We start from the raw sequence: 57671 nt of genomic DNA, 5'->3' as shown, positions 1-57671 counted from the left end.
AGCCCGCATGAACGGCGCGCACTTTGATACGCAAGACGCCATCTGACATGTCTGGAAACGACGGGGCACATCGACTTCTGTGAAGTTTGGGACGCGGAAGGTCGAGAAAAGCGATTCTTTGAGATCATGTAGCGACGGCCTGCGAAGGTAAGTTCTCAGTGCGGATCGGAAGCCTCGTAGACCAGCACTGCAGCGGCCAAGTCCTCCAGCGCGGTACCCACGGCCTTGAAGACGGTCCGCCCGTCACTTTCGGCTCGTCCCTGAATCCTGCCCGCGGCCAGATCGGCCAACTCCCCCGCTACATCTGCGGCGGCGAACACGCCGCGCGACATGGGCCCGAGCAGTTCGCCGCTCTTGTGCAACGCTTCTTGCGTATCGACAAACAGGCGTGCGCCTGCAAAGCAGGCATCGTCGGCTTCGCGCATCTGCGGCGTGAAGCTGCCGATCAGGTCGAGGTGGCTGCGCGGCCGCAGCCACGCGCCCTGCACCAGTGGCTGCGTGGCGAGCGTGGCACAGCTCACGACGTCGACATCGTTCACCGCCTTGGCGAGGTCCGGCGCGACGGCCGCCTCGATGTTCTGCGCGCACAGCCGCGCAGCGAGTGCCTTCGCCGCGGATTCGTCGCGGTCCCACACCACCACTCGTTCGATGGGAAGCGCGGCACGGTAGGCCTCGGGAACAAGACTGCCGACACGCCCGCAGCCGACGACCAGCAGTCTGCGCGCACCCGCAGGCGCGAGATAGGACGCGGCCAGGGCCGATGCTGCAGCGGTACGCCGCGAAGTGATCTCGTTGCCGTCGATCTGCGCCAGCGGCTCGCCGGTGCTTGCGTCGTACAGCACATAGGTCGAGAACAGTCCGGGCAGGCCGCGCTGCGCGTTGTCCGGGAAGATGGTCACGGTCTTGATGCCCAGGTAGCGGTCGCGCTGCCACGCCGGCATGACCAGCACGGTGCGGGGCGGGTCGTCCGCCCCGGCCTGGAGCGAATGCGTGTGCCGTAACGGCACCTCGCAGCCAGCGACGAACATCTCCCGAAGCGCCGGGATCAGGCGTTCGAAGGGCAGCGCACGGCGGGTGCTTTCCGTATCGATGATTTTCATAGGGTTGCGGATGGAATCGAGTGGATGGAAGTGCCCGCAGTCATGCCTCGAGCACCACGTCTTCGAGAGGGACGGCTTGGCAGGCGAGGCACACGGAGGGGTCTTCCGGCTCACTGCCGTGCAGATGACGAACCTTGCCGGCCAGCAGGCGCACGGCGCAGCTCTCGCATTGGCCCACGCGGCAGCCGCTGGCCATCTGCAGGCCGAGCGATTCGCCAAAAGTCAGCAGCGTGCCCTGTCTGGGCGTCCACGTCGCGGGGGCATGGCCCGAGCGCGCGAAGTTGACGGTGAAGTGCTGGTCGCCGTCGGTGGGCGGCGCAGTGGGCGAGCGGAACACTTCGCTGAAGATGTCGAAGCGCGGAACGCCCCGCGCCATCAACCCGTCGGTCACGGCGTCCATCATGGCGGGTGGTCCGCACATGTAGAAACGGGCGCGCTGCGCGATCAGCGCATCGTCCACCACGCTCGCGTCGATGTAGCGGTTCGACTGGTAGTCGATGCCCGGGCGCTCCTGCGGCCGTGGTGCGTTGTAGTGGTCAACGACCCGCAACTGCGGCAGACGCGCGCGGTGCTGCGCGATACGCTCGCGAAAGGCGTGTGTCGTGCTGTTCTGGTTCGCGTAGTAGAGCCAGATGGCCGGCCCTTGCGTGCCGTCGGGAAGCGATTCGAGAAGGCTGATGAAGGGCGTGATGCCGATGCCGCCCGCGAAGAAGACCAGCGGTTGCGGCGAATGGCGCGGCAGCACGAAGCTGCCTGACGGCGCACGTAGCGCGAGGGTGTCGCCGACCTTCAGCGCGCAGTGCAGATGGCTCGACACGCGCCCCTCGTGCGGCGTGCCGTCGGCCGAGCGGCCGCGCTGGTGGCGCACGGCCACGCTGTAGCTGCGCCGGCCCGGCACCTCGGCCGCGCCTGTGAGCGAGTAGGCGCGCGTGACTTGCGTGCCGTCGTCGAGATGCAACTGCATCTCGACGTGCTGCCCGGGACGGTAGTCGGGCAGCTTGCCGTCGTCGACCGGCTCGAAGTGGATACCCAGCACGCCATCGGCCTCGGGCCGCAGCTCGCTGACGCGGAAGGGACGGTAGCCGGACCACTTGCGCTGCCGCGTCCCGGTAGCCGGGTCGCGTTCGATGTCGCAGAGAAAGGAGCGATGCGGCACCGAGCCGCTCACCGGGTCACAGCTGTCGGCGGATATCAGCGCGTTGAAGTTGCTGCCCAGTGCTCCTTCGATCGGCAGGCCGTCGCGGTCGAGCTCGGGGCAGCCCTGCCACCAGCCGAACTCGGCAACGATGACGTCGTCCGCCAGTTGAGGCGTGACGCGTGCGACGAAGCGGGCTTCGCCCACGCGCGTGCGGATGCGCATCCAGTCACCGTCCGCGATGCCCTTGGTGGCCGCCAGTGCGGGGCTCAGCTCGGCCACCGGATCGGGCGCGCGCTTGCGCAGCGAAGGCAGGCTGCGGTGTTGGCTATGGCAATAGAAGCCGTTCTTGGCCGAACTCAGCACATAGGGGAAGCGGCCCTGGCGCGTGGCCTCCGCATCGCGCGGCGTGTCGGCCGGTTCGACGAAGGTGGCGACCGGCGGCTGGCCGTGGCGCAGCAGGGCTTCGGAATAGAGCTCGACGCGGCGCGTCGGGGTGTCGAAGCCGCGCACGCCGGTGGGCGTGGCGCGGGCGTATTTCTGCTCGCTTGCGTCGATGGCGCAGGCAATGCCTTCGGGCCGGGCGCGCAACTGGTCGACCGTGAGGCCGAGCGGCTCGAGAATGTGGTTCCAGCCGGCATCGAGGCTGCCGCCGAAGAAGCCGTCACCCATGCCAAGGCGGGTGGCCAGTTCGAAGATCACATCGTTGTCTGAGCGCGATTCGCCGCGCGGCGCAACCATGCGCTGGCGCAACTGCACCCAACCGGCCGCGCGGTCGTCGATCTCGAAGCCGATGCGCAGGCCTTCGCGCTCCCATGGCGTGTTGACCGGCAGCAGGATGTCGGCGTACCTGGCGGCGGGTGTTTCGAACAAGTCGCAGTGCACGTGGAATTCGAGCTGCGACAGCGCCCGGTGCGCGAGCGCGGTGTCGGCCTGCGACACGGGCAGGTTGGTGCCGAAGGCCATCATCGCGCGCACCTTGTAAGGCTCGCCTTCGAGAATCGCGCGGTAGGTGTCGCGCGCCGTCACCCAACCGTGCGCGGGGGGGCCGATCGGGCGCTCCGCAAGACCGAGCGCCTTGGCGCGCTGCGCGTCGGGCAGCAGTGAGAGCGAGTTGACGGCGTTGACGCCCGGACCGACGCGAACGCGGTTCGCGCCGATGCGGTCGAAGCTGCCGCACAACGCATACAGCGTGGCGACCGCGCGTTCGGCCTGTGTGGCGTTGGTGTGCTGGCCGATGCCAGTCCAGGCGTGATAGGCCACGCGGCGGCAAGTGCCAAAGAGGTCAGCGACCGCGCGCAACGAGGCTTCAGCAACACCGGTGATGCGTTCGACCTCCGGCGGCGTATAGGCGACGCAGCCCTGGGCCAGCAGCTCGAAAGCCGGAGCGCACGACAGGCGATGCGCGCCCACATCGATCTCGACCGCGCCGCACAGGCGGAAGTGGGCTGCGTCCTGGGCTTGCGCCCCCTGCGCGGTGTCATAAGGCACCGCACAAGCGAGCGCCTCGTTCCACGCCACGAAGCGGTTGCCCTCGGCATCGGGCCACAGGTCCTGCTCACGCAGGAAGTGTCCGTTGTCGCCGCGCACCAGCAACGGGGCATTGGTCCAAGCGCGCACGAAGTCTTCGTCGAAGCGCGCGTCCGCGATCAGCAGGTGGATCAGCCCCAGCGCCAGTGCCGCATCTGTGCCGGGTCGCACGGGCAGCCAGGTGTCGGCCTGCCGCGCGAGCGCGGTGGGGCGCGGATCGATCACCACCATCTTCGCCCCCTTCGCACGACCCCGGCCGATGGCATTGGCCTGTGCCAGCCAGGTGTTCGCGGGGTTGTGACCCCACAGCACGATCAGTTCGGCCTGCGCGTAGTCGGCCGCGGGCATGCCGCAGCCGAAGGTGAAGGCGTGCGCGAAGTCCTTGTGCCAGTTGCACACCTCGGTCGCGTAGCAGATGTTGGGGCTGCCGAAGAGGCGCACGAAGCGCTCGATCCAATCGATGCTGTCCGTCAGCGGTGTGCCGCTGGGCGTGGTCACGGCGAACACCACCGACTCGGCGCCGCTCTCGGCCTTGATGGCGCCCAGCCGCTGCGCGGTCTCGGCCAGCGCCTCGTCCCAGCCGATGCGCACCCAGCCCGGATCCGCTTCGGTCTTGGGCCTGGTGCGGCGCATCGGGTAGCGCAGGCGGTGCGGGCTGTGCACAAGCTCGGGCGCGGCCTTGCCCTTCATGCACATCGCCTGGCCGGTGGGGTGCGAGGCGTCGGGCCGTACCGACACCAGCATGTCGTCGCGCACCTCGTTGAGCGTTCCGCAGCGCGAACGGCAGAGCGTGCAGTAGCCCTGCCTGGTTTGCGTTGCCGCCGTCGTCGTCACTTGCATCCGGAACCTGCGTGATTCAAGGCATTCAAGGAATCACCGGCGCGACATAGCTCAGCGTGCGGCCGAAGAACCAGAGCATGAAGAGCACCAGCGGCGCATGCACCAGCAGTTGCAGGAAGGTAAAGCCCACGATGTCGCGTGCCTTCAGCGAGAGCACGCCCAGCAGCGGCAGCATCCAGAACGGGTTGATCAGGTTGGGCAGCGCCTCGGCCGCGTTGTAGACCTGCACGGCCCAGCCCAGGTGCACCTTCAGGTCGTTGGCCGCCTGCATGACGTAGGGCGCCTCGATGATCCACTTGCCGCCCCCCGAGGGAATGAAGAAGCCCAGCACGGCGGAATACGCCCCCATCACCACGGCGAAACTGTCGACGTTGGAGATGCTCACGAACAGGTGCGCGATGCGGTCCGACAGCGTGATGCCTCCGTCGCCCTTGGCGGCGGTCAGCATGGCCGCGATGGCACCGTACAGCGGGAACTGGATGATCACGCCCGCCGTCGACGGCACCGAACGCGACACCGCGTCGAGAAAGCTGCGCGGGCGCCAGTGCAGCAGCAGCCCGATCATGAGGAACAGCAGGTTGTAGGTGTTGAGGCCCGAGATCGCGATCAACGGGCTCTTGGCCATGAACTCCTGCGCCAGCCAGCCGAAGCCCAGCGCGCACAGGAGCAGCGTGAGCAGCGGGCTGCGTTCGAACCACTCGCCGGGGCGGCGCCCAGCGGACTCGGGGGAGGCCGGCTTCGCTTCCGTGAGGTCCACGCCCAGATCCTGCGCCGTGACCGCGTGCTTCGCATCGGGCGCCGACCACAGCGCGATGGCCACCGACACGACGATCAACACCAGCGCCATGACGACCGACTGCCACAGGAAGATGGTCTGGCTGAACGGGATCACGCCGGTGATGTCAAGAATGCTCTTGGGCAGACTGCTGGCGTTGGCCTGCAACTGCGCCGCAGACGAGCTGAGCCCCAACGCCCAGGTCGCGCCCATGCCGAGGTAGGCGGCCGCGCCGCCGGCACGATAGTCCATGCGCAGGTCGAGGCGGCCGGCCAGCGCGCGCACATAGAGCGCGCTGAAGATCAGCGAAATGCCCCAGTTGAAGAGCGACAGGATCATGCTGATCGCTGCCACGTACGCGATGGCCTGCCGCCCCGACACGGGCAGTGCGGCCAGCTTGCGGATGAGCCGCGCGGCCGGCGGCGAGGTCGCCACCACGTAGCCGCCAACGGCCACCAGCGCCATCTGCATCGTGAAAACAATCAGGCTCCAGAAGCCGTCGCCGAAGGACTTGGCCACCGCCTGCGGGCTCGATCCGTTGAGCAGCGCGGCGCCCGCGACCACCACCACGGCGATGGCCGCGAACACGAAGGCGTCGGGAAACCAGCGCTCGGCCCAGGCCGTGAAGCGCAGGCCCAGGCGGCTCAGCAGCCCGGCATCGGCCTGGGCGTCCTGGGGTACAGGAGGGTGGATGCCGGGGCCGGCGGAAGTCTGTGATGTCGATGGCATGGGTTTCTCCTGCTACTGCTGCTGGAACTGTGGGCGTCCTCGTCACACGCCTGACATGGCGTGCTGCGCGGATGTTAGGAACTACCATCGACAATTCATAATCTCTATTTTCAATAGAGCGATATAGAATGTATCTATGTCGATAACGATCAAGCAGCTGCAACACTTCGTGGCTGCCGCGCACACGGGGCAGGTGTCCCGCGCGGCCCAGCGCTGCTATGTGAGCCAGCCGTCGCTGACCACTTCGCTCAAGAACCTGGAGTCCACGCTGAAGGTGCAGCTCTTTACGCGGCACTCCGACGGGCTGCGGCTCACGGTGCAGGGCGAGGGCTTTCTCCGGCACGCGGAGCACATGCTGCACACGCTCGAGGCAGCGGTGGAGGAAACCCGCAACTCGGTGTCCTCGGTCGAGGGGCGGGTGCAGATCGCCATCACCGACACCGTGTCCGAATACATGCTGCCGAAGATCATCGGCGCGATGCGCAGGCAACTGCCGCTGGTCGAGTTCGAGCCCGTGGAGCGCAACCGGCTCGAGATCGAGGATGGCCTGCGCAGCGGCGAGTTCGACCTCGCCGTGGTACTGGTGTCGAACCTCTCTCGCGCGCCGGACATCCGGCGCGAGAACCTGCTGAAGTCGCAGCGCCGCCTGTGGACGTCGTTCGACCATCCGCTGGTGGCGCAGAAGTCGGTGTCGCTGCGTGAGATCGCGCAGCTGCCCTTCGTGCTGCTGGACATGGACGAGCACGTGGACACCGTTGGCCGCTACTGGGGCGCGATGAAGCTCAAGCCCAAGGTCGTGTTCCGCACCAAATCGATCGAGGCCGTGCGCAGCCTCGTTGCACAGAACGTGGGTGTGACCATCTTGTCGGACCTGGTGTTTCGCCCCTGGTCTCACGACGGCGGGCGAATTCGCAGGACGGTGGTGTCGAGCGCGGTGCCCTCGATGGACCTGGGGCTGGCCTACCGGCGCGGGGCCGTTCTTTCCGAGGCCACTGCAGCCTCCGCGAGTACCTTGCGGTTGCTGGCCAAGACGCTGACGAGAGAGTCACAACCGCGTATGGACGACGAGCCGCAGTAGTTCACTCCAATCAACAAATGGCGGGCCCGGGAATACCCTCTGACCTTCCCAAAGTCTTCTTGCCTACATTTCTTGTATGCAAGACAAGGCGTTGCTTGCATGCAAAACCTAGACAAGACAGACAGGAGACTCCATGCCTCGCTTCGCCAAATCGCTTTTCGGTCAGGTGGTCATCGCGCTGGTGCTCGGCGTGCTCGCGGGGCTCTTCGCGCCCGAGTACGCCGTCAAGCTCAAGCCGCTGGGTGACGGGTTCATCAAGCTGATCAAGATGATCATCCCGGTGCTGGTGTTCTGCGTGGTGGTGCATGGCATTGCCGGCGCGGGAGACCTGAAGCGCGTGGGCCGGGTGGGCGTGAAGTCGCTCATCTACTTCGAGGTGCTGACCACCATCGCGCTGGCAATGGGCCTGGTGCTGGCATTCGTGTTCCAGCCCGGCGCGGGCATGAACGTCGACCCGTCGAAGCTCGACCCGGCCGCGATGAGCGCCTATGCCTCGAACGCCGACAAGCTCACGAGCGGCGGCACGGTCGAGTTCCTGATGAAGCTCATTCCGACCACGGTGGTCAACGCCTTCGCCACTGGCGACGTGCTGCAGGTGCTGCTGTTCGCGGTGCTCTTCGGCTGCGCGCTCACGCTGCTGGGCGAGCGTGGCAAGCCTGTGGCCGTGGTGGTCGATGCGCTCTCGCTGGTGCTGTTCAAGATCATGGGAATCATCATCAAGCTGGCGCCGCTGGGCGTGCTGGGTGCCATCGCGTTCACGGTCGGGCAGTACGGCATCGGCTCGCTCAAGCAGCTGGGCATGCTGGTTGCGCTCTTCTACGGCGCGGTGCTGATCTTCGTGTTCGTGGTGCTGGGGCTGGTGATGCGCATGTCGGGCTTCAGCCTGATCAAGCTGCTGCGCTACCTGCGCGAAGAGCTCACCATCGTCTTCGCCACCACCTCGTCGGACAGCGTGCTGCCGCAGATCATGGCCAAGCTGCGCCGCATGGGTATCCGCGATTCGACGGTCGGCCTGGTCATTCCCACGGGCTACTCGTTCAACCTCGACGCCTTCTCCATCTACATCACGCTGGCGGCCGTGTTCATCGCCCAGGCCACCAACACGCCGATCTCGATGACCGACCTGATGACGATCCTGGCGATCGCCCTGGTCACGTCCAAGGGTGCGCACGGCGTGCCGGGCTCGGCCATCGTGGTGCTGGCCGCCACGCTGCACGCCATTCCGGCGATTCCCGCCATCGGGCTGGTGCTGGTGCTGTCGGTCGACTGGTTCATGGGCATCGCCCGCGCACTGGGCAACCTGATCGGCAACTGCGTGGCGACCGTTGCCATCGCCGCCTGGGAAGGCGACATCGACCGTGAACGCGCACACGCGGTGCTCGACGGCCGCTACTCGCCCGACGACGAGCCGCTGACCGAGCCCGTGGTGAACACCGCAGGCACCGCCACCGCTTCGAGCGCCCACTGAAGAAAAAAAGAAGCATGCCCGCCGACGTCAGCCCCACCGTCATTGCCGAACGCGTCGTCGAAGCCATCCTCGCGCAGAAGCTCGCACCGGGCGAGCGGCTCGGCGAGCAGGCGCTGGCCGAGAACTTCTCGGTGAGCCGCACGATGGTGCGCGAGGCGCTGATGCAGCTGCAGGCGCGCGGTTTTGTCGAAGTGCAATCGCGCCGCGGCTGGTACGTGGTGGAGCCTTCGGCCGAAGAGGCGCGCGATGCTTTCTCCGCACGGCGCATCGTCGAGGCCGGCATCCTCGAAGCGAGCGAGGGACGGCCGCTGTCGCAGGTGATCCGCAAGCTGCGTGACCACATCGCCGACGAGCAGCGCGCCATCGAAGGCGCCGATGCCGCCACGCGCGCCTTCCTGCTGGCCGACTTCCACGTGTGCCTGGCCGAGCAGATGGGGCACCAGCTGCTGGTCGACGTGCTGCGCGACCTCACGGCGCGCACCACGCTGGCGGCCACGCTCTACCAGTCGAAGCACGAGGCGGGGCAGTCTTGCTCGGAACATGGCGCCATCGTCGCGGCGCTCGAAGCCGGCGACACGGCCAGGGCGCGCCGGCTGATGCTCGATCACATCGGCAATGTCGAGCGCTCGCTCGAGGTCGATGCTGCCGCCGAGCCGGACGCGCCGAGCCGGCTGCGCGCCACGCTGGCGCCTGTGGCGTTGCCGCGCGCCAAGCGCTGAAGCCGTGCATTAATACCGGTGGTAGCTATCTGTTCGATAGCAGGCATAGCCCGCCGGGCCATCGCTTCCGGCGGATTTCCTCCCCAGTCCTGTTGCGCCGCACAAGGGCGCGCCCGCTGACACGGCCATGGGTTCCGGCTCGGCTACAGTCCGAGACAACTATGAACTCACCCCAACTCCAGCGCGGCGTGTTCCTCGCCCTTCTCGCCGCCGTGACCGCCGCCTTCCTCTGGGTGCTGATGCCGTTCTTCGGCGCAGTGCTGTGGGGGGTGGCGCTGGCGATCCTGTTCACGCCGCTCTACAAGTGGCTGCTGAAGAAAATGCGCGGCAAGCCCAATGCCGCGGCACTGTCGACGCTGGCGATCTGCCTGTTCATCGTGATCCTGCCGCTGGCGATGGTGGGCGTGTCGCTGGTGCAAGAGATCGCGCTGGTCACGCAGAACATCCGCTCGGGCCAGATCAACTTCGCGGCCTACTTCCAGCAGATCCTCGATGCCTCGCCGCAATGGCTGCTGAACCTGGTCGAGCGCTTCAACCTCGGCGACATGGCAGCCTGGCAGGCTCGCGTGTCGGCCATCGCGGGGCAGGCCAGCCAGATCATCGCGAGCCAGGCGCTCACCATCGGGCAGAACACCTTCGACTTTGTCGTCAGCTTCTTCGTGATGCTGTACCTGCTGTACTTCCTGGTGCGCGACGGCGCGACGCTGTCGAAGACGATGCGCGATGCCGTGCCGCTCGCCAAGCCGCACACGCACTACCTGCTCAACAAGTTCACCACCGTGATCCGCGCCACCGTGAAGGGCAACGTGGCTGTGGCCATTGCGCAGGGCACCATCGGCGGGCTGGCCTTCTGGTTCCTCGGCGTGCAGGGCGCGCTGCTGTGGGCGGTGCTGATGGCATTCCTCTCGCTGCTGCCCGCCGTGGGTGCCGCGCTGATCTGGGGGCCGGTGGCCATCTACTTCCTGGCCACGGGGCATTTCTGGCAGGGCGGCGTGCTGATCTTCGTTGGCGTGTTCGTGATCGGCCTGGTCGACAACATCCTGCGTCCCGTGCTGGTGGGCAAGGACACGCAGATGCCCGACTACATCGTGCTGATGTCGACCATCGGCGGCATGGCGATCTTCGGCATCAACGGCTTCGTGATCGGGCCGGTGATCGCGGCGCTGTTCATGGCCGCGTGGAGCCTGTTCGCGGATTCGGGGCACGTGGGCAACGGCCACGAGGCGGCTGAAAGCGCGGAAGGCGCCGGAGACAAGAAAAAGGGCTGAGGCAGGCACGGGCGCCGGTCCGTTTGCCCCCGCCCGCGCGCATTTCACGCGCGCAAACCTGCGTTTCGTCACATGGCGCTGGGCACCGCGCCCAGCCTGCGAGATCGTCGGGCCTCCAACTTCCAACGAGGCCTGCCATGCAACTTCCCGCCCTCCTGTCCCGCCCGGTCGTGCGCGCCCTGTGCACCGCCGTGGCCCTTGCGCCTTTCGGCGCCCTTGCCGCCGACCTGAGCCTGAGCGTCGCCGACGGCCCCACGGCCGAAGCCACGCTCTACGTCGCGCTGTACAACGACGCCGCCGGCTACGCCGACAGCAAGGCCGTGGCCTCGCAGACCGCGCCGATGCGCGAAGGCAAGGCCCGGCTCGTGTTCGCGGGGCTGGCGCCAGGGCGCTACGCGCTGCGGGTGTTTGCCGACGAGAACGGCAACGGCAAGCTCGACACCAACCTCATGGGCATGCCGACCGAGCGCTACGGCTTCTCGAACGACGCCAAGGGCAACCGCGCCCCGCCGTCCTTCGAAGCCGCGGCGATCAGCGTCGACGCCGACCTGCAGACCGTCATTCACCTGCACTGAGGAGTAGACCGCCATGGAACGACGCGAACTCCTGCGCCTGCTGGTTTCGGCCGGCGCCCTGCCCTTGCTGGCACCGCTGGCGCGCGCCGCCGGCACCGACGACTGGCAAGCCCAGTTCGAAGCCGCCAGCGCGCCCTGGAAGACCGGCTTCGCCACGCCCCCGGGCGACCTGCCGCTGACCCGCGCCACAGTGCGCGGGCGCTTTCCCGATGCCGTTGCCGGCACGCTGTTTCGCATCGGCCCGGCCGGCCACGACCTGGGCGGCGAGCGCTATCACCACTGGTTCGACGGTGACGGCATGGTGCACAGCTTCGCAATCGACGGCGCCGACGTGCGCCACCAGGGCCGCTACGTCGCCACGCCCAAACGCGTGGCCGAGGCGAAGGCCGGCCGCCGCCTGTTGGAAGCCTTCGGCACCATGCCGCCGGGCGTGGAGCCGCCAACCTCGGCCGACAGCATCAACGTCGCCAACACCAGCGTGCTGCCGATGCGCGGCGAGGTGCTGGCGCTGTGGGAAGGCGGCTCGGCCACGCGCATCGATGCGCGCACGCTGGACACGTTGGGCGTGAAGACCTGGCGCGCCGATCTCGCGGGCATGCCGTTCTCGGCCCACCCGAAGGTCGACCCGGACGGCACGATCTGGAACTTCGGCGTGAGCTCCGGCCAGGGCCTGCTGGCGCTGTACGAGATCGCGCCCGAAGGCACGCTGCGGCGCGCCGCCGTGGTGCCGGTGGCCGACATGCCGATGGTCCACGACTTCACCGTGACCGAGCGACACCTGGTGTTCCTGATGCCGCCACTGGTCTATGACGGCAAGCGCAAGGAAGCCGGCGCGAGCTTCCTAGACGCCCACGTCTGGCGGCCCGAGCTCGGCATGCGCGCGCTGGTGGTCGACAAGCAGAACTGGGAGAAGCGCCAGATGCTCACGCTGCCGGCCGGCTTCCTCTTTCACGTCGGCAATGCCTGGGAAGAAGACACGCCGCGCGGCACGCAGATCCACATCGACTACGTGCGTTCGGACAACGCCGACTCGGTGTTCACGACCAACCGCGAAGTGATGCGCGCGCGCATTGTGAGAAGCACCCATCCACACCTGACCGTCGCCACGCTGAATCTCGGCACTGGGGAGGCCACGCAGAAGGCCCTGCCGCTGGAGGCCGAGTTTCCGCGCATCGACCCGCGCCGCGTGGGCATGCGCCACCGCAACGTGGTTCATGCCACGCAGATCCGCCCTGATATTCCGGGCTTCGGCTCCATCGCGCGCACCGACGTCGAAACCGGCCGCAGCCAGCGCTTCAACTATGGCGCGCAGGCCTTGGTGGAAGAGCATGTCTTCGTGCCAGACGGCTCGAAGCCGGGCTGGGTGCTGGGCACGGTGCTCGACTTCGGCCGGCAGAAGACGGTGCTGTCGTGCTTCGCGGCCGACCACCTGGCGGCGGGGCCGGTGGCGCAGGCCACGCTGCCTTACGCGTTGCCGCTGGGCCTGCACGGCGCCTTCGTGTCTGCCTGAAGAAGCTCAGGCCGCCCACCAGCCTTCGTCGAAGCGCCCCTGCAGGAAGGCCACGAAGCCCGACACCTTGCCCGGCACCAGCTTGGGCGAGGGAAAGACGGCGTGGATCTCCTGCTCGGGCAGCGCGTGGTCGCCGAGCACTTCGCGCACCTTGCCCGTGGCCAGCGAGTCGCTGGCCACGTAGCGCGGCATCAGCGCAATGCCCAGCCCGTCGCGTGCTGCGGCCAGCACGGCGGAAAGGTTGTTCGAGCGGAAGCGGCCGGACACAGGCACCGTCACCGGCTCGCCCTTGGGCGTGTGCATGCGCCAGAACTCGTCGCCCACCACGCTGCTGTAGATGAGCGCCACGTGCGCGCTCAGGTCCTGCGCCCGCTTCGGCGTGCCGTGTTTCTTAAGGTAGGCCGGTGACGCGACCATCGCCCACGGATTGACCCCCAGGTAGCGTGCGCCCAGCGAAGAATCGGCCAGCTTGCCCATGCGGATCGCCACATCGATGCCCTGTGCGATCAGGTCCACGTAGCGGTCCTCGAAGCTCAGGTCGAGCTGCACCTGCGGATGCCGGCGCATGTATTCGAGTGCCAGCGGCACCACCACGCGCCGCCCGAACGCCACCGAGGTGCCCACGCGCAGCAGCCCCTGAGCCTGGTTCTGCCGCAGCTGCACGATGCTGTCGGCCTCCTCGGCCTCGCGCACGATGGTCTTGCACTTCTCGTAATACAGCGCGCCCGGCTCGGTGAGGCTCACGCCGCGCGTGTTGCGGTTGAGCAGGCGCACCTTCAGCCGCTCCTCGGTGGCCGCGATCTGCTTGGTCACGGTGGGCTGCGTGGTGTTGAACTCGCGCGCCGCCTTCGAGAAGCTGCCGGTCTCGACCACGCGCACGAACATTTCCATTGCCAACAATCTGTCCATGGGCCGGATGGTAGCCACTTATTCCGCCATGGAATAGGTTTTATGGTCCCCAGCCGTCTTCTTCGAATGCCCCCCGCTTCCTACAGTGGGACCACCTCAAGGAGACTCAAATGGCAAAGATGACAGCGGTGCAAGCCGCGGTTCTGGTGATGGAAAAAGAAGGCGTGACGCAGGCCTTCGGCGTTCCGGGCGCGGCAATCAACCCGATGTATTCGGCGCTGCGCCAGCGCGGCAGCATCTCGCACATCCTCGCGCGCCACGTCGAGGGCGCTTCGCACATGGCCGAGGGCTACACCCGTGCCATCGCCGGCAACATCGGCGTGTGCATCGGCACCTCGGGGCCGGCGGGCACCGACATGATCACGGGCCTGTATTCGGCCTGGGCCGATTCGATCCCCATTCTCTGCATCACCGGCCAGGCGCCGCGCGCGCGGCTCTACAAGGAAGACTTCCAGGCGGTCGACATCGAGTCGATCTCCAAGCCCGTCACCAAGTGGTCGGTCACGGTGCGCGAGCCGGGCCAGGTGCCGCAGGTGTTCCAGCAGGCCTTTCACCTGATGCGCTCGGGCCGCCCGGGCCCAGTGCTGATCGACCTGCCCTTCGACGTGCAGATGGCGCAGATCGAATTCGACATCGACAGCTACGAGCCGCTCAAGCCCTACAAGCCGGCCGCCACGCGCGCCCAGATCGAAAAAGCCATCGGCATGCTGAATGCGGCCGAGCGCCCGCTGATCGTGGCCGGCGGCGGCGTCATCAACGCAGATGCGGCCGACCTGCTGGTGCGCTTTGCCGAAGCCACCGGCGTGCCGGTGATTCCCACGCTGATGGGCTGGGGCGCGATCCCTGACGACCATCCGCTGATGGCCGGCATGTGCGGCCTGCAGACCAGCCACCGCTACGGCAACGCAACGATGCTGGCGAGCGACTTCGTGCTTGGCATCGGCAACCGCTGGGCCAACCGCCACACGGGCTCGGTCGATGTGTACACCAAGGGCCGAACCTTCGTGCACATCGACATCGAACCCACGCAGATCGGCCGCGTGTTCACGCCGGACTTCGGCATCGTCTCGGACGCCAAGGCCGCGCTCGAACTCTTCGTCGAAGTGGCCGAGGAAATGAAGGCCGCAGGCCGCCTGCCCGACCGCCGCGGCTGGGCCAAGCAATGCATCGAGCGCAAGAAGACGATGCTGCGCAAGACCAATTTCGACGACGTGCCGATGAAGCCGCAGCGCGTGTACCAGTGCATGAACAACAACTTCAGCAACGACACCTGCTACGTGAGCACCATCGGTCTCTCGCAGATCGCCGCCGCGCAGTTCCTGCACGTGTACAACCCGCGCCACTGGATCAACTGCGGCCAGGCCGGCCCGCTGGGCTGGACCATTCCCGCCGCGCTGGGCGTGCGCGCCGCCGACCCGACGCGCAAGATCGTCGCGCTCTCGGGCGACTACGACTTCCAGTTCATGATCGAAGAGCTGGCCGTGGGCGCGCAGTTCAAGCTGCCGTACATCCACATCGTGGTGAACAACTCCTACCTCGGCCTGATCCGCCAGGCGCAGCGCGGCTTCGAGATGGACTACTGCGTGCAGCTCGCCTTCGACAACATCAACGCGGGCCCCGATGCAGGCATCGAAAGCAGCTACGGCGTGGACCACCTGAAAGTGGTCGAGGGCCTGGGCTGCAAGGCCATTCGCGTGAACAAGCAGGAAGAGATCGCGCCGGCCATCCGCCGCGCCGAGGCGCTGATGTCCGAGTTCAGCGTGCCGGTGGTGATCGAAGTGATGCTCGAGCGCGTGACCAACATCGCGATGGGCACCGAGATCGACAACATCACCGAATTCGAACCGCTGGCGGAGACCATCGCCGATGCGCCGACCGCCGTCGCGGCCATGCTGGATTGAGACTGCAAGAAAGAAAAACGACATGCCAAAGTTCGCAGCCAATCTCACGATGCTCTTCACCGAGCTGCCGTTCATGCAGCGCTTCGAGGCTGCCGCCAAGGCGGGCTTCGAAGGGGTGGAGTACCTCTTCCCCTACCCCTTCGAGAAGAAGGAGCTCGCCGCCGCCCTGCGCGACAACGGCCTGCAGCAGGTGCTGCACAACCTGCCGGCCGGCGACTGGGACAAGGGCGAGCGCGGCATCGCCTGCCACCCCGACCGCACGGGCGAGTTCGCCGAAGGCATCGGCGTGGCGATCGACTACGCGACGGCGCTCGGCTGCCCGCAGGTCAACTGCCTCGTGGGCAAGGTGCCTGCCGGCGTGAGCAGGGAGCTTGCGCACAAGACGGTGGTCGACAACCTTCGCCTTGCCGCACGCGAACTCGAAGCGGCAGGTTTGCGCCTGCTGATCGAGCCCATCAACACCTTCGACATTCCGGGCTTCTTTCTCACGCGCACTGACCAGGCGCTGGCTCTGATCGAAGAAGTCGGCTCGGCCAACCTGCGCGTGCAATACGACATCTACCACGCGCAGCGCATGGAAGGCGAGCTGGGCAACACGCTCACCAAGCACCTCGCGCAGATCGGCCACATCCAGCTGGCCGACAACCCGGGCCGCGGCGAGCCGGGCACGGGCGAGATCAACTACCCATGGCTGTTCAAGCACATCGATTCGCTCGGCTACGACGGCTGGATCGGCTGCGAATACAAGCCCCGCGCGACCACCGTGGAAGGCCTCGGCTGGCGCCAGGCGCTCACGCAGAAGCAATGAACATCGCGAACCTCGAGAACATCGGATAAGGAAACCAGAGACATGACGACCCAACAAAAAATCGGATTCATCGGCCTCGGCATCATGGGAGCTCCCATGGCGGGCCACCTGCTCGACGCAGGCCACCAGCTGTTCGTGAACACGCAGGGCAACACGCCCGAGCCTTTCATCTCGAAGGCCACGATCTGCGCCTCGGCCGCCGAGGTGGCGCGCCAGGCCGACATCATCTTCATCATGGTGCCGGACACGCCCGACGTCGAGAAGGTGCTGTTCGGCGAGCCGGGCACGCAAGGCGTGGCCGAGGGCCTGAAGGATTCGCGCGGCAAGATCGTGGTGGACTGCAGCTCCATCGACCCGATTGCCACCAAGGGCTTCGCCAAGCGCATCATCGCGCTCGGCGCCGGCTACATCGACGCGCCGGTCTCCGGCGGCGAAGTGGGCGCCAAGGCCGCCAGCCTCACGATCATGTGCGGCGGCGACGAAGGCACCTTCGAGCGCGTGAAGCCGCTGCTCGACAAGATGGGCAAGAACGTGACGCTGGTGGGCGGCGCGGGCGACGGCCAGGTCTGCAAGGTGGCCAACCAGATCATCGTGGCGCTGAACATCGCGGCCGTGGGCGAGGCGCTGGTGTTCGCCTCCAAGGCCGGCGCCGATCCGGCCAAGGTGCGCCAGGCGCTGATGGGCGGCTTTGCCAGCTCGCGCATCCTCGAAGTGCATGGCGAGCGGATGATCAAGCGCACCTTCGCGCCGGGCTTCCGCATCGCGCTGCACCAGAAGGACCTGAACCTCGCGATGCAGAGCGCGCGCTCGCTGGGCGTGGCGCTGCCGCAGACAGCGGGAGCCGCGCAGCTGATGAATGCGTGTGCGGCGCTGGGCTACGGGCAGCTCGACCACTCGGCGCTGGTGCGCGCGCTCGAAGCGCTCGCCCAGCACACCGTCACTCCTGACTGAGCCTCAGGTTTTCGCAGCAGCCTCTAGAGACTCTTTGAGGTTGCGCCGACGCCATGCCCAGGTCTTGATGGCCTGCGGCAGGATGCCCAGGCACGACGCGTAGTACGTCACCTTGAAGCCCCAGAAACGCGGGCCGATGGGAGTGTTGCGGAACAGGTCGCCGGCCAGGATGGACAGCAGCGCCTCCTGCATCCGCCAGATGTTGCGCGGGTTCATGAACAGCCGGCGGATGGCCGGCGAGGTGATGCGGTAGATGAACCACGAGAACATCTGCGGTCCGCGCTTCATCACCTTTTCGTAGTGGCGGAAGGCCTTCTCGGCTTCCTTCGCCTCGCCCTTGAGCCAGTGGTCGGCCGCGGTGGCGGCCTCGAAGCCGCTGTTCATCGCCAGGTACACGCCCGAGGAAAACATCGGGTCGACGAAGGCATAGGCGTCGCCCACCATCATGAAGCGGTCGCCGCGGCAGAACGCGGAGTCGTAGGCGTAGTTGCCGGTGGAGGTGGCGCCTTCCATCAGCGTGGCGTTCTTCAGGCGCTCGGCCAGCTTGGGCGCAAGCGCGATGGTTTCCATCAGGAACTCTTCGAGCGTGCCCTTGCGGTTCTTGAAGTACGCAGGCGAAGCCACCGCGCCGACGCTCACGGTGCCGTCCTTCAGCGGGATGTACCAGAACCAGCCGTGGTCGAACCAGAACAGCGTGATGTTGCCCTCGAAGCGGCCCGGCCGGCGCTCGGCGTTGGCGAAGTGGCCGAACAGCGCGGCGCTGGCGTGCTTGCGGTTGCGGCGCTTGGCGTCGAACTGGTTCGACAGCAGTGTGTCGCGCCCGCTCGCGTCGATCACGAAGCGCGGGCGCCAGGTGGTCTCGGCGCCGTCGTCGGCCTTGACCTTGACCAGCGGGCGGTTGTCTGGCGTGCCCTTGCCGGCCTCCATGTCCACGCCTGTGACACGCTGGCCCTCGAAGGTGCGCGCGCCGCGATTGCCGGCATGGCGGAACAGCAGTTCGTCGAACTCCGAGCGGCGCACGTGCACCGCGTACGGAAAGCTCTTGTCCATCGCCTCGGCAAAGTGAAAGTGGCTGGTGTGGTCATGCCAGGGCGAGACGAACTCGGCGCCGTGCTTGCGGATGCCGATGGCCTCGACCTCGGTGCGCACGCCCAGCCGGTCGAACAGCGGCATGTTCATCGGCAGCAGCGATTCGCCGATGTGAAAGCGCGGATGCTGCGCCTTCTCGATGAGCACCACGTCGTGCCCCTTGTCCGCGAGCAGCGCGGCCACCGTGGAGCCCGAAGGGCCGCCGCCGATGACCACGACATCGGGGTCGTTGCTGGTGAAAGGTCCGGATGTCATGCGCTGTTGCCCCTCATTGGTTTTGTCGTTGTTGGAGATTCCCCGGCCAATACCCTGTTAACCGTAGGTAACGATCTGCAGTTTAGCGAACCGGCCAGCCCTACTTATCAAGCTAAAGATATAGATCCAGGCGTTTTCGGCATTCACCCTGTAAGAAGAGGCCACGCTTTTGCGGTAGCCTCATTGCCCGTCAGAAACAAGGAGACTTTCATGGCTGCACCCCTTTCCCCTGCAGAAGAAGCACTTCGCGAGGCAGCGCGCGAATACCACCGCTCGCCCGTCAAGGGCAAGATCTCGATCACCCCGACCAAGCCCCTGCTGAACCAGCGCGACCTGTCGCTGGCCTATTCGCCGGGCGTGGCGTACCCCTGTCTCGACATCGCCGCGGATCCGGCCACGGCCTCCGAATACACCGCGCGCGGCAATCTCGTGGGCGTCATCACCAACGGCACGGCCGTGCTCGGCCTGGGCAACATCGGCCCGCTGGCCGCCAAGCCGGTAATGGAAGGCAAGGGCTGCCTGTTCAAGAAATTCGCCGGCATCGACGTGTTCGACATCGAGCTGGCCGAGAACGACCCCGACAAGCTGGTCGACATCATCGCGGCGCTGGAGCCCACGCTGGGCGGCATCAACCTCGAGGACATCAAGGCGCCCGAGTGCTTCTACATCGAGAAGAAGCTGCGCGAGCGCATGAACATTCCGGTGTTCCACGACGACCAGCACGGCACGGCCATCATCTCGGCCGCCGCGCTGCTCAACGGCCTGGAGCTGGTCGGCAAGAAGATCGAGGACGTGAAGATCGCCGTCTCGGGCGCCGGCGCCGCAGCCATCGCCTGCCTCGACGTGATGGTGGGCCTGGGCGCCAAGCCCGCCAACATCTACGCCTGCGACTCCAAGGGCCTGATCTACATGGGCCGCGCGGGCGGCTTCGACGAATCCAAGGCACGCTACGCCCAGAAAGACACCGGCGCCCGCACCCTGGCCGACGTGGTGAAGGACGCCGATGTGTTCCTGGGCTGCTCGGCCCCGGGCGTGATGACGGCCGAGATGGTCAAGACCATGGGCACGCAGCCCATCATCCTGGCGCTGGCCAACCCCGAGCCTGAAATCCGCCCCGAGCTGGCCAAGGCCGTGCGGCCGGACTGCATCATTGCCACGGGCCGTTCGGACTATCCGAACCAGGTCAACAACGTGCTGTGCTTCCCGTACATCTTCCGCGGCGCGCTCGATTGCGGCGCCAGCAAGATCACCGAAGAAATGAAGCTGGCCTGCGTTCGCGAGATCGCCGACCTCACCAAGGCCGACATCAGCGAAGAGGTGGCCACCGCCTACGCCGGCCAGGAGCTGGCCTTCGGCCCCGACTACATCATTCCGAAGCCCTTCGACTCGCGCCTGATCCTGCGCATCGCCCCGGCCGTGGCCAAGGCTGCCGCCGCCTCGGGCGTGGCCTCGCGCCCGATCGAAGACATGGACGCATACCGCCAGCACCTGACGCGCTTCGTCTACCAGACCGGCATGTTCATGCGCCCGGTGTTCAGCGCCGCCAAGATCGCCACCGCCAAGCGCGTGGCCTACGCCGAAGGCGAAGACGAGCGCGTGCTGCGCGCCGCCCAGTGGGCCGTGGACGAAGGCCTGGCCAAGCCCATCCTGGTGGGCCGCCCCGCCGTGATCGAGGCGCGCATCAAGAAGGCCGGCCTGCACATCCGCACGGGCATCGACTTCGAGATCGTCGACCCCGAGGACGATCCGCGCTTCCGCATCTACTGGGAAAGCTTCCACAAGCTCATGGGCCGCCGCGGCGTGACGCCGGAGGCCGCCAAGACGATGGTGCGCCGCTCGAACACCACCATCGCCGCGCTGATGATGCACCTGGGCGACGCCGACGCCATGATCTGCGGCCTGGTCGGTCGCTTCGACGTGCACCTGGAGCACATCCGCAACCTGATCGGCCTGAAGCGCGGCGCGCCGGGCTTCGCAACGCTGAACGCGCTCACGCTCGACAAGCGCACGGTGTTCATCACCGACACCAACGTGAACGAAGACCCGAGCGCCGAGCTGCTGGCAAGCATTGCGCTGATGGCCGCCGAGGAAGTGCGCCGCTTCGGCCTGCCGCCGAAGGTGGCCTTCCTGTCGCACTCGAACTACGGCACCTCCAGCCGCGGCTCTGCCCGCAAGATGCGGCTGGCGCGCGACCTGTTCGCGCAGATGGCGCCCGACATCGAATGCGACGGCGAAATGCACGGCGACGCGGCACTGTCGGAAGAAATCCGCCGCACCGCCCTGCCCGAGACCACGCTGAGCGGCGAAGCCAACCTGCTGGTGTGCCCGAACCTCGACTCGGCGCACATCCTCTACAACGTGCTGAAGATGACGGGTGCCAACGGCATCACCGTCGGCCCGGTGCTGCTGGGCGCCGCAAGCTCGGCGCACGTGCTGACGCCGTCGTCGACGGTGCGCCGCATCATCAACATGACGGCGCTGGCGGTGGCGAAGGTCACGGTGGACAAGTAAGAGCCTTCAACCGGTGGGTGTTTTTGCCCGCCTTCGGTGCCAAAAACGCGGCCTCGCCGCGTTTTTGCATTTGAGGGGTGCAAAGGCGCACCGTCTCGATCCACTGGAAGGGTTCGCACCAATCGCGTGCGGGCACCGTTTTTGCTTGAATGCCGAAGCATTCACCTTCCCCTAACGGATCGATCTCCGCATGAACAAGCGCCAACTGCTCCAGTCCTTCCTCGCCGCCTCGGCCATCTGCTTCGGCCTCACACCGGCCCTTGCACAGAGCCCGACGCCGATCAAGTTCCAGCTCGACTGGCGTTTCGAAGGACCGGCCGCGCTGTTCCTGCACCCCGCGGCCAAGGGCTACTTCAAGGCGGCCGGGCTCGACGTGACCATCGACGCGGGCAACGGCTCGGGCGGCACCGTCACGCGCGTGGCCTCGGGCGCCTACGACATGGGCTTTGCCGACCTCGCGGCGCTGATGGAATTTCACGCCAACAACCCCGACAGCCCCAACAAGCCGGTCGCGGTGATGATGGTCTACAACAACACGCCGGCCTCGGTCATGGCGCTCAAGAAGAGCGGCATCACCAAGCCGGCCGACCTAGCCGGCAAGAAGCTGGGCGCGCCGGTGTTCGACGCAGGCCGCCGCGCGTTCCCGATCTTCGCCAAGGCCAACAACATCGGCGCCGTCAACTGGACCGCCATGGACCCGACGCTGCGTGAAACCATGCTGATGCGTGGCGACATCGACGCGATCACCGGCTTCACCTTCACCTCGCTGCTCAACCTCGAGGCGCGCGGCGCCAAGACGGCCGACGTGGTGGTGCTGCCCTACCCCGACTACGGCGTGAAGCTGTACGGCAACGTCATCATCGCCTCGCCCAAGCTCATCAAGGAGAACCCGGCGGCGGTGAAGAAATTCCTCTCGGCCTTTGCCAAGGGCGCGAAGGAAGTCATTGCCAACCCGGCCGTGGCCATCGAATCGGTGAAGGCGCGGGACGGCATCATCGACAGCAAGCTCGAAACCCGCCGCCTGCAACTGGCCATCGACACCGTCATCAACAGCCCTGACGCACGCGCCGAAGGCTTCGGCGCGGTCAACGCAGGCCGCATGTCGCTGATGGCCTCGCAGGTGTCGGATGCCTTCAACACCAAGACGCGCGTGAGCCCCGACGCGGTGTGGACCGCTTCGCTGCTGCCGCCCGCCGCTGAACTGAACATCCTGCGCAAGTGATGGCGGACGCATCGCAAGACGCGGCTGCCCCCTTCGTCGACTTCCAGGACGTCTGGCTCGCCTACAACGAAGAGCTGCTGCGCGCCAACCACTTCGCGGTCGAGGCCATCGACCTGAAGGTCAAGCGCGGCGAATTCATCGCCATCGTCGGCCCCTCGGGCTGCGGCAAGTCGACCTTCATGAAGCTCACCACCGGGCTGAAGATGCCGTCGATGGGCCGCATCCGCATCGACGGCCAGCCGGTGACCGGGCCGCTCAAGATATCGGGCATGGCCTTTCAGGCGCCGTCGCTGCTGCCGTGGCGCACCACGGTCGACAACGTGCTGCTGCCGCTGGAAATCGTCGAGCCCTACCGCTCGAACTTCAAGGCCAAGCGCAAGGAATACGTCGAGCGCGCACGCAAGCTGCTGCAGAAGGTGGGCCTTGCGGGCTATGAAGATAAGTTTCCGTGGCAGCTCTCGGGCGGCATGCAGCAGCGCGCGAGCATCTGCCGCGCGCTCATCCACGAGCCCAAGATGCTGCTGCTCGACGAGCCCTTCGGCGCGCTCGACGCATTCACGCGCGAAGAGCTGTGGTGCATCCTGCGCGACCTCTGGACCGAGCAGCAGTTCAACGTGATCCTGGTGACGCACGACCTGCGCGAATCGGTGTTCCTCGCCGACACGGTGTACGTGATGAGCAAGAGCCCGGGGCGCTTCGTGGTCAAGCGCGAGATCGACCTGCCGCGTCCGCGCGAACTCGAGCTCACCTACACGAAAGAGTTCACCGACATCGTGCTGGAGCTGCGCGGGCACATCGGTGCCATCCGCAATACCGGCATCAGCGCGGCGCAGACGGCCGCGGCCGTGTCTCACTGAGCGGGCGCACCATGAAGAACACCAAGCAAATCGAACGCTGGTCGCCATGGCTGCTGCTGGTCGCGGTGCTCATCCTGTGGCAGGTCATCTGCGCTGGCTTCGAGGTTTCGGACTTCATCTTCCCGAGCCCCTGGCGCATCTGGACGCAGTTCTGGGAATACAAGGAAATCATCGCGGGCCACGCATGGCGCACCTTCTGGGTCACGATGGCCGGCTTTGGCCTGGCGATCGTGGTGGGCGTTCTGCTGGGCTTCGTGATCGGCAGCTCGCGCATCGCGTACGCGGCGATCTATCCGCTGATGACGGCCTTCAACGCACTGCCCAAGGCGGCCTTCGTGCCTATCCTCGTGGTGTGGTTCGGCATCGGCGTGGGGCCGGCGATTCTCACGGCCTTTCTGATCAGCTTCTTCCCGATCATGGTCAACATCGCGACCGGCCTCGCCACGCTGGAGCCGGAGCTCGAAGACGTGCTGCGCGTGCTCGGCGCCAAGCGCTGGGACGTGCTCATGAAGATCGGCCTGCCGCGCTCCATGCCCTACTTCTTCGGCTCGCTGAAGGTGGCGATCACGCTGGCTTTTGTCGGCACCACGGTGAGCGAGATGACCGCCGCCAACGAAGGCATCGGCTACCTGCTGATCTCCGCCGGCTCGGCCATGCAGATGGGCCTGGCCTTCGCGGGCCTGATGGTGGTGGGCGCAATGGCCATGCTGATGTACGAGCTCTTCAGCGTGATCGAGAAGCACACCACGGGTTGGGCGCACCGGGGTTCGCAGAATCAGTAAGTAGGCCGCGCCGGATTCAACATCGGTGCCTGCCACGGATCAGGTGAGATGCCAGCGCCGGCTGTGCTGCCCCTGCTTCGCGAACACGTGGGCGAGGTGCTTCTTGACTGTGTTGACACTGATGCCGAGTCGCTCGGCGATCTGCTTGTTGGTCATGTCCCGGTACATCAGCGAAAGCACCTCGTCCTCGCGTGCGGTCAGTTTGATTGCAGGTGATATCGCGCAGGACGCCGGCCGCCCGCCGCCTGCCTTCAATCGCAGCACAGACAGATAGAGTGCCTGCAACACCGGGCCCGGGAAGCCCAAGGTGCCTGCCAGCACGGCATCCAGCGATTGCGCGAACTGCTCTGCGCTCGCTGTCCACTCGACGCAGCCGCGCGCCTGACTCCGGATCGCTGCATCCAGCCCCAGCATGGAGGGCTCCTCCCAGCCGAGGAGCCAGTCGGTGGCTGGAAAGCGGCGGCGCAGATCGTCCAGTTTGTTGACTCTCTCCGGTGAAATCAACGCGATGTCCACCAACAGCAAACGAGGCGCCTGCTGCCGGCAGCAGGCTTCCAGGTCAGAGATGCTTTTCATTTCCGCGTACTCGACCTGATACATCTGCTCAGCCCAGTGCCTCGAGGCCAACAGGTCCAGCCCGGACAGCGGCGATGCGCGACCTGGACAGGTTGCGACGAGAACCGGAACACGGACTTCGACTGCAGGGCACGGGGCAGGAGATGGAATCTCCAGGCAAGCCGGCTGAAAACAGCTCGATGTCCACAGCGTGGGTGGCGCAAATGGCGACGGGGGGCGGAAGTCTTGCGTGAACGGCCGCGGATCTGCGTTCCACGCAGGTTCCAGCCCAGCAGACGACAGTGGGATTTCTTCCATGGCTTCCCCCGGGGCACTTGTTTTGGAGGTATCCGGAGGTTAATGATAAAGACCGCACCATCGTGCAGATAGGTCCGCGGACCTCCCAAGGTATCAAAAGGTTAAGGGCATGAGAGCGCACGCCCGGCACGACGCGTCATCCTTTGGGTGACAACTTTTATCCCATGGACAAGGCGCCGTCTGACGGCACAGCATGCCTCCTCTGCTGATACGTGAGCCTGGTTGATTGGCGGCGAACGCGCCTCAATCGGGTGCACTGATTCCGATCGGCGGGTTTTTTCTCAACCAAGGAGTGTTTATGCCCGCGCTAAATTTGACGGCTGGCTCGACCGTCACCCTGGACGAATCCGCCAATCTGCAGAACCTTGCCGCTACTCCCGCCGTTGCCGGCGACAGTAACGACAATGACATCTCCGCAAGCTCGCTGCCGACTGCCTTCAGCAGCCGCCTGGCGGCCCAGAGTGTCGGGACCGCCATCAACGCCGCGTTGAGTGGCTACAACGGGTCCAATACCGGCACCAACGCATTCACATTCAGCATCTCCGGCACGGTCACCGATGTGTCCTTCACGGACACGAACGGCGCTCCGCTCAATGGCTTCGACAGCGGCCTCAATACAGCCGACGGCGAAGACATCTTCCTTTACACCGACACGACCAACAACAACGTCGTCTACGGGAAGACCGCCCTCAATGTCGTCGTGTTCGCCGCCTACCTGGAGGAAACGGGAACCCCGGTGACCGGCGCCAAGATCTGGATGGTCCAGTACGAAGCGATATCGGACCCGGATGCCACCAACCCCGACGATGCAGTCAACCTGCTCGACAAGGTCTTCGTCAGTGTCAGCCAGGATACGGAGTTCAACCTCGCAGGCGCGCCATCCGGCCAGAACCTGTTCCTGATGTTCACGAAGGACAATCCGACGATCGTCAACGGCCGGATTTCCGACGTGTCGATCATCGCGACGGGGAAGGACCCGGCAAATCAGTCCGGGGCCAACCCCAACAGCACCGCCGACGATATCAACATCACGACCGGCGACACGATCAACACCAGCAAGGCCGGCGGGCCGACCACGTTTGGCACCAACAGCCAGATGATCACCGAGCAGGAAGGCATCCGCTTCACGTTCGTGACCGGCGCCAGGGCGGACGTCACCATTCCGACCCTGGACCAGAACGAGGCCGATCTGGAATCGAACATCGACTTCACCGGCATGTTCGGAGCAAGGACTGCCGATTTCGACGTTGTGCAGTTGCAAAGCGGAAAGACCGCCCAGGTCAAGATCACCGCATACAGCACGGCGCTCGAGGCCGGCAACAGTTTCATCGAGGGCTATTCGGGCGACCAGGTGATTTCGATCACGAGCGTGCGCGTGCTCGACTCCGTCACCGGGGCGGCCCTGGAAACCTTCTCGAACGGCGCCGAGGGCGGACAGAGTTCGGCCATCGTCATCAGCGTCACCGGCGGCATCGCAACAATCACCGGCGTCAAGTCCGGCTACTCGATCGAATACACGACGTCAGCGGACCACAACCGCGTACTCATCGAAAACGGGGCCGACCTCAATGCCTCGGGCAACACCCACGCGGACTTCGACATCGGAGGCTTCCGGCTGCTGCGGGTTTCCAACGCAACGGCAGAGGTCGGCTCCATGATGGTCTTCGAGGACGACGGCCCGTCCATCGTGCTGGCAACGCCCACCGATACGGCGCTGCTCAACACCCAGGACGCACAGACCGTCGGAGCAGCCTCCGACTCCGCCACCCAGGACTTCGCGACGGCCTTCGGCACAACTTCGAGCAGCTTCGGCACCGACGGGGCAGGCACCACCGACTCGAGCTTCGCGCTCGGCGTGAAGACGCAGGGCGAAGACTCCGGGCTCAAGAGCGATGGCGCCACCATCTACCTGTACCTGCTGAACGGCAAGGTCATCGGCTCGACCTCCGCCACCGAGGCCAGCGTCTCGGCAGCCAACACCGTCTTCGACCTGGCCGTGAACGCAACCGGCTCGGTAACGCTGCAGCAGTTTGCAGAAATCGACCACGCGCTGCCGGGTGCTTCGTCGAACTACGCGGCCCAGCAGGCCACGATGGCCGACGATCTGATCACCCTGACCAATGCCGTGACGCTCACCGATCGCGATGGCGACACCGCCGCCGATTCCGAGCTGCTCAACATCGGCGCGAACATCAAGTTCGACGACGACGGCCCGTCCATCGTGCTGGCAGCGCCCACCGACACGACGCTGCTCAATATCCAGGACGCACAGACCATCGGGGCAGCCACCGACTCCGCCACCCAGGACTTCGCGACGGCCTTCGGCGTGACTTCGAGTGGCTATGGCGCCGACGGGGCGGGCAGCACCGCATCGACCTTCGCGCTCGGCGTGGCAACGCAGGGCGGCGCATCCGGGCTCACGAGTGACGGTGCGGTCATCAGGCTGTACCTGGTTGCCGGAACGGTCATAGGTTCGACCTCCGCCACCGAGGCCGGTATTTCGGCGGCCAACATCATCTTCGATGTCGCCGTGAGTGGCGCCGGTTCGGTAACGCTGCAGCAGTTTGCCGAAATCGACCACGCGCTGCCGGGTGCTTCGTCGAACTACGCGGCCCAGCAGGCCACGCTGGCCGACACCTTGATCACCCTGACCAATGCCGTGACGCTCACCGATGGCGATGGCGACACCGCGACCGATTCCAAGGTGCTCAACATCGGCGCCAACATCAAGTTCGACGACGACGGCCCGACGGTGACCGCCATCTCCGACCTCACCGGAGCGAACGACGCGCAGCCCATTGCGGGAACCTACAACTTCTCCATTGGCGCCGACGACGTGGACAACTCGTCGACCGACGGCATCGTGCTGAACAGCCTGACCGGAACGACCGGCGGCGGGCGGCCCATCACCGATACAGCCGTCTCTCACTTTGCCGAAGACGCCACGACCGTCACCTACAACTTCAGCTTCAACTACTACCCCGGGCCAACGTCGACGACAACGCAGGCGGCAACAGGCACGGTCGTCTTCAACAAGACAGACGGTACTTACGCCTTCGATCTGGATCAGGTCTTCGGAGGACAAACGACGTTCTCCACGAGTGCGCCGCTGGCATCCTTCAACTACGACACGGAAGGCAACAACTCGCCGGAGATCGTGGTCCAGAAATACAGCAACGACTTTTTCGGCGTGCTGTCAGCCAGGGCCTCCTCGCCTCCGAGTGATTCCAGCGATCTGTTGGCGGGCGGCAATCACGCGTTCCTGACGGGCGAAACCTTCACCAGCCAGACCGCGGGTTTTGTCAACGTCGCAACCAACACCCTCGGGGTGAACTCCGATACCGTCCAAGCCGGCGAGTTGCTGAACTTCGACTTCTACAAATCGAATCCGGTGAGCAACCCCAATCTGACGAGCCCGCCGCAGCGACCCGGGGCGACCATCGTCGGTACGGACACGGCCTACGCTGACGCGATCAACATCACGATCGATCAGATCACGGACGGCGAAGATGTGGCGGTTCTGCTGAAGCTGTTCAATGCGTCGACCAACACCACCACGACCAGGCTTCTGATCGCCAACTCCGCGGCGGACTATCAATCGGCCGGAGGAGGCCTGAAGGTCGTCAGCATCGGCGAGGACGACTACGACAGCGCCAATTTCCAGATCACGGGCTTGCAGGTCCTGAGCAGCACCGAAGAAATCACTGGCACGGGTATCAGCCTGAGCGGCCATAACGCGGTGAATCTGACCGCGACCGGTTCGAACTATGCCGATACGGCGGACAACGATGTGTTCAAGATCATCAAGATCGATGTGATCACGTCGGCGACGATCAATTCGGACGTGGACCTGAACTTTGTGGGTCAGGTGATCGACGGCGATGCCGACTTCGCAGGCTTCAACTTCGATGTCCACCTGGAGATCGATGGCGTGGCCAACCTGATAGGCACAACCCTGCAAACGGAGGCGATCGCGTAACGAGCTCTGGAGCAAGGGGGCAGCAGAAATGCTGCCCCTTCTCACTTGGCCTGTATTCAGGCGTACTGATGACGAACCTGCGGGGTGGTATGAAGCCTCAGGAAAAGTCTGGCGAATTGCGGCAGGCGGTGACAACGCTCCACTCCTACTTCGTACGGGCGGCCTGGTTCAGTGTTTGCTCCGGCCTTTTGCTGCTGGCTCCGAGCGGGTACATGCTGGAGGTGTACGGGCGCGTCGTGAACAGTCGCAGCACGCTCACGCTGGCCATGCTGACATTGCTGGTTCTGGCCGCCTACTGCCTGATGGAAGTACTCGATTGGGCTCGCTCGGAAGTGATGTACCGGGCCGGGCAGAAACTGGATCAGAAGATGCGCAACCGCGTGTTCGTCGCCGTCTTCGAAGCGGGGCTCAAGCGGTTGCCGGGCGGAACCGTGCAACCGCTCAACGACCTGCGGACCTTGCGGGAATTCCTGTATTCGCCGCCATTGCTGGCGCTGATGGAAGCGCCGGTTTCGCTGGTCTTCATGGGGCTGCTGTTCGCCATCAGCCCGGTGCTGGGCTGGTCGGCTGTCGTGGGCTCGCTGCTGCAGGTGTTTGTCGGTTGGATCAACGACCGGAACACGCGGCCGCCGCTGGTGTCGGCCAATCGATGCGCGATCGAAGCACAGCAGTATGCGGACGCTGCGCTGAGAAACTCGCAGGTCATCGAGTCGATGGGCATGCTGCAGGACGTCCATCGCCGCTGGATGGGCAAGCGACGCGATTTCCTGCAGCGCGAGGCCCTGGCTTCGGACCGTGCTGGGGCCTGCCAGGCCGTCAGCAAGTTCCTGCAGGTCACCATGGGTTCCCTGTTGCTCGGCCTGGGCGCCTGGCTGCTGCTGAAGAACCCGCTCAATGGCAATGCCGCAATGATGGTTGTCGGCTCGATCCTGGGCGGCCGTGCCTTGGCGCCGCTGGTGCAGCTCGTGACGCAATGGCGCGCGGTGGTCAATGTCTGCGATGCATGGCAACGCCTGGACAGCCTGTTGAGCGCCATTGCCCCGAGACCGGAAACGATGTCCTTGCCACCACCCAAAGGCGCGCTGCAAGTCGAAAGCCTCGTGGCAGGCGCGCCAGGCAATGGTCCGGCCATCCTGAAGAACGTGGCCTTCGCCCTGGCGCCCGGCGAGGTGCTTGCCGTCGTGGGTCCCTCTGCCGCGGGAAAGACGACCCTGGCACGCCTGATCGTCGGCCTTTGGCCTGCAGCGAGCGGCAAGGTGCGGCTGGACGGCGCAGACGTGTTCGCGTGGGACAAGAGCGAACTCGGCCCGCACATCGGCTATCTGCCGCAAGATGTGGAATTGCTCGACGGCACATTGGCCGAGAACATCGCGCGCTTCGGGGAGGTGCGACCTTCGAAGGTCAAAGCGGCAGCATTGGCCGTCGACCTGCACGCGTACATCACGAGCCTTCCGTTGGGCTACGACAGCCCGATCGGACCCGAAGGGGCCGTGCTGTCGGGCGGGCAGAGGCAGCGGGTCGCGTTGGCGCGCGCGATTTATGACGAGCCAGCGCTGGTGGTGCTCGATGAACCGAATTCGAGCCTCGACGACGCCGGCGACGCAGCATTGGCAAGCGCCATCCTGAATCTCAAGGCGCGCGGCACGACGTTCGTCGTCATGACGCACCGCACCAGTGTGCTGGCCGTGGCGGACAAGATGCTGGTGCTGTGCGACGGCACGATGCAGGCGTTCGGCGCACGCGACGAGGTCCTGGCTGCGCTGCGGCAAGCCACCGAGCAGGCGGCGGATCGGATGCGCAAGGCAGAAAGCAGCCTTGCATCGAAGCGGCGCGATGCCGGAAACGCTGCAAGCATCGCGCTTCAGGCGCACCCACTGCCATGAAGAAACCTGCGTTCTTCAACCGCAGCGAACTGGGGCGCGCTCTCTGGGGGTTCCGAAGAGAGTTCTTGCTGGTTGGATCGTTGAGCTTCCTGACCAATCTGCTCATGCTCGCGCCGACCATCTACATGCTGCAGATATTCGACCGCGTGCTTGCCAGTCAGAGTGAACTGACCTTGCTCGCGGTTTCCTTGATCACGCTGCTTCTTTTCGGGGCGCTGGCCTTGTCGGAATGGCTGCGCTCGCGTCTGCTGGTGCGGGCCAGCCTGCGCTTCGACCGGCAATTGAGCACCCGGGTGTTCAACGGGAGCTTTCAGGCCTACCTCGGCCAGTCGGTATCCACCGTGTCAAGGCCGTTCGCAGACCTGAACCAGATCCGCCAGTTTCTGACCGGCATGGGCGTCTTTGCGCTCTTCGATGCACCCTGGACGCCGATCTACATCGCGGTGATCTTCTTTCTTCATCCCTGGCTCGGCGTCCTGGCGCTCGGGTTCGCCCTGGTCCAGGTCGCACTGGCCTGGTTCGGACAGAGGAAGACCGTCGCGCCATCGGAAGCGGCCCTGAAAGCCGCGAGCGAGACGATGAGCGACCTGCAGGGCAAGCTTCGCAACATCGAGGTGCTCGAATCGATGGGCATGGTCGCCAATCTGCAAAAGCGCTGGAACCGCCAGCATGCGGCCTGCATGGACAAGAGCACTTCCGCTCATGGCTTTGTCAATCGCGTCGCCGGCTGGAGCAAATTCATACGCTACAGCCAACAGTCGCTCGCGCTGGGGGCGGGCGCGCTGCTGGTGATCGATGGCCAGTTGTCGCCGGGCGCCATGATTGCGGCGAATGTGCTGATGGGCCGCGCCCTCGCGCCCATCGACCAGTTGCTCGGCACGTGGCGGGGTTTTGTCTCGTGCAGCGCTGCACTCGAGCGTCTCGAAAAGCTGTTGGCCGACTTCCCCGGGCAGGCCCCTGTCCCTCCCCGGGCCGGACCTACCGGCGAGATCAGCCTGCAAGGCATCTTTGCGGGGGCTGCGGGGCGCGCGGCGCCCATCCTGAAGAACATTTCTTTTGCGGTCCCCGCAGGAACAGTGGTCGCGCTCTTGGGACCTTCCGGTTCGGGCAAGTCCACGCTGGTGAAAGTCATGGTCGGAATCTGGACCGCATCCCGCGGCGCGGTGCTGCTCGATGGCGTGCCGATCCGAGGCTGGAACCGTCTGGAGCTGGGTCCGCATCTTGGCTATCTGCCGCAGGACGTCGAGTTGTTCGCAGGCTCCATTGCCGAGAACATTGCGCGGCTCGGCGAGGTCGACTCGCGCAAGGTCATAGAGGCCGCATGCAGCGCCGGCCTGCACGAGACGATCCTGCGCTTTTCCAAAGGCTACGACACCCTCATCGGGGACGCGGGCCACCTGCTTTCCGGAGGGCAGAGGCAACGAATCGGACTGGCCCGGGCGCTCTATGGCGACCCGTCGCTCATTGTTCTGGATGAGCCGAATGCCAACCTGGACGATGACGGGGAAGCAGCGCTGCTGCGAGCCATACGGGAATTGAAGGCCAAGGGGAAAACGGTGTTCCTGGTAACCCACCGCCAGGGCGCGGTTGCCGTGGCCGACCGCCTCATGGTTCTGGGCGATGGCGAATTGACAGCAGACGGACCACGAGATGCCGTGCTCGCGTCTTTTCGTCGCCCTCAGCCTGACGTGCGACCGGCGGCCCTGGTGCAGTCGGCCTGATCCGGCGCCGTCCTGTACTCGACTCATCTCGCAGGGAGTTCCAAATGGCCAAACCGAATCTTCTCAGAGACGTGACTTCCATCCCCTCGCCTGCCAAGGACGATCGGTCGCAGGATGCCGATGGACTCGGGAACGAGTTCGGACGCGCAGGGCGAATCGGCGTGTGGGCCTTGGTCGCCGGATTCGGCGGGTTTCTGCTGTGGGCCGCGTTTGCTCCGCTGGACGAAGGCGTGCCCAGCCAGGGGCAGGTCGCCATCGACACGAAGCGTAAGGTTGTCCAGCACCAGATCGGAGGCATCCTCAAGGAGGTGCGGGTCGGCGAAGGCGATCAAGTCCAGGAAGGCCAGTTGCTGTTCAAGCTCGACGACGCCGCAGCCAGAGCGAGTTTCGAAACCGTGCGGCAGCGCTACCTGGGGTTTCGCGCCATACAAGGCCGCCTGCTGGCCGAACAGGGGGGACAGGACGCCATCGACTTCCATCCGGACTTGCAGGCGGCAGCCACGGACCCGCTGATCCGGCAGCAGATGTTCAACCAGGAGCAACTGCTCAAGTCGCGCCGCGCCGCCTTGCGCGCCGACCTGCAATCGATCGAAGAGAACATCCGGGGCCAGCAAGCGTTGTCCCAGGCTTACGCAAGCATGTTGAGCAGCCGCCGGACCCAGCTTTCGCTTCTCGACGAGGAATTGACCCAGACACGCAAGATGGTCGCCGAAGGGTATGCCCCGCGCAATCGCCAGCTGGAGATGGAGCGTCAAATCGCGGAGTCGAGCACATTCATTGCCGAACTCATCGGCAACACGGGCCGGGCCCGGCGGTCGGTCGCGGAGCTTCGCCAGCGTGCCATTGCCAGGCAGCAGGAATACCATAAGGAAGTGGAAACGCAGCAGGCGGAAGTCAGCCGCGAGGTGCTTGGGGACTTCGAGAAGTTCCTCGCCTTGCGGGACGAACTGGGCCGCACCGAGATCCGCTCGCCCGCTTCGGGCCAGGTGGTGGCACTGGTGGCGCAGACCGTGGGCGGCGTGATCGCACCGGGGCAAAAACTGATGGATGTGGTGCCTGCCAACGAGCCCTTGCTGCTTGAAACGAGAGTGCCGCCTCATCTGATCGACCGCGTCCACGCCGGCATACCGGTGGACGTGCGTTTCTCTACGTTCGCCCATTCTCCGCAGCTCGTGGTGCAGGGCAAGCTGGTTTCGGTCTCCGGCGATTTGTTGACGGACCCCCAGACCAACACGAGTTATTTCCTCGCGCGAGTGGCGGTGACGCAAGAGGGCCTGAGAAAGCTGGGCAAACGTTCGCTGCAGCCTGGCATGCCGGTCGAGGTGGTTTTCAAGACGGGGGAACGCTCGCTGCTCATTTACCTCCTGCATCCGCTCACCAAGCGCATCGCAGCCTCCATGACGGAAGAGTGAGCAGTGAAAAAAACCGCGCTGGCATTCGCTGCTGCCGGCCTTCTCTGGGGGCCGGCCTGGTCGCTCGACTTGTCTCAGGCCTACGGGGAAGCACTGGAACAGGACTCGACGATCCGGTCGGTGCGGGCAGCCACGGATGCCCGGCGCGAACGCCTGCCGCAGGCCCGCGCGCAACTGCTTCCCAACTTGTCGGCAAGCGTCTCGCGCTATCGGAACTGGCTGGAGAGAACTTCGCCGGACGCCTCCGGGCACCTCGTCACGTCCAACCTGCGCTACACCAGCAGCAGCGAAGTGCTGAGCTTGAGGCAACCCATCTTCCGCATGTACCAGATGGCCGACTACCGGCAGGCTCGGGCGCAGGTCGACGATGCCGAGGCGATTCTCGAACGCGAATTGCAAAACGTCGGCGTTCGGGTGAGCGGCGCCTATTTCGAGGCACTGCTGGCCGAGGAGCATCTCGCGCTGGTGCTCTCGCAAAAGACGGCTTACACGACCCAGCTCGATGCCGCGCAGAAGCGGCTCGGTGCAGGTTTCGGCACGCGCACCGATATCGATGAAGCACGCGCGGCCCTGGACCTCAACGTCGCACAGGAATTGGAGGCGCGCCAGAACCTGGACTTCACACGCAGGCAACTCCAGAGCCTGGTCAACCGCCCGATCGACGGGCTGGCGTCGCTGGACCCGTCCAGGATGCGGCTCGTTCGGCCGGCGCCCGACCGGGTGGAAGACTGGATCGAGCGGGCCGAGCTCAACAGCCCGGAACTCCGGTCGCTAGGCGCCCAGGTTGAAGCAGCCCGGCACGAGCTGGAGAAGGCACAGGCAGGTCACTACCCGACGCTGGACGCCATCGCCCAGTGGTCCCGCAACGACAGCGACACGATCACCAGCATCAAGACCCGTTACAACAACAGGTCCATCGGCTTGCAGCTCAATATTCCTCTCTATTCGGGCGGCCATGTGAGTTCCACCGTGAGGCAGGCGCTCGCAGACCAGCAGCGGGCAGAAGAGGCCCTCGAAGCCCTGCGCCGCGACCTCGGGGTGCGACTGCATCGCGAGTTCCGCGGCGTGACCGAAGGCATCTTGAGGGTCAAGGCCCTTGAACAGGCGGTGCGCTCCGCGGAGCAGGTCGTCATCTCGAATCGCCGCTCGTTCGAGGCCGGCAGCCGCACCTTGCCCGACGTGCTGAACTCGGAACATCAGAAGGTTTCCGCCCAGCGTGATCTGGCGCAGGCCCGTTTCGTCTACCTGATGTCGCGGATACGGTTGCAGGCACTCTCTGGCGGCGCCAAAGCCGAAGTCATTGACGAGATCAACGGCTGGCTCACGCGCTGACGGCGGCAGCGATCTAAATCGGCAGGCCGAGAACACACAGGCGCTACACGCGAGCGAAGCGCGCCGGTCCCTCCACTGTCCAGCCGCTGCCGCAGGCCGGATCGAGGTCGCGATGGCACTGCGTGAGCCCGTCGTCCAGGTCGAGGGTGACGCCGATCCGCCAATGGCCGGTGGCGCCGCGCTCCACCTGCAGCACGGCGAAGCCGTTGCCGGTGCTCACGGCCGCCGTGACCATGGTGGCGCCGAAGGCTCCTGGCGTGGCGCCGAGGTCGACCTGGCCGTCGAGCCAGAACGCGTCGGGCCGCGCATTGACGAAGGTCCAGGGTGCATACAGGCCCGAGGACACGACCGAGATCACCTCCACAGGCTCGCCCGCCGCCTGCAGCCAGAGGCTCGACACGCTCGACATATGGCGGTCGCCCGACAGCACCACCACGTGGCGCGCGCTGGTGTCGCGCAGCAGCTCGAGCAACGCGCGCTGCGAGGCCGGGTACCCGCTCCAGTCGTCCAACCCCAGGCGTTGCGCGGGGTCGCCGAAGACGGCCGCACGCGGCATCGGGAACAGCGCCACCGGCGACACGATGAACTTGGGCAGTCCGGCGGGCGCGGCCTCCAGCCACTTCTTCAGGTCGCCCATGCCGGCCTCGGCACGGATCGCCGCCTGGTCCAGCGGCGCGGCAGGGGTCGCGGCTTGCGCTGCGGTGCGCAGCGCCCGCTGCTGGCGGGTGCTGCGCGTGTCGAGCATGTAGAACGGAAAGCCGGCCGGCGCAATGCGGTAGTCGAAGGGGCGCTGGTCGCGGCCCGGGCCGATGTCGTGCACCAGCTTGTGCTGTTGCGCGAAGTAGCCGTCGAGCGCGGCGCGCACGGCCGGCGTTCCATAGGGGTCGGGGCCCGGCTCCCAGTCGTCCATCACCTCGTGGTCGTCGAGCAGCGGATAGGTCGGCAGCGAGGCCATCACTTGGCGCAGCGCCTCCAGCCTGAAGGTGAGCGCATAGGCCTGGCCGACGTCGTCGCCGCCCGCCGGCACGAAGAGCCCCGCGGTCTGGTCGACATACACCTGGTCGCCGGCCAGCACCAGCAGTTGCGGCTTGTGCGGTGGCGCGAGCACCTCGAGCCGCTGCGCGAGCCGCCGGTACGACGCCTGTGCAGGCACCCGGTCGACCAGGCCCGGCACGTACTGGCAACTGGCGAGCGCGAAGCACAGCGAGGCCTGTGCGGGCTCGCCCTCGCGCTGCACGGCGCTCGTCCATGCGGGGTCGAGGCGCACCACGGCACGCTCGCGCTGCGCGTCGGTCGCTGCGTCCAGAGTTTGCATCACCTGGCGGCGGATGGGCTCGATCGGCTCGTCCTGCGGCTGCGCGAACAGCCCGGCCTCCAGCCGCCGGCCCAGCACGTCGACAGGGCCGCGTGCCATGGGCAGGTCGTCGTGCGCCGTGAGCACCGCGAAGCCCTGGTACTCGGCGAGCCGGTCGTCGAAGAGGTCGATTTCCACCGCCTCCTGCAGGAGTTTTTCGCGCGTGGTCTGCAGTCCCACCATCCATGCGAAGTCGAAGCACCATCGCCCGCCGCGGCGCCACGCGGGCACGAAGACCACGGCGCGCGCCGACACATGCGCGGGCGGCGGGCGCAGCGCCAGCCGGCAATGCAGCCGGCCCGCGTTGCCGGCCACGCGGCTCGCATGGCCGAGCCATGGGCCGGTCCACGGCAGGCTGGCCCGCCAGTCGGGCGGCACCGGCGTATCGGGGCCGGGCTTCTTGTCGAAGGCCTCGAGGAACCGCACGATGCGCGGAAACACGTCGCTGCAGGCCTTCTCGCCGATCAGCGTGTCCTGGTGGCCGTAGGCGCCGAGCACCAGCAGCTGGTGCGGGGTGCCTTCGCCGAGGAACAGGTCGCCCCCCGAAGGGTTCGAGGAGTCTGGCGGGTCCGGCAGCTCCGGGGGCTCCCGCGGCAGGCCACCGTCCTTGCCGAACACGCGCTTCAGCAGCCAGAAGCTCTCGTACGAGCCACGCCAGTCGAACACCGCGTTGCGCTGCCCGTGCAGCATGAACACCGGAAAGCCGAAGCGCTCGCCGAGCTGCTCGAAGCCGACCGCGTGGCCCTGTCCGCCGGCGTCGGTCAGCACCTCTTCGCGGGCGTAGTTGCCGACCTGGGCGAGGCCCCGCAGCTTCACGAAGCCGTATATCGAATCGAGCGCATCGAGCGTGTCCTTGCCGATGTTGTGTAGCCGCATGGTCTGGCCGAAGATCGCGTCGGCCCGGTGCCGTACGGCCGCGAAGCCCGGTGCCTTGCGCAGGCGCTGCGCTTCGCCGTCTTCATCAGGGTAGGGAAAGGTCGCCAGCAGGCCGTCGACGAGCAGGCGCTGCGTGTGCGTCAGCGCGGGTCGCGTGTCGAACTCGTCGATGCCGATGAACTGCTGCAGGTAGCCCGCCACATAGCCGCGGAAGCGGTTGAAAGCCGTGGCGCGCAGCAGCGGCCCCACCTGCGACAGCACCACCGCGCCAATGGACGCATGCAACCCCGGCAGGCGCAGCACCGCCACGCTGAACATGGCGGCGCCGATGCAATGCGCCACCACGTCGACCTGGACGGGCGCTACTTCGTCGGGCGTCGCATACGCCGCCTGCACGGTGCGCAATGCATCTGGAATGTCGGCCTCCGCCACTTCGTCGAACGACCAGTAGGCCCGCGGCCGGCACGAGAAGCCGATGCTGGTGCGCAGGTCGAGCACCCAGACCTCGCGCCCGGCCTCGAGCAGGCTGTGTACCAGGTTGCCGGGAATGCTCTTGTGCGCGAAGGTGGAACCGCTCGCGCCGTAGCCGTGGATCAGCATCACGGGCCGCGTGCCCGCGCGACGCGCCGGCGGGCGGTAGCGCGACAGCAGCCGCGGCGGCGCGCTGCCCGGGCCGGCGGCGGTGTCGAGCTCGACCGGCTCGGGCCGTACGCCGTACACCTCGCCGGGCAGCCGCTCCCAGTCGCGCTTCGGCGAGTCGGGCGGCGGCACGAAGTGCAGCAGGTGAATGTGCAGCACGATGCGCAGCACCCACAGCGCCAGCTCGGCCAGGTCGCCCAGCTGGTTGGGCATGTCCTGCTGGTGCTCGACGCGCAGCAGGGGTTGCAGCTTCTCGACGAAGTAGGAAGGGTCCAGCACCATCCGGCCCAGCGGCTCCTCACCGAGGGGGCCGATCCGCTGCAGCTCGCCCTCGCTCAGCTGCCGCCACGGGTTGCCGCCCTCGACGAACGCGATGCGCTTGGTGAGCCGCAGCCGATCGCCCTCCTTCAGCGGCGCGCCGTTCTCGACCCGCGCCACCGTCCAGTCGTATTCGATGAGGCGCACCTGCCCCAGGTGGGAACACAGCGCCATCAGGTCGGCCATGACCGGACCGTCGAAGGCCAGGTTCTCCTCGCCGTTGCCGCCGTTCGGGCCCGCCACGGACGCGCGCGAAGGCAGCAGGACCTCCGCCAGCGCCTGCAGCTTCCTGCGCGCCAGCGCGTGGCTGCGCAGGATGCGCTCGATGCTGTCGCACTTCTCGCGCACCAGCATCGACGCGGTGCCGGTGCAATGCGCGATGGGCGCTTTGTTGCCCTTGCCGAAGCGAAGGATCACCGCCGGCTGGGCCAGCGTGCGCGGCGTCGCGCGAAGGGCCGGTATGTCGACGGGCTCGAATTCCACCTCGGTGCTCAAAGCGAAGGACTGGCCGTCGATGTGCACGCGGCCCGTCATCCGCTCGCACATCGAGACACGCGTCGGCGCGGACGTGCGGGGATGGGTCAGGTCACGGCGCAACGGACGCTCCGACGCCGGGGGTTGCGGCGAATCCGCCAGCGCCAGGCCCCAGTCCGCGGCCAGCATCGGTACTGCGCGCTCGGCCAGTGCCGCGATGGTGAGCGAAGGGTTGATACCGAGCGACACCGGCACGATCGAGCCGTCGAGCACCGCCAGGCCAGGCAACAACGCGGCATCGGCAACACCGTCGTGGACGCGGCCCCAACTGTCGACCACGCCGCGCTCGCGCCCTTCGGCCATGCGGCAGCCGCCCAGCGGGTGCACGGTGAGCACCGAGCCCACCGGAGCCACCAGGGACTCGAGGCTGCGAAACGGCGGGAGCGGATTCCACAGCGGGTTGGGCAGCACGCGTCCGCCGAGCCCGCCGGCGCCGTCGTGAGCCACATGCAGCGCACGCATCTGCGCCGCGAACACCGGCAGGGCCGCGACCTTGTTCCACGCGACGCGCACCTGCGCGTCGGCCAGCACCGCGTCGCTGCCGCCTTGGCCGACCGGTTCGATGGTGCCAGCGGCGCCGTCGTCGCCCATCATTCCGTAGACCGGCGTGCGGCGCAGCATGTCGTCGTCCACGGCCAGCGGATCGTGCACCTCGTCCGGCGCGTGCAGGTCGAGGTCCATGCGCGCGAGCGCCTGCAGGGCGTCTGTGGTGCTCACCACTTCGGCCAGCAGGCGGCGCAGCGGCGCGGGAATGGCGAACTCCTCGATCACCAGCGGGCGCTCGCCCTGCTTCGCGCGGGTGCGCAGCAGCCCGGTGATGGTCGGCCCGATGCCGCGCTGCGCCGGCGCGTCGCCTTCGGCCGCGCTGGACAGCGCTTCGTCGTCCTGGTCGGCCGCCACCGCAATCATGTCGCCGTTGGCCGAGAAGCCCGCGCCCAGCGCCTGCGAGACGGGCAGACCCGCGGCCCTGGAGCGCAGCAGCAGCTCGGTGGAGCCCAGCGTGCCTGCGGCCACTACCACCCGCCGCGCGCGCACCACGTAGGGCCGGGCGTTGTCGGTGCGTGCCTTGCGCCGGTTGGTGAAGAAGAACTCGACCGCATAGCCGGCCCCTCCCGGCAGGGCCACGATGCGGTGCGCGGTGCCACCAGTGAACAGGCGCGCGCCCCGCGCATGGGCCAGAGCCAGGTAGTTGGTGTCCAGCGATTTCTTGGCGCGGTGGTTGCAGCCGCTCACGCAATCGCCGCAGCGCAGGCAGCCATGCATCGCAACCTGGGCCGGCGTGCGCGTGCCGTCGGCGAAGGCGATCGCAACGTGGGCCTTGCCGCGCGCCGCATGCAGCCGCGCACCGGCTTTCAGCAAGGAATCGAGCTTCGACACGCTCTCGGGGATCTGCTCCAGGCCCAGCATGGCTTCGGCCTTGTCGTAGCCGTCCGCCAGCGCGGCGAGGTCGAGGCCCGCGGGCCAGGCGCCGCCCTCGAAGGCATCGGGCGTTGCGCGTTCCATCACTGCCGCATTGATGAGCGACCCGCCGCCCAGCCCGTTGCCTAGCAGCGCATTCACATCGCCGCCCAGGCGCAGGTCGAACAGCCCCGAGGCATTGCCGCGCGCGGGCCTGCCGTCCTGCATGCTGAAGCGCACGTGTCCCGGCAGCTCGGCAAAGGTGGCCGGAAATTCGCCCGGCAGGTATTCGCTACCGCGCTCCAGCACGTAGACCCTGATTGGTACCACGCTCGGTGCGGTGCCCGGCGGTGCGTCCACCGGCAGCGCGCCCGCCAGCCGTGCCGCCGCCACCGCGCCGCCGTAGCCGCTGCCGATGACCAGCACCTCGCAGTGCAGCGCGTCGGGCGGTGCCGCGACGATCTCGCGCACCAGCACTTCAGCGCCCTCCGAGAGCAGACGGTCGCCCGGGGCATCGTCGTGGTGGCGGCCTCCGTTGTTCATGTTCGACTCCTCGCGGGTTGGTCGCGAACTCAGGAACCTTCGATGGCCGCGGCCAGTGCGCGGCCGAGCCTCTGGTCGTCGACGGGCTTGCGCAGCAGCGGCAGCGCCTGTCGCCGCGCCGCCTCGACCACCGCCGGGTCGGTATCGGCCGTGACCATGACGATGGGTAGCGCGGGCTGTGCGCAGCGCTGCTCGCGCAGGCGCTCGGCGGCATCGAAGCCCGAGACGCCGCCGCCGAGCCGGCAGTCAACCACCACCGCGTCGGGCTCATCGACCTGCCCCAGTGCTTCGTCGAGCGTGGCGGCGGACAGCACGCGGCAGCCCATCGCTCCCAACGCGTTGAGATAGGCGCCGCGCACCATCGGGTCGTCCTCCAGCACCAGCACGCAGCGCCCGGCCAGACTCCACGGCGCACCTGCGCCGTCACCCTCGCAGCCGTCGACGCCGACGGCTGCGGCGCGCGGCAGCCGCAGGCGAAAGCAGGCGCCCGCGCCAAGGCTGGACTCGAGCTCGACCGGCACGTCCAGCAACTCGGCCATCCGCCGCACGATGCCCAGGCCCAGGCCATGCCCCGCGGCGGTCGCGATGCCTGGGCCCGTCGCCTGGAGTTGCACCAGGTCCTCGAACACGATCCGGTGGTTCTCGGGTGCAATGCCGGGGCCGCTGTCTTGCACTGTCAGCTCGACCTCGGCGTCCGATGCGCCCGATACATCCGACGCATCCCGCGTGCAGACCCGCACCTCGACCCGTCCATCCGCGGGCGAGAACTTGATCGCGTTATCGACGAGGTTGGCCAACATGCGGCGCAGCAGGTCGGGGTCGGTGCGCACCGCCAGACCAGGCGGGCAGGTGATGTGCAGACCGACCCGGCGCGCTGTCGCCGCAGCGCCGAAGCTGGCCATCACGGCTGTCAGCAGCCGGTCGATCCGCACGCGCTGGGGCTGAGCCACCACCACGCCGGCATCGAGTTTCGAGACGTCGAGCAAGGCGTCGAGCATGGCGCGCAGCTGCTCCAGGCTGCTGTCGACCACTTCGACGATCGCGCGCGCATCGGGCGCCATCGCCACGTGCCGCAACGCACCCACGTTGAGCGCCATCGCCTGAAGGGGCTGGCGCAGGTCGTGGCTGGCGCCGGCCAGGAAGCGGCTCTTGTCGTTGTTGGCGCGCACCGCCTGGTCGCGGGCGATGGCCAGCTGCGCGCGCTCGAACTCCAGCGAAGTAGCCAGCGCCTGGTTCTCGGCGCGGATGCCGAACGACTCCTCGAAGGTCTGCAGGTTGCGCCGGGCAAAGCGCGTCTGCACCCCGAAGAACATCAGCACCAGCGCGCCCACGCCCCAGCCGAGCCAGCCGCCGGCCAGCAGCCACATGGCCGCAGTGGGCATGAAGAGCAGCCCCGCGTAGGCCAGGAAGGCGGGCATCACGGTCGCGCTGGTGGACACGGCACCCGCGCCCCAGGACACCAGGATCATCGTGAGAACCGCGTCCAGCGTCGGGTCGAGCCAAGCCATGAACAGCGCCGCGGAGCCGTTGCAGGCGCCGATCAGCACATTCCAGCGCACGGTGGCGCGCAGTCGCGCGGCGATCGGGCGGGCCCGGTCGGCGGCCATGCGCGCGAGCGCGGCGGCACGCCACTCGCGGCTGGCGATCACCGCCGCGAACCAACCGAGCACCCAGGGTGCCGAAACGTCGCGCCAGACGATGGCCGCGACGACAACGGCGGTGAGCAGAATCTGCCAGCGCAACCCCACAGCCTGCTCGGCGACCACCTGCAAGCGCCGTTCGTCCAGCTCGTCGAGTGCGGCCGCCATGTTCACGTGGCCTCGAGCGCCCATGCCGCCTGCGCGTCGAAGACGCGGCACAGGGCATCGGTGCGGTTGCGCGCGCCAAGCGCCCGGTAGACCATCGACAGGTGCACCTTCACCGTGCCCTCGGCAATCAGCAGTTGGCGCGCGATCAGCTTGACCGGCATGCCCCGCATCGCCAGCGCCAGCACCTGGCGTTGGCGCGGCGACAGCTCGATGCGCAGGAAGCCGGCGAGATCCTCGCGCGGCAGTTCGTCGGGGTCGCGCGCGCGGGTCACGTCATCGGCCAGCACGAACTCGGCCGGCAGGTAGATCTTGTGGCGCAGCACCACGCGCAGGGCTGCCTCCATGTCCTCGAGCCGGTACGACTTGGGGATGAAGCCGGCCGCGCCGGCCTCGATGACCTCGCGCACGCGCTGCGGCGAGCTTTCCGCAGACTGCATGCACACGGGCGTGGCCTCGAAGTGCGCCTTCACGGCCTTGAGCGCAGCGAGCCCGGAGAGTTGGGGCAGGTGGTAGTCGAGCAGCAGCAGGTCGACACCGGCTGGGTCCAGCTGGCAGGCCTGCTCGGCGTCCCGCACCGCTTCGAAATGAAAGGGGCGGCCCGGTTCGATCTCGGCGGCCATTCGCTCCAGCAGGAGTCGGGTGCCGTTCCAGACGATCTCGTGGTCATCGACCAGAAGAACCTTCATACAGACCTCTCGTCTACGGTGGCTCTCCCCGTCCTGAATGCAGGTTAGCGCAAAGCCCCGCAATAAGCGAGTGCGCGCACCTACACCAACGGCCTAGTCGGATGGCCACGCCGGCACCGCGCCGCAGACTAGGCGCTGCGTTCAATTGTTGCGGCGGGCACCGCGCGGAAGACTGGCTGCATCGATCACCACTGCGCATGCGATGCACCGAGGACCGCCATGAACACCCCAAAGTCTTTTGCCGCGCTGCGTGCCGCATGGGAACCCCTTGCGTGCCGGTTCTGCATCTTCGCGCTCCACCACGCGGTGCTCGCCCGCGCGCTGTGCGCCGCGGCCATGGTCGCGGTCTCGCTGCTGGCGGGTTGCGCTGCATTGCCCGACAACGTGCACCGGGTCGCGTCGCAGGCGCGCACCGACGTCGGGGACAGCGTGCTCGCGCACATCGCCGCCGCGTCGCTGCCGGAACCGGACGGCGCGACGCCCGAAATACCCGACGTATCCGGCGTGCGCCTGCTGCCGGACGGCGACCAGGCCCTCGACGCGCGCATCGCACTCACGCAGGCCGCACGGCATACCGTCGACGCGCAGTACTACGTGGTGACCAACGACACCTCGGGGCGGCAATTCCTGCGCGAGCTGCGCGACGCGGCCCGGCGCGGCGTGCGCGTGCGCCTGCTGGTCGACGACCTGTACGCGGGCGGGGACGACGAGATGCTGGCCGGGCTGGCCGCGCACGCCAACGTGGAGGTGCGTCTCTTCAACCCGCTGCCGGTGCGCAGCGGCGGCCCGCGCACGCGCGTGCTGCTGTCGCTGCACGAGATCGGCCGCGTGAACCGGCGCATGCACAACAAGCTCTTCATTGCCGACAACAGCTTCGCCATCACCGGCGGGCGCAACATCGCCGACGAGTACTTCGGGCGCAGCAAGCCAGCGAACTTCATCGACATGGACGCGCTGCTGGCCGGGCCAGCGGTGCGCGCGCTGTCGGCGAGTTTCGATGCCTTCTGGAACGGACCGATGTCGTACCCATTCGAGGCCATCGCGGCCGGAGACCGTCCGGCGCCGGCCCATGCGCGCGAACGCTTCGCCGCGCTGGTCCATGGCCTCGGTCGCTTCATGCCTCCTGCCAACGAGCGCGACGCGCTGGGGCGCGGCCCGGTCGGCGCGCAGCTGGCGCGGGGGCGGGTCGAACTGGTGCCCGCGAAGGTGCGCGTCGTAGCGGACGCAGTGGTGCAAGGCCCCTTCGCCAGTGATGCCAGCGGAAGCGTCGAGGAAGCCGGAGGGCCGCAAGGCCGCGAGAGCGCGGTCATGGCCGCGAACCTCGATCTTTTCCGGACCGCACGCTCCGAGGCGCTCGTCGTCTCGCCCTACTTCGTACCCATGCCCCGCATGATCGAAGCACTCGCCCATGCGAGCCGCGAGGGCGCGAGCGTATCGGTGGTGACCAACTCGCTCGCCACCACCGACGAGCCGCTTGTGCACTACGGCTACGCGCGCTACCGCAGCGCTCTCCTGAAGATGGGTGCCACGCTGTACGAGCTGATGCCAACTGGCGAACCACATACGGCCTGGAGCGACACCGAAAGCGACCGCGGCTCGCTCGGCCGCCTGCACGCCAAGCTGGCGGTGGTCGACCGGCGCTGGTTCTACGTGGGGTCGATGAACATGGACCGGCGCTCGGCGCACTGCAACACTGAACTGGGCCTGATCGTCGACAGCCCCACGCTTGCAGGCGAGCTGGCGGACCTGATCCAGCGCGTGCGCATGCCTGCGAGCTTCACCGTGAGCGAAGCACCGCTGCGAGGCGGCCTGCAATGGAGCTTTCTGCGCGACGGACGCCGCTGGGTGCTGCACCGGGAACCGGAATCGAACTGGGCCCAGCGACTGCGCTGGTCATTGCTGTCGCTGGTGGTGGACGAAGACTTTCTGTGACTGCGCACCACCGGTGCAGTCGTGCAAAAAATAGGTCACCGCGAGCATGGCCCAGGACTACTATTCAATCATTCACGTGCGGTTTCGCACGAGGCTGCCGCGGACCGTTTGCTCACTCGTGCAAGGAGAGTAGCTATGGCAAGTCCGATGAATGTCAACAAGCTTCAGACGAAATCCCATGACGAACCGGATGAGGTTCGGGAGCCCGAAAAGACCCGGGTCGAAGTGGTCCGCCTCGAGGGGTACACGCTCGGACGCTTCAAGTTCGAGCCCGGGTGGCGCTGGTCGAAGTGCATCAAGCCAGTCGTGGGCACGGACAGTTGCCAGGTGGCTCACGTCGGGTATGCGGTTTCCGGTCGAATCACCGTGCAAATGAATGACGGCTCGCAGACCGTCATCGAGGAAGGCATGTCGTACACCATCCCGCCGGGGCACGACGCATGGGTCGAAGGCAACGCCCCGTTCGTCGGACTGGAGATGATGAGCGCAGAGGAATACGCAAAGTCCAGTAGCTGACCCAAAGTGAGAGGCCTCAGGGGCAGGCTTCTTCGGGATGGTCGAACGGAGATGCGATCCGTACGGAACAACAGTCGGACTGACAATCGGCTGCAGCGGCAGCGGTCCTTGCGCCCGCGGAACCGTTCGACTCCTCCTTCCTCAGCGATACATGTTTGCCCTGACCCGCCTGACCATCGACCGCGCCAGAAAAGAGCGCTTGCCCCAAGTCGCCGGAAGCCTGGCGTTCACGACCTTGCTGTCCATCGTTCCCCTGCTGGCGGCGAGCCTCGCGCTGCTCACGCGATTCCATGCCTTCACGCGGTTCAAGGATGCGCTTCAGGAGTTCTTTCTGAGCAGGCTGCTTCCCGCGGACATCGCACGCACAGTGCTGAAGTACCTGAACCAGTTCGCCGCGAACGCCAGCGGCCTGACCTGGGTCGGTTCGCTCTTCTTGCTGGGCACGGCCATCGCGATGTTGCTCACTGTGGAGAACGCGCTGAACCAGATGTGGAAGATCCGGAGGAACCGGCCGTTCTTCAAGAGGGTTGGCCTGTACCTGCTGATGTTGGCCGTCGGGCCACCCGTTCTGGGGCTGAGCCTGTGGGCGACGTCGTATCTGCTGGGCGTTTCCATGGGCCTCATCGGCGCACTGCCATCCTCGCTTGCATTCGTGCTCGACCTCGGGCCGCTCATGCTCGGCGTGACCGTACTGACGAGCATGTTCTACCTCGTTCCGAACACCAAGGTACGGCTGCGCGACGCCTTCGCAGGCGGCCTGATCGCCAGCGTGGCTTTCGAGCTCGGCAAGCGCGGCTTCACCACCTACCTCGTCAAAGTGCCAACGTACAAGGCGCTATATGGGGCGTTCGCAGTGCTCCCCATGTTCTTGCTGTGGGTGTACGTCTCGTGGCTGGTCACGCTGGTCGCGGCCATGATGACGGCTAACATGGCGCTCACCCGACGGCAACCGGCAGGCAAGCCTGCTCGGGCCTAGCAGCCAGGAGCAGGCGTTCGCGAAGAACGGCTTTCAGGATGCTTGCCAGACGGCCACTTTGCAGCAATCTGGCCGCGTCGATCAATGCGACGTCACCCACCCCTGCTTCCCCGGCAAAGGAGGCATCGCGAAGCTCGACTTCAGGCGCGCAACCTCATCGCTCGGAGTGAGCCCGAAGAAGCGCTTGAACTCACGACTGAACTGCGACGCGCTTTCATATCCCACCTCGATGCTCGCCGCGGACGCGGTCTTCCCGTTTCGCAACATCAGCAGGCGCGCCTGATGAAGGCGTACCGACTTGAGGTACTGCATCGGAGAACTCTGGGTGACGGCACGAAAGTGAGTGTGAAACGTCGGGATGCTCATGCCCGCCTCGCGAGCCAGGCGGTCGACGGTAAGACGGTCGCCGAACGTGGTGTGGATGCGCCGCACGGCCTTGGCGATCTTTCCGAACTGCCCCTGGCTGGCCAGCGCCGCGCGCATCGATGCCCCCTGTTCCCCGATGAGCACCCGAAAGTAGATTTCGCGCACGATCGCCGGCCCGAGCAACACAGCCTCTACGGGCGAACTCATCGCCTCGAGAAATCGCAGAACGGTCTGCATCAATGCGTCGTCGATCGGCGTCGAGAACATGCCGACTGGTGCCGTCTTCGAACTCTCGATAAGTTCATCAACCTGCAACGCAAGGCCCGCGAGGACGGTGAGATCGAGGCTGAAGTAAATCGCGAGCAGAGGCTCGTCGGCACTGGCGTCGGTCTCCATGGTGAACGGCACCGGCACGGACACCGCGAGGTAGTGCTGGGCATCGTAGAGGTAGACCTGATTTGCCCAGAGGCCGCGCTTGCGTCCCTGGCAGACGATGACGATCCCGGGTTCGTAGAGCACAGGGGTCGAGGCCAATGGGCGATCGGAGCGCAGGAAACGCACGTCCGGTAGCGCCGTCAGCGTGTAGCCCTCTCGAGGTGCGAGCCGCTTCAAGAGCGCCACCATGCTGGCCTGGCGCTCCTCGCGGAGTCTGCCAGCGCGGTCGATGGTTGATGCGCGCGATTTACTCATTCATCGTACTGTGCATCAACCCTGGCAAAAAGTAACCGAGAGCGGTTGGACTTCATAGAAATAGGCAAGCCAAACATAGGATTGCGACTGGCTCCGGGCGCCCTCGATTTCTAAGATCGACGCATGCAAAACACCAGGACTTTCTTCATTACGGGCGTCGGCAGCGGCCTCGGCCGCGCCATTGCGAACGCCGCATTGCGGGCGGGCCACCGAGTCGTCGGAACCGTTCGTACCGAACAGGCAGCAACCGAATTCGGCAGGCAATTTCGCGGGGAGGCTCATGTGAAGCTGCTCGACGTGACGCAGTTCGACTCCGTCGCACCACTCGCCGCTGTCGTCGAAGCTGAGATCGGGCCAGTGGATGTCGTGATCAACAACGCAGGGTATGGTCACGAGGGCATCCTGGAAGAATCGTCTCTCGATGAAATGCGCCGCCAATTCGACGTCAACGTTTTTGGTGCGGTCGCAGTCATCAAGGCGTTTCTGCCGTTCATGCGTCAGCGTCGGCGCGGCCACATCATCAACATCACGTCGATGGGTGGCTACATCACGATGCCCGGCATCAGCTACTACTGTGGCAGCAAGTTCGCCCTCGAAGGGATCTCCGAGACGTTGGCGAAGGAAGTGAAGGGCCTGGGCATCGCAGTCACAGCTGTTGCCCCAGGATCTTTCAGGACAGACTGGGCTGGCCGCTCGATGGTGCGCAGCGCGCGTTCCATCAGCGACTACGACAGCTTGTTCGATCCAATCCGGCAATCGCGCATGGACAAGAGCGGCAAACAACTGGGCGATCCGGACAGGGCTGCAGATGCGATCCTCACTCTGGTGAACATGCCGGAGCCGCCGGAGCATTTGCTGATCGGCAGCGACGCGCTCGGGCTGGTAAGCGCAAAGCTCGACACGATGCAGACGAGTTTGACGAAGCACGAGGTCCTGACTCGCTCCACCGATATCGCGTGACGTCGCATCCATCTACTCGACCGATATATTCCATCGAAACAAACAGGCTTCCTGGATATGTCGCGCATCCCTAATCTTCAGGTCATGCAGCTCGCCGAGCTGTCCAACCAGGAGATTCAGAGATGCCCAAAGTCCTCGTTCTGTATTACTCGTCGTACGGCCACATCGAAAAGATGGCCGAGGCCATTGCCGCTGGTGCGCGTGAGGCCGGCGCCCAGGTCGACGTGAAACGCGTCCCCGAGACGGTTCCCGAAGCGGTCGCAAAGTCTGCGCACTTCAAGCTCGATCAGGCAGCGCCCGTCGCGAGCGTTGCCGATCTGGAGAACTACGACGCCATCGTCGTAGGCACCGGCACCCGTTTCGGCCGGATGTCTTCCCAGATGGCCGCCTTTCTCGACCAGGCCGGTGGGCTGTGGGCCCGCGGCGCACTCAACGGCAAGGTCGGTGCGGCCTTCTCGTCGTCGGCCACCCAGCACGGCGGCCAGGAGACCACGCTCTTCTCGATCATCACCAACCTGCTGCATTTCGGCATGACCATCGTGGGCCTGCCGTACAGCCACCAGGGCCAGATGAGCGTCGACGAGATCGTCGGCGGCGCGCCCTACGGTGCCACCACCATCGCAGGCGGCGATGGCTCGCGGCAACCGACGGCGATCGATCTGGCCGGCGCGCGCCATCAGGGCGAGCTGGTGGCCAAGACCGCAGCGAAGCTCTTTGCCTGAGCACCCGCCCCCTCCATCTGTAGAAGCGAGAAAGACATGGTCTCCAACGACTTTGCAGGACGGGTGGTACTCGTCACGGGTGCGGGCTCCGGCATCGGCCGGGAGGCCGCCAAGGCCTTCGCGGCACGAGGAGGTCTTGTGTATGCCGCCGACCTGAACGAGCACGGCCTTGCCGAAACCATCGATCTCATCACCGAGATCGGCGGGAAGGCCCGCGCGCTCATCGCCAATGTGGCCGTCGAGCAAGAAGTGGCCAACGCCATTGCACGCATCGAACGCGAGGCCGGCCGGCTCGACGTGGCCTTCAACAACGCCGGCATCACCGGCAAGGCGCAACGCATCGAGGACTACCCGACCGAAGACTTCGACAAGGTGATTGCAGTCAACCTGCGCAGCGTCTTTCTCGGCATGAAGCACGAGCTGCCGCTCATCAAGAAAAGTGGCGGCGGCGCCATCGTGAACACGGCGTCCGTGGCCGCACTGACGGGCCCCGGCGGGATGAGCGCCTATGCGGCTTCCAAGCACGGCGTGCACGGCCTCACGCGCGTCGCCGCGATGGAAAACGCCGCGCACAACGTGCGGGTCAATGCCCTCGCCCCCGGCTGGACGGAAACGCCGATGGTGAAGGTCGCGAGCGACCAGAACCCGGCATTCGCGAAGCTGGTTTCCACCGCGATTCCTGCCAAGCGAGGCGGTCATCCCGCGGAGGTGGCCGCCGCCGCCGTATGGCTGGCCTCCGATGCCGCGAGCTACGTGATGGGCCAGATGCTGGTCGTCGACGGTGGAATGACCATCGGTGGCTTCGAACTTTGAACAAACCGAACCAGCAAGGAGCAACACCATGAGCAATTTGAATGCAGGCGAGATGGCAAAGGCCGTCATTCGCCGCAATACCGAAGAAGTGCAAGGGCGCGGAAACTGGGCCCTGTTCGACGAGCTTTTCTCGGACGACTTCCTCGACCACACACCACAGCCGAACTGCACGCCCGACAAGGCGGGTGCGCTGGGCCTGTATCGCATCCTGCGGGAGGCGTTCCCCGACTTTCACGCCGAGATCCATTGGCAACGCGCCGATGGCGATGTCGTCACCACCTACAAGACCTATCACGGCACGCAGCAGGGAACCTTCCTCGGCATTGCGCCGACTGGCCGCGCGATCCATTTCGAAACCGTGGACGCGATGCGCGTGCAAAACGGAAAGATCACGGAGCACTGGGGTGTTGCCAATCTCTTCTCCGTGCTTCAACAGCTGGATGCATGGCCCCGCGCCGCAGGAGACAAGTCATGAACACCAACATTCTTCAGGACAAGGTGGTCGTCGTGACCGGCGCTGCCAGCGGAATCGGCAAGGCTGTGGCCGTGCAGGCCGCGAAGCACGGAGCCAAGGCGGTGATCGTTTCGGACGTGACGCCAGAGCCCCGCGAAGGAGGCCGCACCACGATGGAGGAGATCGAGGAGCTGGGCGTGCTGGCGCGCTTTCATCGCGCAGACGTCAGCCAGCGGGCGCAAGTCGACGATCTTCTGAAAGCAGCAGACGAGTTCGGCGGCGTCGATGTGATGGTCGCCAATGCGGGCATCACGCTGCGCGCCGACGGGTTCGACGTTGCAGAGGCGGACTACCGCCGGCTCATGGGCATCAACCTCGACGGAACGCTGTTCAGCGCGCAGGCGGCAGCCCGCAGCATGAAGGCACGGGGCAAGGCCGGGAGCATCGTTCTCATGGCCAGCATGGGCGGCATCTCGGGCGCGGGCATGACGGTGGCTTACTCCACCAGCAAGGGCGGCGTGGTCCTGATGGCCAAGTCGCTGGCCGATGCACTGGGGCCGGATGGCATCCGTGTGAATGCAGTCGCCCCGGGAACCATCGACACGCACCTGCTGCGAACGAGCCCCGGCATTGCAGAGGCTGCAGAAGGCTTTCGCCTGCGCACGCCACTGCGGCGCCTTGGCAAACCTTCCGAGATCGGCGACGCCGTCGCGTGGTTGGGCTCGGACCTGTCGAGCTATGTGACGGGCACTGCGCTGCTCGTCGATGGCGGCCTGCTCGCCGTGATTTGACCCGAAAGAAAGACATGACCACCACCATCCGCTTCCATCAATACGGTTCTCCCGAAGTCCTCCAAGTCGAGGACGACAACGTCGGCATGCCGGGGCCCGGACAGGTTCGCCTGCGCCACGAGGCCATCGGCGTCAACTTCATCGACACCGCTTTTCGCCAGGGCGTGATGCCCGTCCCGCTGCCCTCGGTGCCTGGGGTCGAGGGCGCCGGCATCGTCGAGGCCATCGGGCCGGACGTCACAGACGTCAAGGTCGGCGATCGCATGGCTTACTTCCTCGCGCCGGGCAGCTACGCACAGGTGCGCCTGGTCGATGCAGCCGCGCTGCTCAAGGTGCCTGACGATCTCTCTTCGGAACAGACCGTCACGGTGCTGACCAAGGGCCTGACTGCCTGGGCCGGGCTGAATGGCTTCCATCAGCTCAAGGCAGGAGAGAAGGTGTTGGTGCAAGGCGCTTCGAGCAGCGTGGGCACCATGATCTCGCGCTGGGCCAAGGCAAAAGGCGCCACCGTTATCGGAACGGTGGGCTCGCAGTCGAAGCGAGCAGCGCTCGAGGGCACCATCGATCACGTATTGCTCTCTGGCGACGCCGATCTGGCCGCACAGATCCGCAGCATCGCGCCCGAAGGCGTCGACGTGGTCTACGAGTTCGTCGGCAAGGCCACTTTTGCAGCATCGGCAGCGGCCGTGCGCGATGGCGGAACCATCGTCACCATCGGCGCGGCTTCCGGGGCGCCAGACATCGACCGGGCGGGCCTTGCCGCTCGCGGCGTTCGCATCGTGGGCGGGCCGATGGCGCAGCACGTGCAAGGTGCCGTGGCCCAGGCGACCGGCGAGGTGTTCGACGCGTACCGCAAGGGTGTCTTCGGCACGCTCGACGTGGCCCGCTATCCACTCGTCGAAGCGGCGCGGGCGCACGAGGACATCGCGGCCCGGCGCAAGTCGGGGGCGATCATCCTCGTGCCCTGATCCTGTGAACGCATCGATCCTGGCAACTCGCTGGACACCCAACGGGGAAGCAGATATTTTCCCGGGAGTTTCATCGATGGGAGCGATAGATGCTGGATGGCGTTTCAATGGATCAACTGCGCACCTTCATTGCGGCCGCCGATGAGGGCAGCTTCTCGGCCGCCGGGCGCAGGCTGCGCCGGGCCCAGTCGGTGGTGAGCCAGACGCTGGCCAACCTCGAAGGGCAGATCGATGTGCAGCTCTTCGACCGTAGCGGGCGCTATCCGAAGCTCACCGAGGAAGGCACCGCTCTGCTTGCGCAGGCCCGCTCCGTGGTCCACGGCATGGACGGCTTCAAGGCCACGGCGCGCACGATCTCCGAAGGGCTCGAACCCGAGTTGTCGGTGGTGGTCGACGTCATGTACCCCATGGACTCGCTGACGGTGGCGGTCGGTCTCTTTCGGGCCGCGTTTCCGCACACGCCGCTGCGCCTCTATGTCGAGGCACTGGGCGCCGTGGCGCAACCGGTGCTCCAGCGCGGCTGCAGGATCGGCATCATGGGGTCCATGCCCCTCGTTCCGGAGGAGCTCGATGCCGAGAAACTGCTCGACGTTCCGATGGTGACGGTGACTGCCTCCTCTCACCCGCTGGCCGCACAGAAACGCGTCATCGCGTCGCGGGAATTGGAGCAGCACGTTCAACTCGTCCTGACGGATCGCACCTCGCTGACCAGCGGCAAGAGCTTCGGCGTGTTCACTTCATCGATATGGCGGCTCGCAGACCTGGGCGCAAAGCATGCGTTTCTTCGTGCGGGTTTTGGCTGGGGGCACATGCCGCTTGCCATGGTGCGCAGCGACATCGAGTCAGGGCTCCTGACCCGGTTGCAGCTGGAGGCCTTTCAACCCACCACGCCGCCGATTGCCATGTTTGCCGTGTACCGCAAAGACCTGCCGCCGGGGCCTGCCGGGCGATGGTTCCTGGAGCACCTGAAGGACACGGCGCCGGCGCGAGATTCCCCGAAGTAACGCGAGCGCCCCTTGCTCACTCGGCCCCGCGAGGCCGCTGCCCGAGATGCTCGTGCAGGAACTCGATGAAACGCTGGGTCTTTGCCGGCAGCAGGCGGGTTTCAGTGAGCGCATAGACGGAAGTCGGGGTGCCGTGCCACTGCGGCAACACCAGTCGCAGGCGACCTGCCGCGACATCTTCGGAAGCGATCTCCTGCGGAAGCAGGATCACGCCCAGGTCGAGGGTCGCCAGGCGCCGGAACATGCCGACGCTGTTCACCTGAAACCGTCCTCCCACCTCGACCTCGACGACCTCTCCTTCGCGCTGCAGCGTCCACTTGTTTGCCTTGGGAAGGCCCAGGCACTCGTGTCGCGCCAGATCGCTCGGGTGCATTGGCTCGCCGGACAGCTCGAGGTAGCGGGGCGAGGCATAAACCTGCACGGGTAGCCGCGCGAGCAATCGGGCGATCAGGTTCGAGTCCGCGAGCTCGCCCATGCGGATGGCCACGTCGAAAGGCTCGGTGACCAAGTCCACCCGCCTCGGCGTGAGATCGAACTCGAAGCTGATGCCGGGGTAGCGACGAGCGAACTCCGCGACCAGGGGTGCCATGTAGATGGTGGCGAAGTCCACCGGCAGCGACGCGCGCAGCACGCCGCTGGGCTGCGCCAGCATCTCGCCCAGTTGCTCGTGAGTGATGCGCGCTTCTTCGACGATGCGCCGGCAGCGCTCGAAGTAGAGCTGCCCCGCCTCCGTCAGCTCGACCTTGCGTGTCGTGCGATGCAAGAGCCGCAGGCCGATGGCTTTCTCCAGTCCGCTGATTCGCCTGGACAACGTCGAACTCGGCACGCCCGAGGCATCGGCCGCGCGGCGAAAGCTCCTCGCGTGGGCGACCTCCACGAACAAGGCCATGTCGTTCAGCAGTTCCATCTTGATTGCGCCATTTATGGATCAATGAAAGCCATTTTGACGTATTTATCTCTTCAGCAGATTAATCAAAGATGCGTCCATCGCACCGCACAACCCAAGGAATTCACCATGAGCCAACTGTTCACCCCCGTTCGCATCGGCCGCTACATTGCGCCGAACCGCCTCGTCATGGCCCCTATGACCCGCTCCCGCGCCGACAGCGACGGCGTCCCGAGCGACCTGACGGTCGCCTACTACGCCCAGCGCGCCAGCGCCGGCCTGATCATTTCCGAAGGCGTGTTCCCGTCCGCCATGGGCAAGGGCTACGTGCACACGCCCGGCATCGAGACCGAGGCACAGGTCGCAGCCTGGAAGAAGGTGACCGAGGCCGTGCACGCTCGCGGCGGCCGCATCTTCATGCAGCTGATGCACACCGGCCGGATCTCGCACCCCTCGCTGCTCGACGGCGCGACGCCCGTGGCGCCTTCGGCCATCAAGCCCGAGGGCCAGGCGTGGACGCCTGCCGGCCAGGTCGACTTCGTCACGCCCCGCGAGCTGAGCCTGCTCGAGATCGCCGACGTCATCGAAGACTATCGCCAGGCCACCCGCCGCGCGCTTGAGGCCGGCTTCGACGGTGTAGAGCTGCACGCAGCCTCCGGCTACCTGCCTGAGCAGTTCCTCTCTTCCGGCAGCAACCAGCGCCAGGACATCTACGGCGGTTCAGTCGAGGGCCGCGCCCGCTTTGCGCTGGATGTGCTGGATGCGATGGCCGCAGAGGCCGGCGCCGACCGCGTCGGCATCAAGATTTCGCCGGAGATGAACTACAACAGCATCACGGATGCTGCGCCTCAGGAGACCTACGCCTACCTGGTCGAACAACTGCGCGGCTGGGGTCTGGCCTATCTGCATGTCACCCTCTTCGGTGCGCAGTTCGACTACCACGCCCTCCTGCGCCCGCGCTTCGAAGGCGCATACCTGATCGGCGGCGGCCTCACCCAGGACAGCGCCGAAAGCGCACTGTACGAAGGCAAGGCCGACGCAACAGTGTTCGGCAGCGCTTTCCTTGCGAACCCCGACCTGCCGGAGCGCTTCCGCGTGGGCGCCGCGCTCAACGCAGCCGACCGCAGCACCTTCTTCGCACCGCCGACCGCCAAGGGATACATCGACTATCCGGCGCTGGCTGCGGCCGAGGCTGCCTGAGGCAGAAGCCGAACTGGAGCTACACCATGAAGATCGAACGATTCACCGCCGACAACACCGCCTTGCTGCTGATAGACCATCAGGTCGGCACGATGCAACTGATCAAGAACATCGACAGCGAACTCGCGGCCAAGCAGTCGATTGCGCTGGCCAAGATGGCAAAGATCCTCAACATCCCGACCGTGATCACGTCCAGCCAGGAAGACCACGCCCAGGGCCCGATCCTTCCGAAGATCGCCGAGATCCTGCCCGAAGCGCACGCTGCACGCATCAAGCGCCCTGGCGTGGTCAATGCCTGGGCCTATCCCGACTTCCGCAACGCAGTGCTCGCAACCGGGCGCAAGCAGCTGATCATGGCGGGCGTCACCACCGATGTTTGCCTGATCTTCCCGGCCATTGACGCCGCGGTCGAAGGCTTTGCCGTGCAGGCCGTGATGGATGCATCGGGCTCGCCCAGCGATCTGTCCGAAGAGTTTTCCCGCCAGCGCATGCACGACGCGGGCGTGGTGCTCACCGCCACCAACACGCTGATGGCGGAAATCGCGCAAGACTGGTCCACGCCCGCCGGGCAGCAGCTGATCGGCTTGTTGTTCAGTGATGTGTTTCCGGCCCTTGGTGCCGGCATCGTTTGAGCCATCAGCCGAGCAGCAGCGAAGCTTCGTCGCGCCAGTAAGCCACGGCAGCGAGCCAGCCTTCCCACACGCAGCCGTTGCAGCCGCGACCGCAGCAGGTGGTGGGCTCGGGCGGCGGTGCGCGCATCGCAAGCCCTGCGGCATCGAGCAATGCTTGCACGCGCGCGATGAGCGCTTGCGCGCCGGCAAGGTTCGTGGGTTCGGGCAGCCGGTCGATGGCGTTCATGGCGGGCAGATCTTCATGCGTCGAGGTTCAGCTCCAGCCGCATCTTCGCCCCGCCCGACTCGCTCGACCCGATCGTGAGTTGCCCGCCGTGCAGGCGCGCAACCTCGGCCACGAGATGCAGCCCGAGCCCCGCGCCGCGCCCGCGCGGCACGAGCCTGTGAAACGGCGCCACCACGCGCTCGCGGTCCGCTGCCGGAATGCCGGGTCCGGAGTCGAGCACCTCGAAGCCCGATGGCTCCCACAGCCGCACCTGGATGTCGCAGCCCTGCCCGCCGTGCTCGATCGCGTTCTGGATCAGGTTGCTCAGCGCGCGTTCGAGCGAGGGCGCATCGCCGCGCACCCACAACGGTTGCGGCGCATCGACCGACAGCGTGCAACGATTCATGATCGCCAGCGGCGCGATGTCGCCCGCCACGCGCTCGCACAGCGCCTTCAGGTCGACCTGCTGCTGGTCGTGCACCGCGACGTGGTCCAGCCGCTGGAGGTCGAGCAGTTGCTCGGCCAGCGTGGCGAGCCGCGCCGAGGCCTGCATCAGCTTCACCTTGAGCGGGCCGTCCTGCAGTCCTTCGAGATGGATCTGCAGCGTGGTGATCGGCGTGCGCAGCTCGTGTGCGGCGTCAGCGAGGAAGCGCTCCTGCCGGTCGTAGCCTTCGTTGAGCCGGTCGAAGGCACGGTTCACGGCGTTGACCAGCGGGCGGATTTCGCTGGCCACGTTGGTCAGCGGCAAGCGCGTGGTGCGCTCGTGCACGTCGATGCTCTCGGCATGCTCGGCCGTAGCCACCACGCCCTTGAGGCCGCGCTTCACCACGAAGGGCGTGGCCAGGATCACGCCGAGGCAGGTCACCAGCGCCATCGGCGCCACCAGAAAGAGAAAGGCGATGCCCGTGCCCTTGAGCGTGTTCCTCACCGTCAGCGGGCCGCCGGTCTGCACCATCACGGCCACCAGGCCCGCACGCGTTTCCGCGCGCTCGAAGCGGGCCTTGGGCCGGGTGTTGTCGTCCTCGGGGTTGAGGGCCATGCGCTCCATGTCGCCGAGCGCGTTGAAAAGCGCGGAATAGGCAGGCGGCACGTCGCCGCTGCGCACTTCCGAGCCGTGGGCATCGCGCGCGATGAACCAGAACGGCGGATCGGCCTTCTGCAGGCGCTGCACTTCCGCCGTCGGCTCGA

At 66.3% G+C, this 57671-nt stretch carries 43 protein-coding genes (1 of these 43 running past the window's edge); 30 read left to right on the top strand and 13 right to left on the bottom strand.

Going from position 1 to position 57671, the window contains the following annotated elements:
• Positions 1–155 precede the first annotated feature (155 nt).
• From BLV60_RS25935 to BLV60_RS25925, 3 genes are read right to left on the bottom strand one after another with little or no spacing between them, the layout of a single operon-like run.
• The gene (locus BLV60_RS25935) at positions 156–1100 is read right to left on the bottom strand and encodes a bifunctional Delta(1)-pyrroline-2-carboxylate/Delta(1)-piperideine-2-carboxylate reductase (protein ID WP_093058156.1); all 945 of its coding nucleotides are present in this window, start codon (positions 1098–1100) and stop codon (positions 156–158) included.
• Positions 1101–1140: 40 nt separating this feature from the next.
• Positions 1141–4605, bottom strand: a complete 3465-nt coding sequence (locus BLV60_RS25930; RefSeq protein ID WP_093058155.1) for a molybdopterin-dependent oxidoreductase — start codon at positions 4603–4605, stop codon at positions 1141–1143.
• A 25-nt stretch (positions 4606–4630) separates the two neighbouring features.
• Positions 4631–6109, bottom strand: a complete 1479-nt coding sequence (locus tag BLV60_RS25925) for a short-chain fatty acid transporter (RefSeq protein WP_256329583.1) — start codon at positions 6107–6109, stop codon at positions 4631–4633.
• Positions 6110–6245: 136 nt separating this feature from the next.
• On the opposite strand from BLV60_RS25925, the gene BLV60_RS25920 reads away from it, so the two are divergent.
• From BLV60_RS25920 to BLV60_RS25895, 6 genes are all read left to right on the top strand, one after another.
• A complete protein-coding gene (locus tag BLV60_RS25920) occupies positions 6246–7187 on the top strand; it encodes a LysR family transcriptional regulator (RefSeq protein WP_093058154.1) in 942 nt (313 codons plus the stop codon).
• Positions 7188–7320: 133 nt separating this feature from the next.
• On the top strand, positions 7321–8655 hold the full coding sequence (locus tag BLV60_RS25915) for a C4-dicarboxylate transporter DctA (protein WP_093058153.1): 1335 nt from the start codon (positions 7321–7323) through the stop codon (positions 8653–8655).
• A gap of 14 nt (positions 8656–8669) precedes the next feature.
• On the top strand, positions 8670–9374 hold the full coding sequence (locus BLV60_RS25910; protein ID WP_093058152.1) for a GntR family transcriptional regulator: 705 nt from the start codon (positions 8670–8672) through the stop codon (positions 9372–9374).
• A 161-nt stretch (positions 9375–9535) separates the two neighbouring features.
• Positions 9536–10642, top strand: a complete 1107-nt coding sequence (locus tag BLV60_RS25905; protein WP_093058151.1) for an AI-2E family transporter — start codon at positions 9536–9538, stop codon at positions 10640–10642.
• Positions 10643–10779: 137 nt separating this feature from the next.
• The gene (locus BLV60_RS25900; RefSeq protein WP_093058150.1) at positions 10780–11217 is read left to right on the top strand and encodes a DUF2141 domain-containing protein; all 438 of its coding nucleotides are present in this window, start codon (positions 10780–10782) and stop codon (positions 11215–11217) included.
• Positions 11218–11230: 13 nt separating this feature from the next.
• Positions 11231–12727 (top strand): carotenoid oxygenase family protein, encoded by a 1497-nt coding sequence (locus BLV60_RS25895; protein ID WP_093058149.1) that lies wholly within the window; start codon positions 11231–11233, stop codon positions 12725–12727.
• A gap of 6 nt (positions 12728–12733) precedes the next feature.
• Here the strand turns inward: BLV60_RS25895 and BLV60_RS25890 are convergent, their stop codons facing one another.
• The gene (locus tag BLV60_RS25890; protein ID WP_093058148.1) at positions 12734–13636 is read right to left on the bottom strand and encodes a LysR family transcriptional regulator; all 903 of its coding nucleotides are present in this window, start codon (positions 13634–13636) and stop codon (positions 12734–12736) included.
• 110 nt (positions 13637–13746) lie between these two features.
• On the opposite strand from BLV60_RS25890, the gene gcl reads away from it, so the two are divergent.
• The 3 genes from gcl to BLV60_RS25875 are packed head-to-tail and all read left to right on the top strand — an operon-like array spanning position 13747 to position 17296.
• A complete protein-coding gene (gene gcl / locus BLV60_RS25885) occupies positions 13747–15537 on the top strand; it encodes a glyoxylate carboligase (protein WP_093058147.1) in 1791 nt (596 codons plus the stop codon).
• Positions 15538–15559: 22 nt separating this feature from the next.
• Positions 15560–16345: a hydroxypyruvate isomerase gene (gene hyi / locus BLV60_RS25880; RefSeq protein WP_093058146.1), complete on the top strand. Its 786-nt coding sequence runs from the start codon at positions 15560–15562 to the stop codon at positions 16343–16345.
• 42 nt (positions 16346–16387) lie between these two features.
• Entirely contained in the window at positions 16388–17296 is a 909-nt protein-coding gene (locus tag BLV60_RS25875) for a 2-hydroxy-3-oxopropionate reductase (RefSeq protein ID WP_093058145.1), read from the top strand.
• A gap of 3 nt (positions 17297–17299) precedes the next feature.
• Here BLV60_RS25875 and BLV60_RS25870 read toward each other — a convergent pair whose 3' ends face one another.
• Complete coding sequence (locus tag BLV60_RS25870; RefSeq protein ID WP_093058144.1) at positions 17300–18640, bottom strand: NAD(P)/FAD-dependent oxidoreductase; 1341 nt, start codon at positions 18638–18640, stop codon at positions 17300–17302.
• A 210-nt stretch (positions 18641–18850) separates the two neighbouring features.
• On the opposite strand from BLV60_RS25870, the gene BLV60_RS25865 reads away from it, so the two are divergent.
• From BLV60_RS25865 to BLV60_RS25850, 4 genes are all read left to right on the top strand, one after another.
• A complete protein-coding gene (locus BLV60_RS25865) occupies positions 18851–21151 on the top strand; it encodes an NADP-dependent malic enzyme (RefSeq protein ID WP_093058143.1) in 2301 nt (766 codons plus the stop codon).
• Positions 21152–21341: 190 nt separating this feature from the next.
• Positions 21342–22373: an ABC transporter substrate-binding protein gene (locus tag BLV60_RS25860; RefSeq protein WP_093058142.1), complete on the top strand. Its 1032-nt coding sequence runs from the start codon at positions 21342–21344 to the stop codon at positions 22371–22373.
• A complete protein-coding gene (locus tag BLV60_RS25855; RefSeq protein WP_093058141.1) occupies positions 22373–23230 on the top strand; it encodes an ABC transporter ATP-binding protein in 858 nt (285 codons plus the stop codon). Before BLV60_RS25860 ends, BLV60_RS25855 begins: the two co-directional genes overlap by 1 nt.
• An 11-nt stretch (positions 23231–23241) precedes the next feature.
• A complete protein-coding gene (locus BLV60_RS25850; protein WP_093058140.1) occupies positions 23242–24012 on the top strand; it encodes an ABC transporter permease in 771 nt (256 codons plus the stop codon).
• Between the two features lie 39 nt (positions 24013–24051).
• Here the strand turns inward: BLV60_RS25850 and BLV60_RS25845 are convergent, their stop codons facing one another.
• Positions 24052–24612 (bottom strand): response regulator transcription factor, encoded by a 561-nt coding sequence (locus BLV60_RS25845; protein ID WP_093058190.1) that lies wholly within the window; start codon positions 24610–24612, stop codon positions 24052–24054.
• A 499-nt stretch (positions 24613–25111) separates the two neighbouring features.
• Here BLV60_RS25845 and BLV60_RS25840 point away from each other — a divergent pair, with 499 nt between their 5' ends.
• From BLV60_RS25840 to BLV60_RS25820, 5 genes are all read left to right on the top strand, one after another.
• On the top strand, positions 25112–28864 hold the full coding sequence (locus BLV60_RS25840; protein WP_256329582.1) for a DUF5801 repeats-in-toxin domain-containing protein: 3753 nt from the start codon (positions 25112–25114) through the stop codon (positions 28862–28864).
• An 89-nt stretch (positions 28865–28953) separates the two neighbouring features.
• Positions 28954–30747, top strand: a complete 1794-nt coding sequence (locus tag BLV60_RS25835) for a type I secretion system permease/ATPase (RefSeq protein WP_093058138.1) — start codon at positions 28954–28956, stop codon at positions 30745–30747.
• Complete coding sequence (locus BLV60_RS25830) at positions 30744–32468, top strand: type I secretion system permease/ATPase (protein WP_093058137.1); 1725 nt, start codon at positions 30744–30746, stop codon at positions 32466–32468. The genes BLV60_RS25835 and BLV60_RS25830 overlap by 4 nt, the downstream gene beginning before the upstream one ends.
• Before the next feature lie 44 nt (positions 32469–32512).
• The gene (locus BLV60_RS25825; RefSeq protein WP_093058136.1) at positions 32513–33880 is read left to right on the top strand and encodes an HlyD family type I secretion periplasmic adaptor subunit; all 1368 of its coding nucleotides are present in this window, start codon (positions 32513–32515) and stop codon (positions 33878–33880) included.
• Between the two features lie 3 nt (positions 33881–33883).
• Positions 33884–35212 carry a TolC family outer membrane protein gene (locus BLV60_RS25820; protein WP_093058135.1) on the top strand — a complete coding sequence of 443 codons (1329 nt, stop codon included), beginning with the start codon at positions 33884–33886 and terminating at the stop codon, positions 35210–35212.
• A gap of 43 nt (positions 35213–35255) precedes the next feature.
• Here the strand turns inward: BLV60_RS25820 and BLV60_RS25815 are convergent, their stop codons facing one another.
• Genes BLV60_RS25815 through BLV60_RS25805 form a run of 3 tightly spaced genes read right to left on the bottom strand, consistent with a single transcriptional unit; the run spans position 35256 to position 43368 of the window.
• On the bottom strand, positions 35256–40874 hold the full coding sequence (locus tag BLV60_RS25815) for an alkaline phosphatase D family protein (protein WP_093058134.1): 5619 nt from the start codon (positions 40872–40874) through the stop codon (positions 35256–35258).
• Positions 40875–40903: 29 nt separating this feature from the next.
• Positions 40904–42682 carry a hybrid sensor histidine kinase/response regulator gene (locus BLV60_RS25810; RefSeq protein WP_143042639.1) on the bottom strand — a complete coding sequence of 593 codons (1779 nt, stop codon included), beginning with the start codon at positions 42680–42682 and terminating at the stop codon, positions 40904–40906.
• A 2-nt stretch (positions 42683–42684) separates the two neighbouring features.
• On the bottom strand, positions 42685–43368 hold the full coding sequence (locus BLV60_RS25805; protein WP_093058132.1) for a response regulator: 684 nt from the start codon (positions 43366–43368) through the stop codon (positions 42685–42687).
• 219 nt (positions 43369–43587) lie between these two features.
• Here BLV60_RS25805 and BLV60_RS25800 point away from each other — a divergent pair, with 219 nt between their 5' ends.
• From BLV60_RS25800 to BLV60_RS25790, 3 genes are all read left to right on the top strand, one after another.
• Positions 43588–45300 carry a phospholipase D-like domain-containing protein gene (locus BLV60_RS25800; RefSeq protein WP_093058131.1) on the top strand — a complete coding sequence of 571 codons (1713 nt, stop codon included), beginning with the start codon at positions 43588–43590 and terminating at the stop codon, positions 45298–45300.
• Between the two features lie 135 nt (positions 45301–45435).
• Positions 45436–45816, top strand: coding sequence for a cupin domain-containing protein (locus tag BLV60_RS25795; protein ID WP_093058130.1), 381 nt, complete (start codon positions 45436–45438; stop codon positions 45814–45816).
• Positions 45817–45967: 151 nt separating this feature from the next.
• On the top strand, positions 45968–46792 hold the full coding sequence (locus BLV60_RS25790) for a YihY family inner membrane protein (protein ID WP_093058129.1): 825 nt from the start codon (positions 45968–45970) through the stop codon (positions 46790–46792).
• An 81-nt stretch (positions 46793–46873) separates the two neighbouring features.
• Here the strand turns inward: BLV60_RS25790 and BLV60_RS25785 are convergent, their stop codons facing one another.
• A complete protein-coding gene (locus BLV60_RS25785; protein ID WP_093058189.1) occupies positions 46874–47782 on the bottom strand; it encodes an AraC family transcriptional regulator in 909 nt (302 codons plus the stop codon).
• A gap of 189 nt (positions 47783–47971) precedes the next feature.
• Here BLV60_RS25785 and BLV60_RS25780 point away from each other — a divergent pair, with 189 nt between their 5' ends.
• The 7 genes from BLV60_RS25780 to BLV60_RS25750 all read left to right on the top strand — a co-directional run bounded on the left by BLV60_RS25780 (position 47972) and on the right by BLV60_RS25750 (position 53560).
• Positions 47972–48808, top strand: coding sequence for an oxidoreductase (locus BLV60_RS25780; protein WP_093058128.1), 837 nt, complete (start codon positions 47972–47974; stop codon positions 48806–48808).
• Positions 48809–48930: 122 nt separating this feature from the next.
• Complete coding sequence (gene wrbA / locus BLV60_RS25775) at positions 48931–49530, top strand: NAD(P)H:quinone oxidoreductase (protein WP_093058127.1); 600 nt, start codon at positions 48931–48933, stop codon at positions 49528–49530.
• A 36-nt stretch (positions 49531–49566) separates the two neighbouring features.
• Complete coding sequence (locus tag BLV60_RS25770) at positions 49567–50343, top strand: SDR family NAD(P)-dependent oxidoreductase (RefSeq protein WP_093058126.1); 777 nt, start codon at positions 49567–49569, stop codon at positions 50341–50343.
• The gene (locus BLV60_RS25765) at positions 50327–50818 is read left to right on the top strand and encodes an ester cyclase (protein ID WP_256329580.1); all 492 of its coding nucleotides are present in this window, start codon (positions 50327–50329) and stop codon (positions 50816–50818) included. Before BLV60_RS25770 ends, BLV60_RS25765 begins: the two co-directional genes overlap by 17 nt.
• Positions 50815–51588, top strand: a complete 774-nt coding sequence (locus BLV60_RS25760) for an SDR family NAD(P)-dependent oxidoreductase (protein ID WP_176928941.1) — start codon at positions 50815–50817, stop codon at positions 51586–51588. The genes BLV60_RS25765 and BLV60_RS25760 overlap by 4 nt, the downstream gene beginning before the upstream one ends.
• 14 nt (positions 51589–51602) lie before the next feature.
• Positions 51603–52556, top strand: coding sequence for a quinone oxidoreductase family protein (locus tag BLV60_RS25755; RefSeq protein ID WP_093058123.1), 954 nt, complete (start codon positions 51603–51605; stop codon positions 52554–52556).
• A gap of 89 nt (positions 52557–52645) precedes the next feature.
• Positions 52646–53560: a LysR family transcriptional regulator gene (locus tag BLV60_RS25750; protein WP_093058122.1), complete on the top strand. Its 915-nt coding sequence runs from the start codon at positions 52646–52648 to the stop codon at positions 53558–53560.
• A 16-nt stretch (positions 53561–53576) separates the two neighbouring features.
• On the opposite strand, the gene BLV60_RS25745 is transcribed toward BLV60_RS25750, so the two are convergent.
• Complete coding sequence (locus BLV60_RS25745; protein ID WP_093058121.1) at positions 53577–54467, bottom strand: LysR family transcriptional regulator; 891 nt, start codon at positions 54465–54467, stop codon at positions 53577–53579.
• 108 nt (positions 54468–54575) lie between these two features.
• Between BLV60_RS25745 and BLV60_RS25740 the strand changes: the two genes are divergently transcribed.
• Positions 54576–55646 carry an alkene reductase gene (locus BLV60_RS25740; RefSeq protein WP_093058120.1) on the top strand — a complete coding sequence of 357 codons (1071 nt, stop codon included), beginning with the start codon at positions 54576–54578 and terminating at the stop codon, positions 55644–55646.
• Between the two features lie 26 nt (positions 55647–55672).
• On the top strand, positions 55673–56278 hold the full coding sequence (locus tag BLV60_RS25735) for an isochorismatase family protein (protein ID WP_093058119.1): 606 nt from the start codon (positions 55673–55675) through the stop codon (positions 56276–56278).
• 4 nt (positions 56279–56282) lie between these two features.
• On the opposite strand, the gene BLV60_RS25730 is transcribed toward BLV60_RS25735, so the two are convergent.
• Both BLV60_RS25730 and BLV60_RS25725 read right to left on the bottom strand, forming a co-directional pair.
• Entirely contained in the window at positions 56283–56504 is a 222-nt protein-coding gene (locus BLV60_RS25730; protein WP_093058118.1) for an oxidoreductase-like domain-containing protein, read from the bottom strand.
• Between the two features lie 13 nt (positions 56505–56517).
• Positions 56518–57671, bottom strand: partial view of a sensor histidine kinase gene (locus tag BLV60_RS25725; protein WP_093058117.1) — the 3' portion only. Its footprint extends 199 nt past the window's final position; the window shows 1154 of its 1353 coding nt (coding positions 200–1353); its start codon lies off the right edge, out of view; its stop codon occupies positions 56518–56520.

Origin of the sequence: Variovorax sp. YR634 (genome assembly GCF_900106655.1) — a bacterium.
GTDB lineage: Bacteria > Pseudomonadota > Gammaproteobacteria > Burkholderiales > Burkholderiaceae_C > Variovorax.
Note: the sequence above shows the minus strand (reverse complement) of the source record. Positions and strands in the feature narration are given on the sequence as shown.

Coding starts and splice junctions, on each gene's coding strand:
- BLV60_RS25755 (WP_093058123.1), top strand. CDS start 51,603: ATGACCACCACCATCCGCTTCCATCAATACGGTTCTCCCGAAGTCCTC.
- BLV60_RS25910 (WP_093058152.1), top strand. CDS start 8,670: ATGCCCGCCGACGTCAGCCCCACCGTCATTGCCGAACGCGTCGTCGAA.
- BLV60_RS25785 (WP_093058189.1), bottom strand. CDS start 47,782: ATGGTGGCGCTCTTGAAGCGGCTCGCACCTCGAGAGGGCTACACGCTG.
- BLV60_RS25770 (WP_093058126.1), top strand. CDS start 49,567: ATGGTCTCCAACGACTTTGCAGGACGGGTGGTACTCGTCACGGGTGCG.
- BLV60_RS25795 (WP_093058130.1), top strand. CDS start 45,436: ATGGCAAGTCCGATGAATGTCAACAAGCTTCAGACGAAATCCCATGAC.
- BLV60_RS25895 (WP_093058149.1), top strand. CDS start 11,231: ATGGAACGACGCGAACTCCTGCGCCTGCTGGTTTCGGCCGGCGCCCTG.
- BLV60_RS25925 (WP_256329583.1), bottom strand. CDS start 6,109: ATGCCATCGACATCACAGACTTCCGCCGGCCCCGGCATCCACCCTCCT.
- BLV60_RS25745 (WP_093058121.1), bottom strand. CDS start 54,467: ATGGAACTGCTGAACGACATGGCCTTGTTCGTGGAGGTCGCCCACGCG.
- BLV60_RS25815 (WP_093058134.1), bottom strand. CDS start 40,874: ATGAACAACGGAGGCCGCCACCACGACGATGCCCCGGGCGACCGTCTG.
- BLV60_RS25735 (WP_093058119.1), top strand. CDS start 55,673: ATGAAGATCGAACGATTCACCGCCGACAACACCGCCTTGCTGCTGATA.
- BLV60_RS25825 (WP_093058136.1), top strand. CDS start 32,513: ATGGCCAAACCGAATCTTCTCAGAGACGTGACTTCCATCCCCTCGCCT.
- BLV60_RS25850 (WP_093058140.1), top strand. CDS start 23,242: ATGAAGAACACCAAGCAAATCGAACGCTGGTCGCCATGGCTGCTGCTG.
- BLV60_RS25915 (WP_093058153.1), top strand. CDS start 7,321: ATGCCTCGCTTCGCCAAATCGCTTTTCGGTCAGGTGGTCATCGCGCTG.
- BLV60_RS25760 (WP_176928941.1), top strand. CDS start 50,815: ATGAACACCAACATTCTTCAGGACAAGGTGGTCGTCGTGACCGGCGCT.
- BLV60_RS25790 (WP_093058129.1), top strand. CDS start 45,968: ATGTTTGCCCTGACCCGCCTGACCATCGACCGCGCCAGAAAAGAGCGC.
- BLV60_RS25875 (WP_093058145.1), top strand. CDS start 16,388: ATGACGACCCAACAAAAAATCGGATTCATCGGCCTCGGCATCATGGGA.
- hyi (WP_093058146.1), top strand. CDS start 15,560: ATGCCAAAGTTCGCAGCCAATCTCACGATGCTCTTCACCGAGCTGCCG.
- BLV60_RS25830 (WP_093058137.1), top strand. CDS start 30,744: ATGAAGAAACCTGCGTTCTTCAACCGCAGCGAACTGGGGCGCGCTCTC.
- BLV60_RS25780 (WP_093058128.1), top strand. CDS start 47,972: ATGCAAAACACCAGGACTTTCTTCATTACGGGCGTCGGCAGCGGCCTC.
- BLV60_RS25900 (WP_093058150.1), top strand. CDS start 10,780: ATGCAACTTCCCGCCCTCCTGTCCCGCCCGGTCGTGCGCGCCCTGTGC.
- BLV60_RS25935 (WP_093058156.1), bottom strand. CDS start 1,100: ATGAAAATCATCGATACGGAAAGCACCCGCCGTGCGCTGCCCTTCGAA.
- gcl (WP_093058147.1), top strand. CDS start 13,747: ATGGCAAAGATGACAGCGGTGCAAGCCGCGGTTCTGGTGATGGAAAAA.
- BLV60_RS25855 (WP_093058141.1), top strand. CDS start 22,373: ATGGCGGACGCATCGCAAGACGCGGCTGCCCCCTTCGTCGACTTCCAG.
- BLV60_RS25890 (WP_093058148.1), bottom strand. CDS start 13,636: ATGGACAGATTGTTGGCAATGGAAATGTTCGTGCGCGTGGTCGAGACC.
- BLV60_RS25930 (WP_093058155.1), bottom strand. CDS start 4,605: ATGCAAGTGACGACGACGGCGGCAACGCAAACCAGGCAGGGCTACTGC.
- wrbA (WP_093058127.1), top strand. CDS start 48,931: ATGCCCAAAGTCCTCGTTCTGTATTACTCGTCGTACGGCCACATCGAA.
- BLV60_RS25905 (WP_093058151.1), top strand. CDS start 9,536: ATGAACTCACCCCAACTCCAGCGCGGCGTGTTCCTCGCCCTTCTCGCC.
- BLV60_RS25865 (WP_093058143.1), top strand. CDS start 18,851: ATGGCTGCACCCCTTTCCCCTGCAGAAGAAGCACTTCGCGAGGCAGCG.
- BLV60_RS25835 (WP_093058138.1), top strand. CDS start 28,954: ATGAAGCCTCAGGAAAAGTCTGGCGAATTGCGGCAGGCGGTGACAACG.
- BLV60_RS25860 (WP_093058142.1), top strand. CDS start 21,342: ATGAACAAGCGCCAACTGCTCCAGTCCTTCCTCGCCGCCTCGGCCATC.
- BLV60_RS25740 (WP_093058120.1), top strand. CDS start 54,576: ATGAGCCAACTGTTCACCCCCGTTCGCATCGGCCGCTACATTGCGCCG.
- BLV60_RS25870 (WP_093058144.1), bottom strand. CDS start 18,640: ATGACATCCGGACCTTTCACCAGCAACGACCCCGATGTCGTGGTCATC.
- BLV60_RS25730 (WP_093058118.1), bottom strand. CDS start 56,504: ATGAACGCCATCGACCGGCTGCCCGAACCCACGAACCTTGCCGGCGCG.
- BLV60_RS25920 (WP_093058154.1), top strand. CDS start 6,246: ATGTCGATAACGATCAAGCAGCTGCAACACTTCGTGGCTGCCGCGCAC.
- BLV60_RS25805 (WP_093058132.1), bottom strand. CDS start 43,368: ATGAAGGTTCTTCTGGTCGATGACCACGAGATCGTCTGGAACGGCACC.
- BLV60_RS25810 (WP_143042639.1), bottom strand. CDS start 42,682: ATGGCGGCCGCACTCGACGAGCTGGACGAACGGCGCTTGCAGGTGGTC.
- BLV60_RS25750 (WP_093058122.1), top strand. CDS start 52,646: ATGCTGGATGGCGTTTCAATGGATCAACTGCGCACCTTCATTGCGGCC.
- BLV60_RS25845 (WP_093058190.1), bottom strand. CDS start 24,612: ATGTATCAGGTCGAGTACGCGGAAATGAAAAGCATCTCTGACCTGGAA.
- BLV60_RS25800 (WP_093058131.1), top strand. CDS start 43,588: ATGAACACCCCAAAGTCTTTTGCCGCGCTGCGTGCCGCATGGGAACCC.